We start from the raw sequence: 56,996 nt of genomic DNA, 5'->3' as shown, positions 1-56,996 counted from the left end.
GTATCCGTGTCCTTCGACAACGAGACCTATGCGATGCGCCTAAAAGACGGCCAGCACCTCGCCACCGAAGTCGAAAAGAAGGTGAAAGGCGTCGTCCTTTCAACCCGTGAAGTCGACCCCCACACCTGGATGGCCGGCCTGATGACGCATGTCCACGAACGCACCGAAAAGGCGCGCGCGATGGCCGAGTTGCTGGCCCGGCTGTAGCCAGATCCCAAATCAACAATTTCGCAGGAGATGCCGATGAGCTGGTTGGGCTCGCTGTTTAAAGGCAAGAATGGGCCGAGTACGCCGAGCGGCCCGGCGCCGGAGTTCTTCGACGCGCAGGGCGTGCCGAACATGGTGCACCAGCGCCTTGCGGATTCGAAGAGCGGCACGCTGCCGTGGGTCTCCACGCTCACCGCGCCGGAGATGGCGCTGGCACGCAGCCACGGCCTGAGGATGATTGCGCCGATCGCCGCGACCTGCTGGATGCACTATGGCTTTTCGTGGACCGAAGGGCATGCGCAGGGTTGGCGCAAGGCCTTGCAGCGTCTGGAAGCGGAAGCGATTGTGCTGGGCGCCAATGCCGTGATCGACGTCAGGATGGTGACTGTCGATCTGTACCTCGAAGACAGCATGGACTACTCGCTGGTCGGCACCGCGGTGCGCATCGAAGGCTTGCCGCCGAGCCCGGCGCCCATCATTTCGACGGTGCCGGCGCTGGAGTTCATCCAGTTGCTGGAGGCCGGGATCATTCCGGTGGGACTCGCGGTCGGTGCGCGCTATGAGTGGAGCAATGGCCCGCTCGATTACAGCGTGATGGGTTGGCGTGGCAATCAGCCTTTGCCGCAGAGCACGGCCTTCTGGGAGCGGATCCGCCGCAACGCGCATGCGGACCTGCGTGCCGATGCCGCCCGCCAGGGCTCGGGCGTGCTGGCCCAGTTGCAGTTTAGCCAGTTGATCCGCATGGGAGATGACGATGAGGAAAACTCGCCGCTGCTTGGGCGGCACATCGTGATGGGTACGGTGGTCGATTGCCCGCGCGGCGTCGCGGTGCCTCATAACGTCGAATTCGTGCTCGATCTCAGCGACAAGCCCGACAACCTGCGCTCCACCTCCGAACATCACAACGCATACAGCGACGGCATCTGAACCTTCTTCTACCCAGAGCAGAGACAAACATGGCTGAAACCACGATGCAAGACGTCACCGCCCAGCTTCCCGCGAACGCCAAAGCGCGTCTTCAGGGGCTGCGCAGCGCGGCACACCCGACCTCGGTGTTCACTTCCGACCTGTCGGTCAACGAGTTCCTGCTGGTCCGCAAGGCCGGCTTCGAACCGATCGGCCTGTGCGTGGGCAGCAGTATCTACCACGTCGGCATTCAGTACGGCTCCTGGAACAAGAACCAGGAACTGGAGGTGCTGTCGCAGGCGATGTATCACGCCCGCGAACTGGCGATGTCGCGCATGCGCGAGGAAGCACGCGGCATGGGGGCGGACGGGATTGTGGGCGTGCGCCTCGAGATCAAGCATGTGGAGTGGGATGCGGACATTCTCGAGTTCGTCGCCATCGGCACGGGTGTGGTTCATAACCACGACACCAAGGGCTTCCGGGCGCACGACGGTGGCCCGTTCACCTCGGACCTGTCTGGCCAGGATTTCTACACGCTGCTGAATTCCGGTTACCGGCCCATCGAACTGGTGATGGGCAGTTGCGTGTACCACGTCGCGCACCGCGGCATGCTGAAGGCCTTCAATCAGGCGGGGCGCAACGTCGAGCTGGAGCAGTTCACCCAGGCGATTTACAGTGCGCGCGAACTGGCGATCGAGCGCATGCAGATCGAAGCGCAAACCGCCAAGGCCGAAGGCGTGATCGGCACGATGATCCACGAAAAGTCGTACCGCTGGGAAAGCCATGTGATCGAATTCTTCGCGATCGGCACGGCAGTGGCGCCGCTGAACGTCGAGATCGAGGCCAAGGATATTCCGGCGCCGACGTTGGTGTTGTCAGTGAACGACTGATGGAGGTTGCGCACGTGTAGAGCGGGCCGCCTCGGGCGTTTGCGCCAGTGCGGCCATCGAAATGCTCTTACGAGCCGAAGAACGGCGTACAGAAATCCGGCGGTCCGACGCAGTCGCCGGGGCCGTTAGGGGAGGCGTGCAGCGACGCGCATCCGCACAGCGTCGCGCCGGCGGCGACGCACACAGCCAGCCGCACTAATCGCAAGGTGAAAGTCCGCAGTTTCATGGTTCCGGGTAGTTCGACAAAGAGGTGATCGGGTGAGTGGGTTGTCCGTTCAGAGGCAGGATAAGGTGCTGGCCCTATCGCAACGGGAGCAGGAAAATGAAGAGATTTTTAAACCGGATCGGCGGGCGGTCGGGCAAGTGAATACGGCGGTGCGAGCGGCGCTGAGTGCGGTGACCCAAAATCGGAAGCGATGTCCTATGAAAGCGAGGCACCTGTTCTTCGCAGCGTCATCCACGTTCTTCGCCGGGTTGGCGTTTGCAGTTGGACCCGCGGCCGCCTATCAGGCGTTTTCGCACGACTACAAGGCCTGGTCCCTTACGTGCGATAACGTCAGGCGCTGTGAGGCTGCCGCATATGGCGAAGAGGAGGGCACGAATCTGCTGATCGTTCTGCAGCGCGATGCGGGCCCGGACGGCGCAGCCACGCTGCAATTCGCCACCCAGCAACAACCGCTGAGCATGAACGCGCTGCGTCTCGACGGGCATCCGCTCGCGCTCGATCCGCAGCAGTGGAAGGTATTGGCCCTCAGTGAAAGCGACGCGGTGTACCGCTACCGGCTCGTCACGCACGACCCAGCGGCGATCGATGCGTGGCTCGTGGCCGTGCGGAATGGCCAGACGGTGAGTGTCGGCGATCCGGCGCGTAAAGACCCGCCCCAGGCGTCGCTGGCGGGCTTGAGCGCAAGCGTGCTGGCGATCGATGCGACGCAAGGGCGGCTCGACACGGTCACGGCCTGGCTGCGCAAGGGCGACAAGCCCGCTGCTGCGGTGCCGCCTGCTGCGCCGCTGCCGTTGACGGGCAAGCCCATGAAAGGCGTGGCGCCCTTGTCGGAGGCGGAGCAGCGCACGCTGGTCGACGCGACGCTCGCGCGTTTTCATCCTGTAGTCCAGGGCAGCACATGTGTCGACAGCGGTGACGACGACGATGCGCGCGCCGCGCAGAAGAGCGAGTCCGCTGCTTATGCATTGACGTCGAAGGAGGCGGTGGTCGCGCTAGGCTGCTCGACGGGCGGCGCATACAACCACACCAGCCTGATGTACCGGGTTCAGCGCCACCCGCCCTATGCGGCCAAGCCGCTGGATTTCGGCACCCAGGCGAGTGCCGGACTCGATTCGGCCACGGTTCGCAATGAACTTACCGAGACAGGTTACGACCCGGCGAGCGGCGAGCTGAGCAGTTTCGTCAAAGCGCGCGGCCTGGGCGACTGCGGCACCCTGACCACCTGGATCTTCGACGGTGAACGCTTTCAGTTAAGCGAGATCAGCGAAATGGGGAGTTGCGTCGGCATCTCGAGCGACGATTGGCCGAGGCTGTATCGGTCGCGGCAAGCCGAGTAATACGAGTCACGCACGTCATGCGGCCAATGCGCCGGGGCCGGCCGCTCGGCGTTCCCGGCGCACGGCCTTCAATCGCCGGACAGCAAGGGCGGCACGCGCTTGCAACCTGCACGCCGGCGGAGACCGTCATTCGAGCCGCAGCAGTTGTCGCATAACTAAAATAAACTGCGCCGGCGAAGCTTAGGGAAAGTCGGTCATCCCGCCTATTACAGCGCACCTATCGGGTAAACACCCGCGATCTAGTCCTTGATCCAAAGAGGTTGACGGACATGCGATGTCTTCGATGCCAGCAGAGGTGTCGGCGTGTTCAAAACGCATAAAACAACAGACGGACTGGAGAGAGACACCATCATGGGAATCAAGGTCAAAGGGCTGCGCTGGTGGATGATCGCGCTGCTGTCGTTGGGCACGGTCATGAACTACCTGGCACGCAGCTCGTTGAGCGTCGCCGCGCCGACGGTCATGCAGAGCCTGCATATCTCCACCGGTCAGTACGGCTGGATTACCGGAGCGTTCCTCGTCATGTATCCGTTGGGCGGTCCGCTCACAGGCTACCTGATGGACCGTATCGGGCTGCGCTTCGGCTTTCTGCTGTGCGGCCTCGCCTGGTCGTGCATCTGCATGGCTGCCGTTCGTTGCCGCCGATATCGGCTGCCTGATGGGCGGCTCGATTTCGTTCTTTTTACGCTGGTGATGGGCGCGCTGGTGATGACGATCGGCTATACGCCGTTCTTCGTGGCGTTGGGCTTTGGCGACCTGATTGGCGCCGCGCTGATCTGGAGTCTGGTGCGCCCGGCGCTGGTCGAGCGGCGCCGGCTTGCGCCTGCCTGGCATTAGGAGTGCACTAGTAGCTCGCTGGACTCGGCATCAGTGGAAGCCGTATGCGGGGTTACGCCGATCGAAGGTGGATTCGTTCCAGTGGTGCGGCACGACGTCTTCGATGCGCTCCTGACGGAACATCCTGTATTCGTAGGCGTCGTCGGGAACCATCATATTCCACGCCCGATGAGTAAACGATGGAGCACACCGGTTTATCCCGGTGCCGGACGTGTAACGTGGATCGGGTCAAGGAGGGCGGAATCGGACGAGCGACGTATCGTCCCTGAACTGGAATCAGGCATTGAAGGATGCCTTGCGCAACTTCCGGCGCTCAAGCCAGTTGCGCAGCTGGCCGGCCAGGAAAGCGCTGATGATCAACGATAGATAAACCATTACAAGGTTGTGCCGCCACGCGTCAAGCGAGGCCTGATGTGCAACCAGTTTGGGATCGGTGGCGGGGAGGGTGGTACTCATTGCCACGACGGCTCGTTTCATGCGCACAAAGCCCGCTGCGGACAGCAACGGAATAGCAATCAGCACTGCAATCAGCGCGGGTTTTGCGCGGCGTACCCGTGGATAGTGACGTAAGCGAAGCCAAAGCCCGAGGCAGCCGTGTAGCCAGCCCGGTGCGAGCAGCGCAAGTTGCAGGCCTTGCGTGCCGCTCGTGATTAGCAAGACCACAATGCGCTCGTAGTTCGGCTCGAAGCCGTAAAGTGAAGCTGCAAGCCGGGTTGCCACCGCGTGGCGAATCAGCAGCAGCGGCAGGCTGAGCCCTGCCCAAAGGCGTACCCACTCGACAACGGGCAACGCCCAATCGCGACGCCCGTAGACCGTGCGTAGTGCCAGTGAGAAATGCAGGGAGGCGGCGCCATACAGAAGGACGGTTCCAGGCATGCTATGCCAGAGCCGAAGCGCCAGAGTGAGACCGTGCCCGGCAAGATCAAGTGACCAGATCCCGAGTGCATGATTGACAAGATGGAGAAAGAGGTAAATCAGCAGCACCACACCCGATGCGAGCTGCAGGCGGCGCAGAACAGTTTGCACTGGCGTCCCTTTGTCGTAGGAGATAGGCCGCGCGTGTTTTACCGCGACGAGCGCACGGCCAAACAGGTACTTCGTCGTGACTTGCCGTTTGGCAACAGAACACGTCCGCGTCGTCCTGAGCTTCTTATTCGCGGCGAGAACTCTTGCATGCACGTTTCCGAGGTTCGCTCCGGTTCGCCGAGCAGTCACGCACCGCATCGGCGAACCGCTGTAACGCCGAGAGCGAACCACAAACGCTCTGATACTCCTCGCGGCCTATCCTGCCGTCGAGGATGACGGCCATGCCCGATGCACGAGCCATATCGATGATGTCCATTTTGCGCACTCCTTTCGTCTCTTCTCACTTGCAAGACCGTCGGATGGGGCAGGTTATTCCCTGGTCGAACACAATCTCTGGAGCGTGACGGCCACAAGATGGGCGGCAAACGGCGCGATGACCCGCCGTTTCGGAGTCGGGCAGCGCGATTCGCTTCCAGGGGAGCGGCAAGAATCTGAAAACGGGTGCCGCAGTCGATTGTGTGCGGCTGCAGTTGTCGACGCACGCTTCGCAGACATGCACACCGGTTAGTTGACGACTGCGCGATCAGGTCCAGCATAGAGCAGGGCGCTCAATGACTGCAGCGGATATGCGCGCGCTTCGCGCGACACGGCATCCGCTGCTTGCACTCGAACAGGCGTGCGATGACGGATGGGTCAGACCAGCGTTAGTTTGACGTCGATGTTGTTGCGCGTCGCGTTCGAATATGGACAGACGATATGCGCCTTGTCGATCAGCGCTTGCGCCTCTGCACGGTCCATGCCCGGCAGCGAGATTTTCAGCTCGACTTCGATGCCGAAGCCATTGGGAATCTGTCCGATTCCGACGCTGCCATCTATGGCGACGTCCTTCGGCAAGGTGATTTTTTCACGTGCGCTCACGGCCCTCAGCGCGCCGATGAAGCAAGCACTATATCCCGCTGCGAAGAGTTGTTCGGGGTTCGTGCCGTCGCCGCCTGCGCCGCCGAGCTCCTTCGGCAGGGTCAGCTTGAGATCGAGGTTGCTCTCAGGAACCGTCGCACGTCCGTCGCGCCCGCCGGTGACGTGCGCATGAGCACGGTACAAGACCTTTTCGATTGTCATTCGAGACTCCTTTGCGTGTAAGGGTGGTCGATAACTTCGCTGCGTCGCAGCGAGGGGAGGCCGCGGCGTGGGCACTAAGCATACAACGTTAAGGGGTGTGCTGATGTTACAGATTCATGTACGCGCTAGACGGCTGGAGGTTTGTCCCAGTCGTGTCGCTGCCATCAATGGATCCAGTGCCGCTCAGAGCGCAACCGCTTGCCAGGAGACAACGTAGGGCAACCTTACCTTGGCTTTTTTGAAGGCTGGAATCGCGTCTTCTACGTTTACCATCACCGACAATCGCTGCGGCGAGCCGCCTCAGGCCGTTAAATCTGTCGCGTGATTGCGACTGTGTATGGAGTTTTTCATGTCAACGATTTCCGGCGCCACGCCTTCCCTCTCGTCGTCGGCAGCAGCAGCCGCCGCCGAAGCCTCAGCGCAGTCAGCGTTGCAAGAGGCGGGACAGTCGCTGATCGGTGGCTCAACAGGCAATACGTCGCTGGACGTCCAGTCCATCGTGACGGCCGTCGTCAACTCGAAGGTCGCTGGTCAAACCGCCGCGCTGACCACTGAAGCGGCCAACGACAACACCCAGATTTCCGCAATCGGCACGCTCTCGGCTTCGCTGTCGTCGCTGCAGGTCGGACTCGCGCCGCTTTTCAACGGCACGCTGCAGTCGACCTTCACCGCGACTGCAAGCGGCAGCGGGCTGACCGCAAGCGCCGCAACCGGCGCCGTGGCGGGTTCATACTCCGTCGACGTCACGCAGATCGCGCAGGCGCAGAGCCTTTCCTCGGGCGCCTTCACCACTGCGCAGTCAAGTTCGCTCGGCACCGGCAACCTGACGATCTCGGTGGGCAGCAAGTCGATGCAGCTCGCTGTCACGTCGACGAACGACACGCTGAGCGATATCGCTTCGGCCATCAACAGCTCGAGCAGCAACCCGGGCCTTTCTGCCACCGTGGTCAATGGCTCCGACGGACAGCACTTGGTGCTCAGCTCGACCACCACAGGCGCGGCCAACACGATCACCGTGAACGTCAGCAACCTCGCCGACGACAACGGGCTCTCGAGCCTCGGCGTGACGTCGGCACAAGGCGCCACGACTACTAGCGGCGCCTCGACCATCGCGTCTGCGGGCAGCATTGCCTGGAGCCAGAGCACGGCCGCGCAGGATGCCCAGTTCACGCTGAACGGCACCAGCGCAAGCAGCGCGAGCAACACGGTCACCACCGTGCTGACCGGCGTGACAATGAATCTGTCGGCAGCCGCCGTGGGCACCACGCAATCGCTGACGATCGCGCCGGACACCTCGACCCAGGTCAACGACATCGAGACCTTCGTGTCCGACTACAACGCCGTCGTGAGCACGATGAGCAGTCTTTCGTCGTTCAATTCGAGCGCCGCAGCCGGTTCGCAAGGCGGCCCGCTACTCGGCGACTCGATGCTCAACACGATCCAGAGCACGCTCGGCAACATCGTGAGCGGCAGCGTCAGCAACTCCGGCGTCACCGCAACCCTCTCCTCGCTCGGCATTTCGCTGGAATCGAACGGCCAGTTGTCGGTCGATTCCAGCGCCCTGGCGAGCGCGGTGCAGAGTAACCCGAGCCAGGTCGCGGCCCTGTTCAACTCGACCAATGGTGTGGCGGCGCAACTGAACACCAGCATCAGCGCGTTCACGAAGACCGGCGGCATCGTCGATATCCGTACCGACAAGCTCACGTCCGACCTGCAGACTGTGACGACGCGGTCGAACGCGTTGAGCACTTATACGCAGCAACTGACCTCTCAGTACCACGCGAAGTTCACGGCGCTGAATTCGCTGATGGCCACCACCAACAACAACTCGCAGTATCTGACGCAACTGTTCGGCGGCGCCAAGAGCGCAGGCGCGATGGCCACCAACAAGTAGTCGCTACTGCGATTCAGGCGCCACCCCATATCCACCGCCGCCGGGTGTTTGAATGACGAATACGTCACCGGAATTCATCTGGACCTGATGCCGCGCGCCGAACGCTTCGCGCACGGGCGAACCGGCTCGTTCGACCCAATTTACGCCGACTTTCCCGGGCGATCCACCTGCCATCCCGAAGGGCGCAACCCGTCGGCGGTTCGAGAGAATGACGGCCGTCATGGGCGCGAGGAAGCAGACGCGCCGCTCGGTTCCGTCACCGCCCGCCCATTGCCCGGCGCCGCCGCTGCCGCGGCGGACCCTAAAGTCTTCGAGACGAACCGGGAAGCGCCATTCGAGCACTTCCGGATCGGTCAACCGTGAGTTGGTCATATGCGTCTGCACCGCGCTACAACCCGCGAACGACGCGCCCGCTCCGGCGCCGCCGCAAATGGTCTCGTAGTATTGGTACTGCTCGTTGCCGAACGTGAAGTTGTTCATGGTGCCCTGCGCACCGGCCATGACGCCGAGCGCGCCGTAGAGGGCGTCGGTCACGACTTGCGAGGTTTCCACATTGCCAGCGACGACCGCCGCCGGATAGCGCGGGTTGAGCATCGAGCCGGTCGGGATGCGGATGTCCAGCGGTTTGAGGCAACCGGCGTTGAGCGGAATATCGTCGTCGACGAGGGTGCGGAACACATACAGCACCGCCGCCTTGCAGATCGCCGATGGCGCGTTGTAGTTGTTGGGCTGCTGCTCGCTCGTGCCTTCGAAGTCGATGACAGCCGAACGCGCCTCGCGATCGATCGACACGGCGACGACGATCTTCGCGCCGTCGTCGAGTTCGTATTCGAAGCGGCCGTTCCTGAGAACCGACAGCGTTCGCCGCACGACTTCCTCGGCGTTGTCCTGAACGTGCTGCATGTACGCGCGCACCACGTCGAGCCCGAACTGGGCGCACATTCGATCCAGTTCCTGCGCGCCTTTCGTGCACGCCGCGACCTGCGCCCGCAAGTCGGCCACGTTCTGTTCAACGTTGCGAACCGGATAACGACCCGAGGTGAGCAACTCGCGCATTTCGCGTTCGAGAAAGCGGCCTTGCTCGACTAGCTGGACGTTGTCGAGCAGCACACCTTCCTGGTCGACGTGCGTGGAATCGGGCGGCATCGAGCCGGGTGAAATCCCGCCGATGTCCGCGTGATGGCCACGCGCCGCGACATAGAACGTCGGCTCTGCGTGGCCTTCGACGAAGACCGGCATGACTACTGTCACGTCCGGCAGATGCGTGCCGCCTGCATACGGCGCGTTGAGTACAAAGACATCGCCCGGTTGCATGCTGTCCGAACGGCGCTCGATGATGGTCTGCACGCTCTCGCCCATCGACCCGAGATGCACCGGCATGTGCGGAGCGTTGGCAATCAGATTGCCGCCGGCGTCGAAGAGGGCGCACGAGAAGTCGAGACGTTCCTTGATGTTCACCGAATACGACGTGTTCGCAAGCGTCACGCCCATCTGCTCGGCAATCGACATGAACAGGTTGTTGAATACTTCGAGCAACACCGGATCGGCTTCGGTGCCGATCGCATGACGGTTCACGAGAGCGGTCGTACGATCGACCACGAGGTGGTTGTGCTTGCTGACCTGAACCTGCCAACCCGGTTCGATCACCGTCGTGCCGGTTCTTTCGCTGATGATGGCCGGCCCGTCGATACGTGCGCCGGGCGCAAGAGAATCGCGATCGAAGACCGGTGTGTCATGCCATTCGCCGCGCGAAAACATGCGTGTCGTAGCGAGCGGCAGCGGATTGACAGAAGCGCTGTCGGCAAGCGGCCACTGTTCATCTTCGACATCGTGTGCCCGGCCGATCGCCTCCACTGCGACCGCTTCGATCACGAGCGCCTTATTCGGCATCAGGAAACCGTAACGGGCGCGGTAGAGGCGCTCGAAGGTCGTGACGATCGCCGGCGTGTCGTTGATGAATTCAATCTCGAGCGCGGTGTCGGTGCCGTCGTATTTGACGTGGAGTGTGCGGCGCAGCGTGATGCAGTCCGCCGCGATACGCTGCTGGGCGACTTCGCTTTCTGCCGCCGCTTCCAGCGGCCCGAATGCTTCCTCGCATGCGGCGAGCGCTGCCGCATCCAGTCGAGTCTCGACGGCCTGCTGACGCAATGCACGCACATCGGCGAGACCCATGCCGTATGCCGACAACACGCCCGCAAGCGGATGAATGAAGACACGCTTCATGCCGAGCGCATCCGCAACGAGGCACGCATGCTGACCGCCAGCACCGCCGAAGCAGGCGAGCGTGTACTTCGTCACGTCGTAGCCTCGCTGGACCGAGATCTGCTTGACCGCATTCGCCATGTTCTCGACAGCGATCTTGAGGAAACCCTCGGCGATTTCTTCCGGAGTTCGCTGAGCACCGGTCGCCGTTGCGACCTGCGTTGCGACCTCGGCAAACTTTCGCTTTACGACGTCGGCATCGAGCGGCAGATTGCCTTCAGGTCCGAACACGTGTGGAAACCACTGCGCGCTGATCTTGCCTGTCATCACGTTGCAATCGGTGACGGTCAGCGGGCCGCCGCGTCGATACGAAGCCGGCCCTGGATTTGCACCGGCGCTCTCGGGACCCACGCGCAATCGCGCGCCGTCGAAGCTGCAGATCGAACCGCCGCCTGCCGCGACGGTATGGATTTTCATCATCGGAGCGCGGATTCGAACGCCCGCCACTTCCGTTGCGAACTCGCGCTCGTATTCGCCGGCGTAGTGCGTGACATCGGTCGAAGTGCCACCCATGTCGAAGCCGATGATCTTCTCGAAGCCCGCAAGCTTCGACACCTGCGCCGCGCCCACGATGCCACCGGCGGGCCCGGACAGAATCGCGTCCTTGCCCTGGAAGCGGTGCGCGTCGGTGAGGCCGCCGTTGCTCTGCATGAACTGCAGCGGCACAGCGCCCAGATCGCTTTCAACTTGCCGGACGTAGTGACGCAGAATCGGCGACAGGTAAGCATCGACGACGGTCGTATCGCCGCGCGACACGAGCTTCATCAGCGGGCTGACTTCGTGGCTCACGGATATCTGCGCATAACCGATGTCCTGCGCGATTTCCTTGAGTCTGCGCTCGTGGCCGGTGTATCGATAGCCATGCATCAGCACGATTGCGCACGAGCGGATGCCGCTGTCGAAGGCGTTTCGGAGCGCAACGAAAGCCTGCTCGACATCCAGTTCGCAAATCACTTCGCCGCGCGCGCCGATCCGCTCCTCGATCTCCACCACTTGCTCATACAACAGCGTCGGCAATTCGATGTTGCGCACGAACAGCTTAGGACGGCTTTGATAGGCGATGCGCAGCGCATCGGCGAAGCCCTTCGTGATCGCGAGAACCGTAGGCGCACCCTTGCGTTCGAGCAGGGCGTTGGTCGCGACCGTCGTGCCCATTCGCACGCTGTCGATCAGGTGCGCGGGAACCGGTTCGTGCGCGGCGACACCCAGCAATTCGCGGATCCCCTGGACGGCGGAATCGCGATATCGCTCTGGATTCTCGGAAAGCACCTTGTGGGTAACGAGTCGTCCATCGGGACGACGGGCGACGATATCGGTGAAGGTACCTCCGCGGTCGATCCAGAATTGCCAACGGCGATCGCGTGGTGCGGGTTTTTCAGTTTGGTGCATCAGACGAAGCTCCGGTAACAAAGGAAGTTCTCACGACTTGAGTTGCGCGCCGCGCGTCTCGGGCAGCGTCAGCGCTGCCAGAATGACGACACCATAAGCGGCCGCGGCGAAGGTGCCGATCGCGATGCCCAACGGCATTTTTTGCGCGACGAAGCCGATCAGGAACGGGAACGTCGCACCGACCGCGCGGCCGAAGTTGTAGCAGAAGCCTTGACCGGAACCGCGCATGCGGGTGGGGAAGAGTTCGGTCATGAACGCCCCCATCCCGGCGAAAATTCCCGATGCAAAGAATCCGAGCGGGAAACCGAGCATGAGCAGCATCGCGTTGCTCATGGGCACACGGGTGTAGAGCAGGGCGATCGCCATCGACGCAATCGAGAACGCGATGAAGTTGAGCTTGCGGCCAAAGCGGTCACTGAGAAAGGCGCCGCACAGGTAGCCCGCATACGAGCCTGCGATAACCACCGCGAGATAGCCGCCGGTACCGACCACGCTCAGGTGCTGCTCGGTCTTGAGATAGGTCGGCAGCCAGGTGGTAATCGCGTAGTAGCCACCTTGCGTGCCGGTTGCGAGAATTGCGGTGCGAAGCGTCGTCAGCCAGATGCCGGGACCGAAAATTTCGAGGAACGAGCTTGAATGGCCGGCTTCGGTTTCGCGTTGCTTGTGTTGCTTGTGGACTTCAGGTTCCTCGACGAAACGGCGGATGAAGATCACGAAGGGCGCGGGCAAGACACCCAGTGCGAACAGCGCACGCCACGCCATATCGCCGGGGAGGAGCGAGAACACCAGCGTGTAGAGTCCCGCGGACACCGCCCAGCCAATTGCCCAGCCGGCCTGCACCATGCCCACGGCCTTGCCGCGATCGCGCGGCCGGATCACTTCGCCGATCAAGACTGCGCCCGCCGTCCATTCGCCGCCGAAGCCGAAGCCCATCAAACCGCGCGCGATCAGAAGCTGGCCGTAGTTCTGCGCGAACGCGCAGACCAGGGTAAAAAAGGCGAACCACAGGATCGTGATTTGCAGCGTCTTCACGCGGCCGATGCGATCCGACAGGATGCCCGCCACCCAGCCACCGAGCGCGGACGTCAGCAGCGTGACAGTGCCGATCAAACCGGCCTCGCCCTTGCTCAGGCTCCAGGTCGCGATCAGGGTAGGGATCACGAAGCTCAAAAACTGCGTGTCCATCGCGTCGAGTGCGTAGCCGATCTTGCAGCTCCAGAATGCCCGTCGTTCGCTGCCGCTGGTGTGCCGGTACCAGCCGAACATGCCGTCGCTCGCGGCCTCGGCTGTTCCGTCGTCGAGCGTCTTGCTCGCGTAGTGCGCTTCCGTGTTCATGCGTTTCTCCTGAGATTCGGCGAGTCTGTGCGTCAGAGCACGGCCAGAGATGCGTTGGGGATGTCGGTGATCAGCATGTGACCCGGTCGATGCGCGATCGCGAACGGCAGACGCGCGCTTTCGATGGCGCTCTGGGGCGTCACGCCGCAGGCCCAGAAGACCGGCAGCTCGTGTTCATGGATCGACACCGGATCGCCGAAATCGGGCCTCGCAAGGTCCTCAATTCCGAGCACGGCCGGGCTGCCGATATGCACAGGCGCGCCGTGCACCGACGGAAACCGGCTCGTCACCTGAACGGCGCGGACTGCATGGGCGCCGCTCATCGGCCGCATCGATACGACAAGCTGGCCTCCGAACGGACCGGTCGCATGATTGGGAATATTGGTGCGGTACATCGGCACGTTGACACCTTCATCGACGTGCCGCAGCGGGATGCGTTCGTGCGCGAGCATCTGCTCGAACGAGAACGAGCAGCCGATGGCGAACACGACCAGATCATCGCGCCACAGTTCGAGGATGTTGGCGGGCTGCTCGCACAGCACGCCCTCGCGATAGACGTTGTAACCGGGAACATCCGTGCGGATATCGACGTTGCGGCCGAGCGCCGGCAGATCGAATTGCCCCGGCTCGCCTACGGCGAGGAGCGGACAAGCTCTCGGGTTGCGAACGCAAAAGCGCAGGAAATCCTCGGCGTAGGCACTCGGGAGAATGGCGAGGTTGGCTTGCGCGAAGTCGCCGCAATAACCGGCCGTCGGACCGGAGAATTGCTTGTTGCGGACTTGCTGGCGAAAGGTGTACGGCATGGCTGCAGTCCCGTCGTGAGTTCGATGGAATGCAGATTAGGGCTGAAAAAATAGCTGCGCCAGCGAGTAATTCGTGCCGCCTATGTTAAGGTTTTCTTAACAACTTGATCAGGGTTTGTACGTAATCGGCGCCTCGCCCTGAGGCAGCCGGCCGTACATGCTACGGCCGGGAAGCGAGCACTGACGGGCTTTTTGGGTAGAAACGTGTGGAATGCTATCGCCCGTACTGGGCGTCGTGTGCCTTTGAGCAGGCTGAGCAAGAAAAAAGTCTGCTTCGGCCAACCAGTGCCTTTTGTTAAGGTTCATACTTGGCTGATTCGACGCAGAGCCGCTGCGCGAACTCTCCTGGACCAGTTGTCGATCCGTACCGGCGATACGCGACAGACACTCAAGCGCCGCACCCTATGAACACGCGTTTTCTTGAAACATTCGTTACGCTTGCTCAACTCGAAAACTTTCGGGCGACGGCGCGCGTGCTGCATGCGACGCCGGCCACCATTTCGCTGCGTATCCGCTCGCTGGAGGACGAACTGAAGACCGAACTCGTCGACCGTTCGACGACAAAGTTCCGGTTGACGCCCTCGGGGCAGAGTCTGCTCGGGCTGGCAAAGAATGTTGTCGATGCAGCGCGCGCTTTGCGGGAAGCGGCAGGCCAGGAAGTCGTGGTTGGCGGGAAGCTTCGGTTGGGCGTGATCGAGACTGTCGTGCATAGCTGGCTCGCCCATTACATCACCGAGTTGAACGCAAGTTTTCCGAAGCTCGAAGTGGACCTGACCGTCGATTCGAGTGCGGTGCTGCAACGACGGTTGTTGAGCGGCGATCTGGATCTCGCGATACGGGTCGAGGGGATCGACAGTACCAAGATCGTGTCGAGCGCCATCGCAAGTTATCCGGTCCGATGGATTGCCAGACGAGGCTTGTTGTCGAAGCGCGCCCAAGGTCTCGCGCTGCGGGTCCTGCAACGTCCGGTGCTGACCTTCGGGCGCGGTACGGCGCCGCAAGTGGCCCTCGATAGTATTGTTCATGCTCTGGCGCAGCAGGTCGGGATGTCGGCCGAACAGACGCGAATCACCTGTTCGCCCTCTGTGGCTGCTATCGTCCAGCTTGTGCGGGACGGATATGGCGTGGCAGCCATTCCAGGTTTATTCGTCGCCGAAGCATTGCAGAGCGGTGAATTCATTGAGTTGCCGCTCAAACCCGTTCCCCCGCCGATCATCGTGTCGCTTTGCAAGCCGGTAAACGCGAATCTGATGATTCATGCTGCTGCAAACGCGGCGCAGGTTGCGTGCTCCGCCTATTGCCAGTCGCGACGAAAGGACCTGGTTGAGGCGCTTTGATTGCGCCTGAAGGCTTTCGAGCTTGAGCGCGTGTACGGGTGCAGTTGGATGAGCAGATAAGCGTGACGCTTCTCAGTTGCCCTGAAACCAGCGAATCCGATAACTGAAGGAAAGCCATTGATCGACGCAACGGTAAAAAGGTGCCAAACGATACATGACCGTTGCGTTCGACCGAGCCTATGAAGGAGCGCTCCAACGCAACTCGAGTTCCTAATTCCGTGCCTGCTGTCGCCGGTGGGGCATAGCCTCAGTGAAAATTGTGACGCAAATTTCCGTTGCGCCTCCGTCAAGCAAACTGGGTTTCACGCGCTCTCTGATCGCAAACATCGTGCGTAATGGAAATGACAGCAAACACGTGACGCAAACGTGCTCTCAAATTGATCGCTTGCTTCGGCAGTGACTTATGCTAAACCTCCCTTCGTGTATCAGATCCAGACGCAGGGAGGAAGCATGGGATGCTCAATTGTGCTCGAACGGGGAGCGCTTTACGAAGCCGTGTGGCGCGAGCCCATGATCAATTTGGGTAAGCGTTATGGCATCTCCGATGTAGGCTTGCGAAAGGTTTGCGCCAGGATGGACATTCCCGTTCCACAGCTTGGGTATTGGGCCAAGAAACGGGTTGGTCGGGCACCAGACCGACCGGACCTTCCGGCGCATCGCGGGCCAACGAACATCCGGATCCATCCCGAAAAATACAATCGCCGTGGGCGACTTGCCGAGGATCTCAGCCTTGCATGCGGCCGTATCGAGTGGGAGGAAAGCGAGCCTGACGCACAAATTCTGGTTCGATCTGATGGCACTTTGCGCACCGCACTTGTGGCGAAACTGGCGAACCATTTGCGGCGGATGGAGCGCGTGTCGGAAAAGTCTGAGGTTCCTCTGGTGTACAAACGGGTACGCAAAGCCGCTGGCGCGCGGGACGTAACTGACATCGTCGCACCGGGCCCGGGATACATCACTATCGCTACTACTCAGGCCCAGTTGCAGCGGGCCCTGAGCATGGCGGATGCGTTGATCGTCGGAATGCGCGAGAGAGGGTTCAAGATTGAAGTCGTTGGCCAGAGGACAATCTTTTCGCATCACGGTCTGGATCTGTCGTTTCGGCTAACCGAAATCACGAGCAGAGGCACCGGAGCCGGACATAGGCGCCCGCGCGCTACGGGAAAACTTCGACTCACGCTGCGTTCAGCAGGAAACCGGGCCCCGATTGGAAATGTCATAGCGGTGCGTGACCAACCGGGAAGGCCGCTCGAATCCCAGCTGAATCACGTCGCCACGCGCTTGCGTCAGGCGAGTGAGGCATTCCGCCTCGCGACTCATGAGCGCGCGGTTCAGGAAGCCGCTGAAGCAGCACGCGCAGATCGCGAACGGATCGATGGACTCTCTGCGGAAGCCGATACATGGCATGCGCTCGTGCGCCGGCAGGCATACATAGACCACCTCGAAGCTCGGGCGCGGCAATCCGGAATCTCGCTCGAGGATGGTAGTGCTGCGAGTGAGTGGTTCAAGTGGGCACGAAAGACGTGTGCCGCGGGAGACCCCACAGAGCACCGTCTCGAGGCGATTTCCGCAGGCATATGACTTTCGATCTGGCGTTGCCGTCACGGCAAGCGAGCGTTTGACGGATGTCGAAACTGCTACGGTTTGGACAGTTGTCCCGTCAGCAACTCTAGTGCGCGCGACTATCCCAGCTCGCGTGGCCTTGCATGCCGCAGCCATCAGGTTCGATGAGGATCTGGAGAGCATGAAGGCGACTTGTTCACACTGCATACCCTGCGTCAGCTACCGATTCTTCCGCATCCGATAGCGACCAAAGTCTCGCTTTGAATCGAACAATTTTATTCAATAGCAATGCTAACTATGTCACCTAAAATTGATATAACCAGGATGAAATTTTAGGATATATAGTTTGGTAAAGGGTGGGTGGAATTTTAAATCGATTTTACGCATACGCGTTATCTGAATGAATGCAATATAAATTAATTTATAGATACGCGTTACGTATATTCCCTTACCTTTTGATTTTGCGGTTAAATTGATGTAAAAATAGTTGATAACCTGCAGAGGAGGCAATATAGGAGAAAAAATCGATCCAGATCATTGGGACAATTGAAGTACTGAGACCCATCACTGCCGCGACTCGCCGCCCAGTGCTGACACATTGGCTGTCAGCGCCGGCCCGCGCTCGTCCGAACACGTCGGAAAGGAGAATATTGTGAAATAAGTCGAATGCTTGGACGAAAGGAAGTCGAATAAATCTACTTCCCTTCAAGGAAGGAGAGAGCTGGCCATCACCCAACTCCCTCTTAGACACACTCTGAAAGTACGAGGCTGCATTCGTACGTGAGTTGATTTTTGTCCATTGTCGGGCAAAAATCAAGGGACGCTGCGTCTTGCGGTTTCGTCATTTGCATGTCGAGGCACAAGATGGCTAATTCTGCGAAATCGGATCTTCCCGGTTTTTATCCTGACGATCGAGTATCTGTTTCCTCCGCAATTCGGGAGCGTGGGAGAAAAAAGGAAAATATCTGGGTGGCTGACCTGCCGAAGACTCATCTGAGGTCAGTCATAGAAGGCGACCTGCCACTGATTTGGGCAGTCGCCAAACTTGAGTCAGACAGAGAGGTCACTTCGTATGTCGTTGATAGTAGCGAACTGAATCGCGTTGCCACTGAGCACGGCGTTGACCCGGATGCGGTGAATCTCTTCGTTCAATACCGATCTGGGGAGCAAAGATTGTGCAAGATCACTGAGGGCGTGCGGCCACCGGGTCGCTCTCGCGTCGACGCAAAAACGCCAGTTGCCAATCCCCAGGGACACACCTATGAGACGCACGATCTTTCTGAGTTGGGGCGATGGGAGCTGCAGTTCGACAACTGGCTTACGCTCTGCCGGGCCATCACCGTGACTCGGCGCGTGGACTGGAACCACGCGATGTTGGCCGTACAGAACATCCTCAATCTACGGCGCAATGCCACGTTGATTGAATTGCTCGAGGAGGTTGGCCCAGATCCCGCGTTGACTTTTGGCGCAGTCGCCCGGCTTCTCCACGCGGGTCTCGCCGAGGCGGATCTGAAATCCACGTTGCTGTGCGGCCGTACGGTGGTGCGGTGGAGAGAAGGGCGCGACTTTCAGCGGGTTGAAATGGAGCAGCGACAAAGCGAACTGGAATTCGCCGCGCAGCTCGAGGCCACACAACCAACAACCAGCGAAGCGCACAGCCCCGATGTGGGGCGAGGTAGGCCGCGCAGGCTGGTTTGTGCACAGTCGCGATCGAACGGCAGATGGTCACTGCCAGATATTTCGGTCTTCCCCCTGGTTGATCAGCGAAAGTTCGAACAACGGCGCAATGCGATTGACCTCTACATGGCGGGTGCGTCGTGCGACATCATATGGAAGACCTGCTCTCTACAGATGAAAGAAGTGCGTCGGCTTTACAAGCGGTGCCTGGAGTTTGACGAGAAGGGGCAGCCGTATGGCTACTTTGCATTGATTCCCGGGACCCGCGTTCACCGCTATCGCAGAGTCAGCGCAGTTGACCCCAGGCGGTCGCAGAAGTCACTCGGCTGCGCCGGTGCCCTCACGATGACGCTAACGAAGCATGCGGATATTCGCAAGTGGCTGGATGAGAGGATTCTGGGAAGAGACGCGAAGGGGGTGAAAACCTTCTACAGCTTTCAGTCGCTGGCCGGAGAGTTTCGAGCCAAGCTGACAGAGAAGGGCGCGACGTTGAACGACTGGCCATTTTGCAGACACGACCAGGGATGTCAGGCCATACGCGTCTACGCTCACAATCTGGAGAAGTCGTCCGGTGACGCAGCTCCAGTGGGAGGGGTAGATGCAAAGCGGCGTCAACAGATCGGACGGGGAGAGGTCGTAAGAATCCAGCCGCGCCGGCCTTTCTCGTTTATGCAACTGGACTACCAGCAGGCGGGAGCTGGTTCGATCCTGATCGTTGAGAACGAAGATGGAAAGCAACTGGAGGTGCCGGTCGCACGGTGGTATTTCGGCCTCTTGGCTAGCGAGTGGCCACGGGCGATAGCGGGGGTAAGCCTGCTGTTCGAGGTCGAGCCATCTGCGGATTTGGGACTGGAGGCGATTAGCAGTGCACTGAATCCCGCTGACGACACAATTTTCGCAGGTCGGCTCCAATACACAGATGGCGGAAAATTTCTCGTCCGCCACTTTTTGCCAGAGTTAGCTTGGCACGGCTACGTGGTTCTGCGTGTGGACAACGCGCTGTGCAATCGGGCCGATGATTTTGTGAACAACGTCATCGACACCATTGGGTGCGTCTTGAGCTATGGCCCGGCCTATCAATGGTGGGTGCGCCAAGTCATTGAATCGCTTATCGGGGAACTTGACCGTCGCGGCCTGTCTCGTCTGCCGTCGACATACGGAACAGGCCCTGACGATCCGCGGCGCACGTCGCCTGAAACAAAAGCTCGTGACCTGAAAATTTCGCTCGCGGAAATCGAATCGGTTATCTACGGCGGAATCGCAAATATCAACCTCTCGCCATCTGAGGCGAGTCAATGGTCGAGCCCGATTGAAGTGCTGAAGGCCGCTATTGGGAACCCAGATCAGCCGTTTTTTCCTCAACCGCTGCCGCTAGCGATTCAACGCGATAACCATCTTCTTTCGCATCTTGAAAGACGGGTAGTGCGTGGCAGTCTCGAACGCGGAGAAGCGCCATATGCCAGGGTCGATCGGTGCCGCTACAAAGGAGGCAAGCTATCGGGTTCCGCCCACCTGCTTCGCCAATGGCTATTGCTTTACGTAGACCGACGTGACGCATGTTTTGCGCGCGCGATTGTCGAGAAGACCGGGGAAGATCTTGGCATGGTTGAGACACATCACGGATTATCCAAGGTGCCGATTTCGTGGCGTCAACGCAAGCTCATCATGCGCGGCAAGCCTATGGACGACCTGGATGGCAACCCTGAGCCGTTGGCGAAGTGGCGCCAGGAAAAAATCAATCAAATCACGCGGCGCAAAGGGCGCGGCGGTGTGGCAGCACGCAACGCACTGGATCTGGCAGCCCAGGAGCGTACCCAGGCTCGTAGCCAGAGCACGGTTCGCGAAATGACACCGGCAAATGGAGGTGAAGACGCGTTCGACGGCGAGACATGGTCGGCGGGTAGTGAGCCGCACACCGATCCGTTTGGCTTGAATCGTACGCCGCGCAAGGAGAGTAGCCATGACTAAGCGACACGGTAGCCCGCAAGGAAGCCAACAAGACGGTAGCGGCAAGCGCTTCTCTCATGAAGAGCTAGTGATGTTGCATCCACTGCCGGCTGAAGCAGTCCTCGAGACCCCCCCGATCCGAATGGCGTACCGGGAGATAAAGGTTTTGCTCGTTGTGGGAGGGCAAAGTTGCTGCTTTACCGCGCCTTCATCGAGTGGGAAGACGTGCGCTATCGCGCTGATCCGCGAATACCTTGAGAGTGAGTTCGGCGATATCCCTGTATTTGTATTCAACGTCACGGATTCAAGTGATCAGCCAACCAAGGAGTTTCTGGTGCAGTGGCTGCACGTGCTTTGCCACGGTGACGTCACGGGGACCGCGTATTCGTTGCGTCAACGCATAGTCAAGCGACTCCTTGACGTCGCCAGGTCCGCAGAAGCCCGCAAGATTATCTTTCTCTTCGACGAAGCCCAAAACATGACGGCCAGGGACATCAAGTTTCTTAAGGCTATCTACAACGATCTGTTTACCGAACAGGTCCACCTCGTCACGGTTTCATTCGGACAGAGTCCTGACTTCGCGACGAAAATGAAAGGACTCGTCGCACATCGGGATCTGGTCCGGCGTTTTTTCGCGTGCAGGTTCCGCTTTGGCGATATCGCGTTGCCGGAGGAGGTCAAGGCGCTGTTCCATGAAATTGATCGCCTGCCATTCGTCGAGGCCGGTGTGACATGGACGCAATTTTATGCTCCCTACGCCTGGGAGAAAGGATGGCGCCTCGAGGGTGAAGTCGCAACTCTAACGGATGCTCTTCGAGAGACGGGCTTCCTTCCGCTCACAGTTGCGACGCGGAACGAGACCATATCAATGGGGCTACTTCTACCGGCCCTTCGACGGTTCCTGACCGCACTCGCTTCGGACGATTCACCCGACATTGCCTTACCACTTGACGGAAAACGGTGGTGCGAGGCTCTCCGAGCGTGTGGCTACGAAATGGTCGGGGAGGGAGGGGATGACCAGCCCCGCACGACAGGTAAACATGGCAAAACAGGCAAGAAATGATGGCGACGCAAGCGGGGGCTTGGGCGGGAGCGGACCTTGGTCCGCTTCCTTTCGAGTCGGATTTTTCTCTCAACATGCGGTTTGCTTATGTCAATGGAGCTAGCGCGGCCGGAGTGCTTCGCAGCCTGAGGAAATACCACACTGCCATTTCCTGGGCGCAGGTGGCACACACCGCTTCCCGGCACTCCTGGGCGCGTTTCGAGGTTGATGGCGTCTCCGTCCCGGATGCGGACCCCCTGACGTCTCCCGTATTCACCGACCTCCTGCTCACAAACCGACTCCGAATCTGCCCGGTTTGCCTTGAGGCAGCTTACCACTCGTACCTCTACCAGATCGAGGCGCTGCAACAATGCCCATTGCACGGCTGCCAGCTTCAATCATTCTGCATGACGTGCGGAACGGCGTTACCAACTGCGCTCAACTGGCGCCGGGCATTCGATGTGCCTTACCAATGCGCCCGCTGTGGTTGCCCATATTCGGGTGCCTGCACCTCGTTACAGCAGCACGAAGATCTGAGAGATCAGACAGAACTGATCCGTCGCAGCCTTCACCCCATCTACGACTGGCTGCAGAACGTTGGTGCTTTAGAGTTCCTGGTGCATTATGCCAACGACCCGGAGCAATCCGTCGACCGTCGTTCCCAATTGCGTCGCGAGTTGGTGCTAAGCGCGGCGTACGCGTGTTTTACGCCGCCCGATCTGTTCACCCGATCTCTGTTTCAAGAGGTTACGGTCCTTGGCTGGAGCGTCAAGACATTCCCTCGACGCGAAGATGACCCTTGGCGCTACTACGAGGCGTCGGACGCGGTCACTCGAGCCACACTCTGGCGGATCGCAGGGCGACGCCTGGACCGATGGATGTACCAGGGGCAGCACGAGGAGCCTCAATTGATACCCAAAACGAGTGATAAAACTCCGCCGGACTACGAACGATGCCTTTGGCAGGTTTTGACCGACGCCTGGGCGCGATCACGCGAATCGGAGTTGATGTTGCGCGATCCCGTCCCGGACCAGGCCCCGCCAATCCCTTTCGAGCGCAGCCGCGGCGGTACGCCACGTCTCGCTGCGTTTGCCTACTATCTTGGCCTCGGTGCGATGACCATCTGGAAGGCACATCATCCCGCTCATTGTGCATCGGAGTTACAACCACCGTTCTGTGCCACTGAAACCGACGGCGTGCATTGCGGTTGGGTTTTCTTTCCGACCGTGCCGGGCCTGTCACTTAAGCCGTTCTCCCCTTTCTTTGCGACGCGTGCGTTCACACGCACTACGTTGTCAACCACTGCCTTCGAGTTGAACGGTAGCAGACGATCATGTGTGACTTGATGCAGCGGTCGGGGTATGTGAATGCTTCGACGTACTCGATTGTGGCGGGTGCTATTCACCGCTGCGTCCCGCCGGAGCGTGGCGCGAAGCGTCGATCGTCCGACGCCGTTTCGCGGAAAATGCTTGCATGTCTGGAAGGCGCTATGAGCGAAATGGACGCGGGACTGCAGACAGTCAAAATCCATACGGTCTCAGGGTATGCATGCGATCACCGGCGCTGATCTCGCTCCACTGCCACACGAATCGACTTACGCGGTGTTAGCACGCCTCGCCGACTTGAACGTATGGACAAGGGCTGGTGTTGTTCGCGCATTCTCAACAGGAGGCAAAGGCACCCGCGACTTTCAGTTTATGGACTGTGGTCTGCGCCTGCAGGATCGCCTCAATGAATTGGCTGGCTGGTGCTGGAAACCTGCCGAGCTCGGGGTGGAAGACCAGTTGCCAAACCTCCGCCGCATTATGTGGAGCCCGGTGTTGCGATTTTGTCCCGTCTGTATGGCTTGTGGGTTCCATTGCATATGGTTTCAGCTCGCGGCGATGCATCAGTGCCCGCTACACGGGTGTCTATTGACTGACTCGTGCGAGCACTGCGGCGCACCGGTCGGTGAGTACCGGGTTTGTGCACGGCTTTTCAACAAGCCGTTTCGCTGCACGCGCTGCGGCGAATTTTTCTGTGGTGAACCGTTTCAGTGCGGAGACGAAGATGACGTTCGCCGGCACGGCGCGTTCGTGGAGCGGGCGTTCTCGCCGGTGTGTGCGTGGTTCAATGATTCGATCCGCAAACTTCGGTTTCTGGATGCGATTGCCAGCCGGTGGGCATACGACATCCCGGTGCTGCAACGACTTCAGGCGCAAATCCTGGCGGGAGCTATGGAAAATTGTCATCCGTTGCCATCGAGTCTGAAATGGGACATGGCTATTCCCGTAGACATACTGGCATGGCGTCAGCAGAGCGTGGGACCGCTCCGTGACGTCGGCGACATGCCGAGCCGGTACGGTTACCTTTGCTATGGCCGCCCGCTTCAGGTTTATCGCTCGGTGCTTCGCACGCTTAGCCGATTTGTCAGTTCGCGCGAAGGTTTCCTCGGGACGGTCGGGCCGCGAGGCGATCCACAGTCAGGGACGGAGACAGGTCGTATGGGTAATCTGCAACAGGCGTACTTTTTGTTGCGCAGGGCATTTGAGCGGTCGGCGGGCTATGCGGTAGGTCCCAACTTTCATGGCGTTGTTCTGTATGAAGACGCCTTTACTACCGCGCTGGTCGGCGACGTGCTTGAACGACTCGCCTGTCGTGTTGTGCTTTTAAGCGCGTTCTCGGTGCTGGCGGCACTGGCTCCCCGGTTATCTGCAAGGGGGGAGCTGGACAAGGCGCTGCCCCGGCTGCCCGTATCCAGCCTGGCGGCATTCATAGGGGTATCCGTTGGGGGCTTGCACCATTGTGCTGCAATTTTGCCGAGGATTGACGATCTTCTTGAACGGCTAGGATATCCTGATCGGGACGGGGTAGAGATTATCGATGTGATCAATCAAACCCTTAAGTCGTCGGATGTCCGGGACATGCCAGATTAGCGGTCCCAGGATGGCAAGCGTCGCGATCGGGTGCGGTCGCTGTCTTTGCGCGTATCACTTCAGCGCGAGCTTCGGGCTGCCCAGATGTGAGCAACGTGCTTACTTTCTGAGCAGTCCAGAGTAGAGCGTCGCCATTCCATCTCTGTCGCTCGCATACCTCGTCGGACAGGACCACCTGATCACAACGCGCTCGCCGCTGACCTCGTGAACGAGGCGAGCCATGGTGTAGATTGTCAATTACGATGGCCGCCCGTGCCAAGATAATTGTCGTTCTCTACCTGTCTGTCGCTGGTCGATACCTGTCGTTCGCTGAGCGAGAAGAGATAGCATTGCTTTCGGTCCAAGGCCTCGGGGTGCGCGAGATCGCCCGACATATTGGACGCAATCCATCAACCGTTTCGCGAGAGCTCACGCGCAACGCGGCGACACGTAATGGGTGTCTCGAGTATCGTGCTTCGGTCGCGCAGTGGAAGGCGGAACGGTTCGCCAAACGACCAAAACCAGCGAAGCTGGCAACTAATGCACGTCTGCGCCAATACGTTCAGGATCACCTGGAGGGCAAAGTACGTGACGCCAATGGTCGTGAAATTGCCGGGCCCAGACAGGCACCGTTCAAGGGGCGAAATAAGCCACATCGCGGTGACCGAAAGTGGGTTAACGGCTGGTCACCTGAACAAATTGCTAATCGGTTGCAGGCTGATTTCCCGGATGATGAGTCTATGCGCATCTCTCACGAAGCCATTTATCAAGCGCTCTATATTCAAGGGCGCGGCTCGCTCAAGCGCGAGCTGGTGGGTTGCCTGCGCACCGAGCGCGCGTTGCGCGTTCCCCGGGCGAGAGCGCGTGCCAGGGCTTGGGCGCACGTCAGCGAGGAGGTGATGATTTCCAGTCGGCCTGCCGAGGTGCAAGATCGTGCTGTGCCAGGCCATTGGGAGGGTGATTTGATTATCGGCTTAAACCGATCAGCCATCGGGACGTTGGTGGAAAGATCAAGCCGCTTTACGATGCTTGTGCACTTACCTCGCGAGAAAGGCTATGGGCTAATTCCACGCACGAAAAACGGGCCTGCGCTCGCCGGCTATGGAGCTGTGACGATGGCCAACGCACTCAAGAAGACCGTGGCGGACTTACCAGCTCAGTTGTGGCAATCATTGACTTGGGATCGTGGCAAGGAGCTGTCCGATCACGCCCGCTTCACGATCGAGTCCGGCGTGAAGGTGTTCTTCGCTGACCCGCACAGCCCATGGCAGCGTGGTACGAACGAAAACACCAATGGCCTTCTACGACAATACTTTCCAAAGGGCACAGACCTGTCCCGGTGGAGTGCTCGCGAGATCCAGGCCGTTGCTAACACATTGAATTCCAGGCCCCGGAAAACACTTGGCTGGAAGACGCCTGCGGAGGCCTTGGACGAATACCTAAAATCTGTTCAATAATCCAGTGTTGCGACGACCGGTTGAATCCGCCTTGCGAGCCTCTGTCGGAGTGATGTATCAACGTTCCATCGCCGTCTGGGCGCCGCGCATAAAGTGCCTGTTCAAGTGCATCCAGAACGAAGTCTGTAGTCATCGACGAACTGACGCGCCAACCGACAATCCGTCGGGCGAACACGTCGATCACGAAGGCCACGTAGAGCCAGCCCTGCCACGTCGAGAGTGGAGTAAGAGACCGGGCGTAGTCGAGCTATCTCCCGGCCTCTCTTCCCCGAACCGGACTTGCACCTCTCAGCGCATCCGGCTCTCCATTCAAGCGTTGCTCATAGCAAAGGCGACATCGGCATAGCGCGATTCGATGTTGCTGCGTGTCTCGTCGCGCATGATGTACGGATTTTCCGACGGGCTACGCCACCTGAACTGGCTCTTCCGACTGGTAACAAGACGCCGAAGCGCCACCGTCCCATACCAACCCCGACTATTCTGGCCTTGAAGCAGCCATGTCTTGGCCTGTCCCGGTTCTGGCGCACGCACATGATCGCGCATCAGCGACCTGAACCCGCGCCGATACCTGCGCGCGAGCCAGTAGCCGAATTTCCAGAAGACCGTGCGGTCCAGTTTTCTGAACATGGTGGCCGTGAAGTCGGTGTATTGGTAGAAGGCAGCCCAGCCGGTGATCTGCCGGTTCAGGCTTTCCATCAGGTCCATCCGGTTCATGCCGTAGTTGCCCGACAGTTGCTTGACTAGCCGCTCGGCAAAGCCCCGATACTTCTCCCACGGAATCGTCGTCACCGGCCGCATGCGGCCGCGTGGTCCACGCTTGCGGATGATGCGGTGACCGAGGAACACGAAGCCATCGTTCACGTGTGTGATATGGGTCTTCTCCATATTCAGCGTGAGCTTCAGTTCGCCTTCGAGGAACTCACGGCATGCTTCGCGCACTGCCTCGGCATGTTCGCGAGTTCCCTTGACCACGATCACAAAGTCATCCGCATACCGACAGTAGGCAACAGCTGGTTTCCACTGCCGGTTCTCTCGTACCGTAATGGGGCGCTGTTTGAGAATGGCGAAGTTCCACGCCCACCGATCCTTCCGCACCTTCTTGTTCAGGTAGTTCCTTTCCATCCACACATCGAATTCGTGCAACATGATGTTGGATAACAGGGGTGAGATGACACCGCCCTGGGGAACGCCTTCACTCGCGGCACGAAACAGATCACGATCAACGCAGCCCGCCTTGATGAACTTCCAAAGCAGGGCAAGGAAACGCTGGTCGGCAATGCGCTTGCGGATTCCCTTCAGAAGCAGACGATGATGAACGGTGTCGAAGTAGCTGGCGAGGTCGCCCTCTATAACCCAGCGTCCGGCGACACTTTGTTCGCCACCGTCCTGCAACTGAAGCTTCACCGTGCGAATTGCGTGATGTACGCTACGGGCAGGCCTAAAGCCATATGAAGCCGGGTGGAAATAGCTCTCCCATATCGGCTCCATCGCCATCAGCATGGCCCGCTGCACGATCCGATCCCGCAGGCTCGGAATGCCAAGTGGCCTGAGCTTGCCGTTCGCTTTCGGTATATACACGCGTCGTGCAGGCAGCGGACTATACGAGCCCGCCAATAGCTCTTCGCGTATCGTCGCCAGTTCATGCTGGAGATTTGCTTCCAGCGTGCGTCTGTCGACTCCGTCCACGCCCGACGTGCGGGCTCCGCTGGATGCCAGCGTAATACGAGCCGCTTCACTCAGCCAATCCTTGTCAGCAATCAGTCTCAGGAGTCGATCGAACTTGCGCTCTCTGTTCTCCGTCGACCATGTCGCCAGTTTGCTTTGCATTTCACTGATTATCAAAGGTCTTCACCTCACTATGGTCAGTTAATCAACCCAGCAAACCACTTAAACTGCCCCCCTTCGCCATGTGGCCGGCTTTCCCGACCTCGGACTACTACGGAGGCTCCGTCAGCCTGCACATCATCGGGGGCACACTCCCTTAACATCTGTGCAAGCCTTCCCCAGTTCACATGCTGGACTCAACGCATGGGCGAGGTTGCCTGTCGCAGTCTTTATCCTTGCTTGCCGCAAGTCGTCGCGCACACCACGGTCTAGCTGCGCGCTCCCCGTGGTTCCATGCTGACCAGCATACATATCCAGTCAGTATTCGTGCCGCCGGGCCTTATGTGTGACCGGCCGCAGTCCGCGTCCTGCCCATGAAGCGGTGTGGGCAAGGGTGAAATTTCAACCCTCAGATGCGTTTAAACAGGTTCGTGTTCCTCAACCGTCCCATGCTCAGCCTAGAAGCTCATCTTGGCGTAACCGCTTCGCCTCAAGCTCCGTTTCCCACGGACTTCGTCACCTTGCCAGTGTCGGCAAGTCACCGCCGCTTCGGCTCACTTCCTCTCGCAGCAGAGGAAGGGCATACAGAAGTACAGCACAGATGGATAAGGATAACTAGTCCATAAGCTAATATCGCATGAGAAGAGCCGGACAGCTTGGTCCTGTCGTTGTACGAGCATCGATGCGCTGGAATTTCATCCCGGATGTGCACTCGGATTCCGAAACTGATCGATGCCTGCTTCCGATCTCTCGAATTTATTTACATACGGCACGATTTGCGCAGATGTGTCTGTTGCATGCTAAACAGCATGGAAAGACGGAGTCGACGATGTTGGTAGTACAAGCACATCGAATTGTTTACGACCGATTGCCTGTTCAACAGCCTCCTTGAAAGGCGAAGCATCATCAGGCAACGAACGGAGCTCTGACTGTACGACTGCGAGGAGCACGTGAAAGTCTAAGGCCACAAAAACGAGCAACGCTATTCGTGCGCGATGTCGTATTTTTCAAGCCCGCTGACCTCAGAACGAACTAATTGCCCCAGCTCACGAACTTCCTGTGGGGTCAGGCCGACTGCGTATGCGTAGAAGAGAACACTCAAGGGATGAACGCCAATCGCTCGTGCGATTTCGTCGAGCTTGTCTAGCGTAGGCGTCTGCTTTCCGAGCTCGAGCGCGCTTAGATAGGTCCTACTGGAGACGCCAAGACCGTCCTGAGAGACGCCGCGCATTTTGCGTGCTGCCCTCAGTCCGCGCGCGAGGCCAAGACGAAGCGACATCAGTCATGTAGGTAAATTTGAAGATGTAACTGTCGTCGGATGCACACAATTACGCTACAATTGATAATGTGCAAAATGTAACAGCCGATCCCGTGCGAGCCGTACCTCGACTGGCCCAGAGCGCAGTGTTGCGCAGCTGATTGCGCTCGGGGCAGTTAGACCGGTGACTTAAGTCCGTTGATTTTTCTTGAAAACATGCTGCTCACAAAATCTCAGTGGGAGACGCCGTTCCGGAGGAGGCATGACCCGTTCAATCGGTGGCGCCTCGCTGGCATCAACCATATTGCTACGACGTTCCTGGTACGCGCTGCCGGGACGAGGCCCGATGACCCCGACGGTTATTCGTTTATCGTCGCGGATCCGTCGATCCTCGTTTCGGTCTTGGAGGGGTACGGCGCAACAAAGCCTCGTTTGCTGGCGATCGACTGGGAAACGATGGTTCCTGTTGCGAGCCTGTGGTCGTACCTGTGCTCCGATCGTGGATCGAACTTTCTCGCCTATGCGGATGCGCATGGTCGCCTGCGAGCATGCGAGCCGCAGCAACCTGATCCTCTTGAAGCGAGCAGCAAGGTGCTTGTCTGGGCGCATGCTGATGCAGACGCCGCCTAACCGACAGCTTCGGCATAAGCATGGACGGCGGGACTGCCGGGCGTCTCTGCGCAGGCATCTGTCTGTATGAAATTTTGATGCAGCGTTCTCTGCTCTGGATGGCCCTTGCTGCGTTTGTACGCGAATCTGTGTCGCTGCGTTTCCTGCATGGACACCGCGACGCGATACATCATCCGGTGGAGGACTGCGTATGAACGGGTGTGAGGTCGTATCGCCAAAGCATGCCGATTTACCATGCGGCTTCTGATCTGGCCCGAGGCCGCCGTGGCGCGACAGCCCCGCATAGTCAGGCATGAATCAGTGCATCGACGTGTCGTCAAAGGTGACCAACTGAGGATCCAGCATGCAGGACGCAACAGAAATCGTGCAGTTCCTCATGGATTTCGCGCCACGTTCACAGCCGGTGGGCTTGCGTTACTTCGCGGAGCTTGAAATCGACTCATCGCAGGTCGGCAAACTCGTAAAACAAGGATGGTTGCGACAACTGTCTGAAGACGCTTATCTGCTGCGTGGAGACCAGCCGGGCATTGATGGAACGATTGCCTATTTGCAGGCATACGCTTCAAATCTCCACGTGGGAGGAAGGGCCGCGCTGGAGTGGCACCGGATGATGCACCATCTGCGCTTTCGCGACCGGATTGATTTATGGGGCCGCGGATATTGCAATATCCCCGGCTGGGCGGTGGAAAGGCTTGCGTGTTCCTACTATTCCCTGCCTCTGTTCGATGCGCGGATGGATGAAAGCTACGGATTGAAGCCGCTTGCGTGGCGCCATCCACAGGTGCTTGTTTCGGTCCCGGAACGTGCAATTCTCGAATACGTGAGTGTCTCGCTGGACCTGGTCTCGATAGAAGACGTGAGAGCCGTCATCGGGAGCCTTAGAAACATTCGGCTGAATATCCTTCAGGAACTGGTCGATCGCTGTTCACGAAGAGACGTAGTATGGGGGCTAAAATTTCTCGCGGAGGATGAAGACATAAGCTGGGCTCGTCAGTTGCGCGTCTGAGCACCGTGGTGCGATGGCAGCGGTAATCGTGGCCCCGAGTACGGTTTAAAAACCCGTCGATGAGCTCGCATGCCCGCTTGAGCGTCGACGTCGTTTGCGGGCTCTGGGCGCGCTACCGACAGTGGCGCTAGCAGTTCGATCGAACGCTTATTCGAAGGGAGCAGGGACGGATATTCGATGGTCGGTCGGCATAGAGAAAGCCGGCACAGTTTTCGAGACCGACACCGGCGAGCCACTCTCGTACGCATGGTGATCTGCGTGGCAGTCGTAATCGGTGCGGCGGTATTCTCACGCCCGGGATAGTCATGCGATGTATCTCCGGGTAGATGATGTTCCGCTTGTCCTGATCCCGGTCACCGAGGAACCGCGCGAAGTGCATTGCTACACACAGGATCGGGGTGTGCGACGGAAGAGCGGTTTGTCGGAACCGCTAGGTTGGCTACCGTTGTCCGGAGTAGCAGGAGACGGGTATGCGCGCGAGGCTCAACCGAGCCGGCCCGAAAGTAGGGCCGAAATTTTTGTCTTTCGCCACCGAGGCCACGGTCGCCTCGTGTAGATCTGAGACTCAAGATCCGCCGGAGTTGCTCCATGACAGACCATCCCGAGCATAACCTCGCCACGACGGTGGCCATCAGGTTCCGTGACGAGATTCTCGGAAAAGGGTGGCCCGACGCTCGTCATGTTGCCGAGCTGGCGGGCTTTTCTACCGAACAGAAGCGTACGGCGTATGCAATCCAAGCTCGAGCGACAGGCGCTTTGCTAGGTGTCTGGTCTGCGCCCCAGCATCGGTTCATCTATCCGGACTTCCAGTTCAATCGATTGGGCATTCTCCGGAAGGACGTTGCTGAACTTCTCGCCGCCTTGCCGCCGAACAACGACGATCGCGGAGGCTGGCGACGTGTTTTCTGGCTCTACCGGCCACATCCATTGCTGGACGGGCAGACGCCGGCAGACGTGTTTGCGAACGCCCCGGTTCGCGTGATCGAGGTCGCAAGAGTGGAATTTCAGGGCGATCCCGGGACGGCCTGGTGAACCTGTGACCGGAATAGGATCGACGGCGGTTGCGGTTCGCGCTGGGCCGTGCGTATCCCTCTGGCCCGATAAGACCGCGTCCATCCAATCTTCAGACTCGGTGCCTTCCCTGTGTTGCTCGGCCCGAGGAATATTCGCCGGTTTGACGGGTGACCGCAAGATCGAAGTCGGATCGACTGAATCGCCGTCGGATGGTATTGTCGAAGTTGACATGGTGTCCTTCATCATTTCGCTAGCCTGCGAGCGGACCTGCGATCAATTGCCCCATTTCGAGCACATGCCCCCTTCCAAGGTTCTGGTGCAAATAGGAAAGCAGGTCCAGAAGTTTCATATATGCAGGATACCTTATTGATCGAATAGCACCGCATTCCATACGGCGGGTGCAGCGGCACTCTTGAGGCCGAGCTTCGCGAGAGCGAATTGGCCCTTGCGAATGCGATGCATCAACTCGATGCCTGAAATCGTGGTCGCGGCACTCCTGAACCGTTTGAATCCTAGCATCACGCTCGTTCTGGATTTGATGTGGCGATGGTCCTGCTCGATCACGTTGTTCAGATATTTTGAGGGCCGGACCTTCGTGTCTGCAGGCAGCAGACCATCGGCCTTCATCTCGCGCACCGCGCGGTGTGAGGCAGCATAACCATCGAGCGTGATGGTCTCCGGCGACTGGCCCTGATGCCTGAGGGCCTTGCTGAAGAAGGCTTTGGCCGCGGCCACGTCGCGCCTCGCCCTGAGCAAGAAGTCCACGGTCTGGCCGGCCCGATCCACCGCACGGTAGAGGTAGACCCACTTGCCACGAATTTTCAGGTAGGTTTCATCGACACGCCACGATCGACCTGCAGGTGCGGCAAAGCGGTTCCAGCGTTTGACGAACTCGGGCGTATAGCGCCTCACCCAGCGCAGGATCGTCGTGTGAGCAAGCGACAAACCCCGTTCGGCCATCATCTCTACCAGATCGCGTAGGCTGAGCTTGTAGCGCAGGTACCAGCGAACGCACAGAATGATGATCTCCCGATCAAAATGGCGTCCACCGAACAGCTCCTCCAGACTTTTCAGCTTGCTCATCGCAGGTCATCGGCTCGTTTTGCTCCGACAACTCTAACCGATTCTCCGACCTTATTTGCACCAGAGCCTCTTGGCGTAACCGCTTCGCCTCAAGCTCCGTTTCCCACGGACTTCGTCACCTTGCCAGTGTCGGCAAGTCACCGCCGCTTCGGCTCACTTCCTCTCGCAGCAGAGGAAGGGCATACCCCGGTACTGCAACGCCAACTCCTCCGGAGTCCTGCATTCCAAACATGCTCAAGCAGCTTTACCCCCATACGGGCGGGCTACGCTGGCTGGGCGTACTATACGTGATGTCCGAAACCCACGCGCGATTGGGTTCGCCCACGTCAAACTGCCGGTCGAGCACGTTCTCTGCCACGGGTAGCGTATGCCTGCTGTCGGTCGTCGAGACGAACTTGCGCTTCCAGCTCGTGCGCAGGCCCGCTTCGCGCATCAGCGTACGCACCCGGTAACGACCAATACGTAGCCCTTGCTCCCGCAGCGCATGCATCACACGCCGGCTTCCATAGCCCGCGCCGCTGGCAGTGAATGCTGCCTTGACGTGCGTTCGTTCCTGCAGACTCTTTGCGCTCGGCTTTGCACGCCGGTGCGCATAGTAGCCAGAGCGGCTCACCTGCAAAAGCCGGCAGGCGTGACTGACCGATACGGCCTCCTGTTGCAAGTGAGTCACCACGCGGTAAGTCACTTCAGTTCCCGGGCAAAGAAGGCCGACGCTTTTTTTAGCAGCGCGTTGTCCTCTCGCAATTGCCGGTTCTCTGCTTCAAGTTGCCGGATGCGCTGCTGTTCAGCTGTCAGCGGCTTGCCCTCGCCGGGGCCGCCTGCGCGTTCCGCATCGTACTGCGCCACCCAGCGCCGCACGGCTGTCTCAACCAGGTCCATCGACCGGCTGACTTCGCTGACCGATAACCCCTGGTCTCGTACCATCCGTACCACTTCCAGTTTGAAGCTGGCGTCAAATTGTCGGCGCCTTCTTGTCATCTATTGTTTTTCCTCGTCGATTCAGGATTGTCCTCCTATCGACCTGTCCGAGGAAATTAGACCATCACAGCCTTCGGCATCTTGAAGAGATAATGGCGGAGCGCGGGCTGTCGGTCGACCACTCGACGGTGCATCGCTGGGCGCTGAAAATGTTGCCGCGGCTGGAGAAGGCGTTTCGGTGCCGCAAGCGGCCGGTTGGCGGATGGACGAGACCTATGTGAAGATCGGCAAGGAGTGGAAGTACCTGTACCGGGCCGTCGACAAGGCGGGCGGCACCATTGACTTCCTGCTGCGAGCCAAGCGGGACAAGGCTGCGGCCCGCCGCTACTTCGAGAAGGCGATCGATCAGAACGGCGCACCCGAGACTGTGACGATCGACAAGAGCGGCGCGAATCTGGCCGCCTTGAAAGACATCAACGCCGAACGCGAGGAGCCGATCAAGGTTCGTCAAAGTAAGTACCTGAACAACATCGTCGAGCAGGACCACCGAGCGATCAAACGGCGAACTCGCTCGATGATGGGCTTCAAGAATTTTCGATGTGCGAGGATAGTGCTCGGCGGCATCGAAGTAATGCATATGATCCGAAAAGGGCAAATGAAGTCGACTCGCAAGAATCAGACAGCTGCAGAGCAATTCTATTCGTTGGCTTTCTAAGGAATTCTGGGGATCCCAGGGACGTCTGTCGACCTTCGTCCTTATCGCGACAGAACCCGCCAGATACAACGTTATCGCCTCATTGTTATCGCCGTTTCCATAGCCCGCTTAAGCTCATCTTCACGTGCCACACGGCGATGATGGGGTTGATGCAGGTCAATCCGTCCACGCACTGATCACCTACAGTGACTCTGACTAGTTAGCAACGGCTATCCCCGGCGACTCACCGCAGCGCATGGGTGACATCTTTACACTTGCGTACTCCAGAAGGAGGTGTTCATGGCGCCCGAATTCCGCACTCCATTTGAAATGTACCTTGCGAATCTTGACATCGCGTTGCGCATGCTCACGTCGGCGCAGGAATGGCGTCAGCACGCGTGTGCGCTCGAAAAGCTCCGCATCGAGCGCTATGGCGACGCGCTGCGGCGCACGCGTGAGTCGGCCGCCATCGCGAAGGACTGGAACGAATGCCAGGCGAGCTTCCAGGCGGTGCTGAGTGACTATCTTGCCACCACTTCGAATATCTGGCAGCAGAGCGTGGGGCTCGCGGTGCGCAATCGCGGTGCATTCGGCGAAGCCGTGCGCGACGCGCTAAACAACTGGCAGTCAGCTTGGGCCGATCAGTGGAAAAAGGCCGCAGATGTGAGCGGAAGTGGCGCACCCCTGCGTGAATGGCTGCAGCACCTCGAACAGATGGTCTCAACGGGGCCGGACAGCTGGGCGTTTGTGCAGGCTGCTCCACAACCAGAGGGTTCGCGACCACATGCTCCGCAGCCTGTCGGCGCAGCCGCGGCCGGTGTTCGCACACGTCTTGTACGGGGAGAGTGACATGACCCAAAAACGCGTTGCCTTTGTGACGGGCGGCATGGGCGGGCTGGGAGCCGCCATCAGCCGCCGGCTGCACGATGCCGGCATGATCGTCGCCGTCTCGCATTCGCCTCGCAACGACCACGTCGCGACTTGGATCATGCACGAGCGCGAAGCAGGGCGCCGCTTTCAGGCCTTCGAGGCCGACGTCGCCGATTTTGACTCGTGCGACCGCTGCGCGCACCGCGTGCTGGATGAATTTGGTGCCGTCGACGTCTTGGTCAACAATGCGGGCATCACGCGCGATTCGTCCTTTGCGAAGATGACCAAGAGCGATTGGGATGCGGTACTACGTACCGATCTCGACGCGCTCTTCAATATGACCAAGCCTTTTATCGGCGGGATGGTCGGACGGGGTTTCGGGCGGGTCGTCAACATCGGCTCGGTGAACGGCTCGCGCGGCGCTTTCGGGCAGACCAACTACTCGGCTGCAAAGTCCGGCATTCATGGCTTTACAAAGGCGCTTGCGCTCGAAGTGGCGAAACACAGTGTGACGGTCAATACGGTTTCGCCGGGCTATCTTGCGACCTCCATGACCGCTGCCGTACCGAAAGAGATTTTGGAAACCCGCATCTTGCCGCAGATTCCTGTCGGCCGGCTCGGTCAACCCGCTGAAATCGCAGCGCTGGTGGGTTTCCTGTGTTCCGACGACGCTGCTTTTATCACCGGAGCGGATCTCGCGATCAACGGCGGCATGCATATGTGATGAAAGCAGACCTTCCACCTGCGGTTCCCTGCGCGCCGACGGTGCAGGTGCAAACGGCCTTGCATGGGTCCGATCCCACGTCAATGGTTACCGAATGCGCAGGCACACGAGCCTCAGCGGATCAGAAATATAAGTGTCTGGATCGTGCAGCCCGGGCGGCGCTGGCGGTCGCGGCGGGGGCCTTTCGCCATGTTCTCTGGTGCTCGCATGGATGGATTTGGGACTTCATCTGGCCGTTTCGCCGGGCAAGTACGCGGCGTTCCTGCAGCAGGCCGCCGAGGATCTACAATGGCCAGGTGAAGCGCTACCGCAGACGGCTCATCGTGTTGGCGCGTTGAGCCCGATGTGGCGTGTCGCAGCAACGAGCGGCCGCGGTACCTGATCCGCGTTTCGCCTCGCAAGGAGCGATGTTCGCCCAGCGACTATCGCCGCGTCCGACGATGGGAGCACGAACATATACTGGAATCCATGCAGCGTCAGCTCGGAAGCCAGATGCGATGACCATCCCAGGAAGTACGGGTGAGCATGTCTTCGGTACACTCAAGCACTGGATGGGCGCCACACACTTCCTGAGCCGCATGCTCGGAGGGGGGGGGCGAAATGAGGCTTCAGGTATTGGCCTACGCCCCTGCAGCGCGTCCTGAATATACTTGGGGTTGCCGCGACAATAAAGGCGATGAGGATGGCTGAAACCTGCGGCGGCGAGGGGCTTTTTTGCGCTCGAGACGTTACGTTGGCGCGGGCCCGACTTACCAGACTCGATTGATCGGAATGGCGAGCTCGCCTCCAGCGATGAAAAAGCAGTTCCTACACGTCCTCCGCTGCTTCCCGTCGGTCACGCCCCACCACGTGTCACAGATCATGGATGTGTCTGATAATCTCCTTCATCACGTATAGGAGGAGGGACCGCGATGACCGATGATCCCACCGGGCAGGGTAGCTACGGCGAGCCTGACGATCTCGCCGCCGATGCGCTCGACGCGCTGCGGCAGGTCACGATCGCACTCAGCTTTGATCGCGACAACCCGGCTAGCATTGAGGCAGCGATTCGCGAGTTCAATTCGCGGATTGATGCAGTGGTTACGCCGTTTCGCGGCAACGCGTTCATTGAAGAGGTCGCGTGGCAGATCAAGAGTGAATGCCGCGACAGCCTGCTGCAGCACATCGCCGATCCCTACCAGGCTACGTTTCCTTGATTCAGCACAATTGAGCTCGCAAGGCTGCGGGATAACGTATGTGTGAGGTGGGAGAGCCTTGAGAATTAGCGTGCTGAGCCCGGTTCTTTCGGGCTCTTTTTTCTCACGCACCTTGCCTGACCTGACGGCCCCGTTGCAGGCCACAACAACTGCTCCCAGGAGACGACGATGGTCACATTGCTTGCGGTCGGATGCGGCTTCATTGCGTTGGTCGCTGTAGGCGCGCTTGCAGTCGCGTATGTCATCTGGAAGAACGCCGATTGAATGCGCGGGTACGCTCGCCCATTGTCTGTCCGCCCGCTATCGGCCCCTTTGCACCGTTCCGAAACGATTCGTGAACGGCCGCTTCTGTCCTAATCTGTCCAATGCCACAGAACGCTTGTTGCGCTGCAGCATGAGTGCGCGTACGGTGAGTTACCGGTATGGTGGCGTACCGACAAGCAAAACCACCTTCTTAAGAGCTTAGCTTTACATTGATTTCCTGTTCGATCAGTCCGCGACCATTGCGCTCATGCGTGTCAGTACTCGCCGCGCGAATTCCGGCGCCGCGCGATGCGCCGCTTCCATCGTCGCAAAGCCAGCCGTCTTGAAACCCAGGTAGTGTAGGTCAAACCCGCCCGCGTCGTCTGTCATTGCCATCAGACGCTGCCCCGCAAAATTGGCGGTTTCGAGTACGCTCTTGTCTTTGCCATTCTGACTGGCGTTCCAATGCTGTTGTGCCGCGTAGAAATTGACTGTGCCATCGGCGCAGATCTCGATATCCATGGTGTCCTTTTTCCGTTGCGATTATCATCGTAGTTCGTTGACCTGCTCCCTACCCAAGGGCGTTTTATTCAGCGTCAGTTCAACCGAGACGACGAGCCTGTCGTCTTCGTAAGTCTCCGACGCAGTAAGAGTGAGCAAAGGGTCGTCTCCCCCTTATGTCATGCCACCCAGCGCCTATATGCCGGGCATCACCGGATAGGGTTCAGTATGATCTTCCACCCGTTTGACGCCCGGAATCCCCTCCGCCGCCACGCGAACGGCCTGCACTGCTTCCATCGAGTGAAAGGTGCCCCATAGATGAACCACCCCATCCGTGACAACCAGGTTGCGCCCGGCGAACGCCCAATTCCGGCCGGCCAGTTCGCCCATCAGCATGGCGCGGATATCGCTGTCAGAGAGTGCAGCATCCGGCACTCGCTCGTCGGAGATGCTGGCCAATGCCTGAACGAGATTGGCGCGGCTGACGATCCCGACGATCCGTCCCGCTTCCGTCACCGGCACGCGTTTGAAATGCCGAGTCTCCAGTATGCTTGCAACTTCGCTGAGTGGCGTGGCGGCCCCCACCGAAACAACATCGGCCTTCATCACGTCCGCAACTTTTAGCGCATGTGTCTTGATGTAGTCTATGGCGTCGTGAGTAGCCGAGAACAGATCGAACCAGGACGATCGCTTGCGCGTATCGGTTCCGATCTCCACGCGGCGAAGCAGATCGCCTTCGCTGATCATACCGATGAGGCGGCCTTCGCCATCCACAACAGGTGCGCCGCTTATGTGGTTGTCCGTAAAGACTCTGGCTGCGTCGCGCACGGTCATGTCGGGTGTGACGGATATAACGTTGCAGGTCATTACATCAGATGCACGCATGGAGAACCTCCCAAACAGTTGCCTTCGTCGGATTGTGCGCGTGCTGATTGCAGCGCCCGGCTAGGGGATATCGTCAATTAATTTGAGATTAGGCTTCAGACCCACGCAGCGGTTTGATATGGATCAGCTTTGAGACGATGTGCGGGCAGCCGGAGGTGCCGGATGGTAATTATCTCTCCCGTAACCTCGTCGTCAAGGATGATGACGCGTCGATCGCCAACGCACGCTCTGCAGAAGACTCTCTGGCATCGTCGGAAATGGCGCCAAAACAAAAAATACTCAGGAAAGTACCCGGAAATTTTGGCGATCGTGTGGGATTTTGCGCAAAAATACGAGACTTTCGATTCGCCGGAAATCCTTATCTAGCAAGGCTTTTCGGGAAATCTTGAAACTACTCGGGATGGCGCTGTAGCGGAGGCGGTCACTTCCCCTCCTTGCGCTCGATCACCGCAAGCGGCAAAGAGACCGATAACGCAAAGCCTTCATCTGGCGCGGTCCGGATCCGCAGGTCGCCGGCCAGCCCTGCGACACGTTCGCGCATGCCCAGCAGGCCGAACGAATCCCGCGCCGGGTGTTTGTCGCTCTCGCAGCCCCGACCGTTGTCTACGATGCTCACGATACAGTTCGGGTCGTCGCGTGTGATCTCGAGCGTCACTTCGGTCGCATCCGAATGACGTGCGACGTTGGTCATCGCCTCCTGGACGACCCGGAACACTGCAGTGGCGCTGTCGCGATTGAAGTCAATGTCGTCTGCGGCGATGTGGCGGATAACACGCACACCAAATCGCGCCGAGAACTGGTCGGTAAACCATTCGATTGCTGGAATCAGACCGAGATCGTCCAGCATGGTGGGACGCAAATCCGCAGCAATTTTTCGCACGGAACCGAGGAGCTGATCGATCAGCGTGTATATGTTGCTCAGATCCGCACCTGCCAATGCCATCTTGGGAGCTTCAGCGAGGTCTTCGATTCTGCTGACCTCCATTTTCAGCGCGATCAGTTGCTGACCCAGGTCGTCATGCAGCTCGCGCGCGATACGGGCTTTTTCCTCCTCGCGAACGTCCTGGATATTCGCCGAGAGGTGCTGCAGTTCTTCGCGCGACTCCCGCAGCGCTTCATCTGCCAGTTTCCGGTCCGTCACGTCCATGATCCAGCCAACCATTCGATAGGCTTCGCCGGCGCGGTTCCACAAAGCCTGTCCACGCGACTGAATCCACCGGAACTCGCCAGACCGGGTGCGCACCCGATATTCGACATCGTAGGGGTGCTTGCGATCGAGATGCGCTGCGAGGCTGAGTTTGACCCGATCGATGTCGTCTGGATGAACGGCCTCCAATAAAACCGATGGTTGATCCGGCTGCTTATCGCCGTCATACCCCAGGATTTCCTTGAAGTGAGGCGAAAGAAATATTGCGCCCGTTTGCGGATTCCAGTCCCAAAGGCCTGCCGTCGCGCCATTTATAGCGAGCTGAAACCGCTCCTCACTTTCCTTGAGCGCCATGGCGGCCCGATGCCGCTCGATTGCATAGCGGATTGCGCGGCCCAACTCTGACGTGCGGATCTCCCGTTTAGGGAGGAAATCCTGCGCTCCCTCCTGGATTGCCAACAGGCCGACCGACATGTCATCCAGTCCGGTGAGAACAAGCACCGGTAGCTCGGGCGCCCGCTGGCGAAAGGTTCTAAACGTATCAAGGCCCTGCGCGTCGGGCAACCCGAGGTCGAGCAGCACAACATCGAAGCGCGTCGTATCGGCGCGCGCAAACGCATCCGACAGGAGTTCGGTGTGAACCAGGTGGTGACGGAAATCCTGCACATCTGCGAGCGCCTCACGGATCAGCAGCGCGTCGCTCGGGCTATCTTCAACCAGCAGGATTTCGATTTCCGCGAGCGTATTCATGACTTGACGGCAGGCAGGGTCACCACGCCGAACCAGAAGTCCTTGATGCTGCACACGACCTCGGCGAACTTGGCGAAATCGACCGGCTTGCTAATGTAGCAGTTGGCGTGCAGGCCGTACGTCCTCGCCACATCCTCTTCCGACTTGGATGTAGTCAGCACGACCACGGGGATGCGCATGAGATCCGAATCCTCCTTCAGCTCCTCGAGCACCTCTCGCCCGCTCTTTTTGGGCAGGTTGAGATCGAGAATAATCAGACCGGGGCGTGGTGCATTGCTATGCTTGCCCTCGCGCCGCAGATATTCCATGGCTTCCACACCGTCCTCGGCGACGTGTAGTGGATTGAGCACCTTGTAATATTCAAGGGCCTCGCGGGTCATCATGACGTCGGTGGGGCTGTCTTCGACGAGGAGGATGTGAATCAGGTCGTTCGCTGCGTCGGAATGCATCGGTTGCTCCTGCGGATTGGTTTAAGATCGAACGCTATCATCCGTCTTTGCGCTTAGCGTGAAGAAGAACGTTGTCCCGCCGCCAGGGGCCGATTCGACCCAGATCCGGCCACCATGTTCTTCAACGATTCGCCTGCACAGCGCGAGGCCTATACCGGTGCCTGGATATTCGGTGCGCGAATGCAGGCGCTGAAAGATGAGGAAAATGCGCTCGAAGTATTGAGGATCAATGCCGATCCCGTTGTCCTTCACCGAGATCACCCAATCGCCGCCTTGTCGCTGGGCGCCGATATCGATCTGCACAGGGCGGTCGCTGCGCCGGAACTTGAGCGCATTTCCCACCAGATTCTGAAAAAGCAGCGTGAGCTGCGTAGGAATGGCCAGCACGGTCGGCAGTTCCCCGCGATTGATCTGTGCGCCAGACTCCTGAAGGCCGACGCTCAGGCTTTTCAGTGCCTGGTCGAGCACGTTCCCGCATTCGGTGAGCTGGTGCGGGGCTCCAGACCGGCCGACGCGAGAATAGGCGAGCAGGTCGTCGATGAGCTTTTGCATCCGGGTCGCGCCGTCCACCGCATGCGCTATGAATTCGTCAGCACGCGCATCCAGTTGCCCCTGATATCTGCGCTGCAGCAGTTGCAGAGGGCCCGCGACGGCGCGTAGCGGTTCCTGCAGGTCATGAGAAGCCACATACGCAAACTGTTCGAGATCCTGATTGGAACGGGCCAGTTCCTCGGTCCTTTTTAGCAGCTCCAGTTCCGCGCGCTTGCGCTCGGTAATATCGACGATCGCAGCCAATACGAAGACTTCTTCTGAGGTTTTGACCGGGTTGAGCCCGATTTCAACGGGGAACTCGGAGCCGTCCTTGCGCAATGCGTAAAGGTCGCGGCCGGTGCCCATGCGACGAGGTGTCAGGTCGTCGAAATAAGCGGCACGATAGCCACGATGACGGGGACGGAAGCGTTCAGGGACAAGCGTTTCGATGGTTTTTTCGAAGAGTTCCTTGCGGGAATAGCCGAACAGTTTTTCAGTCTGAACATTCACGAGGACAATCCGACCTTCGCGGTCCACCATCACCATTGCATTGGGCGCGGCCTCCACCACGTGCCGGAAGCGCTCCTCTAGCCGCCTGCGTTCGGTAATGTCGACAACCGCTGCCAGGACGAAAATTCCTTCGGCGGTCGTGACCGGATTGAGTCCAATCTCAACCGGGAATTCTGAGCCGTCCTTGCGCAGGGCGAAGAGGTCGCGGCCGCTGCCCATCGGGCGACTTTTCAGGTCGCCATAAAACGCGCGCCGGTATCCCGGATGAGCGGAACGGAAGCGGTCTGGCAAGAGCAGATCAACGCTATACCCGAGGAGTTCATCGCGCGAATAGCCGAAGAGTTTCTCCGTTTGAGCATTCACCAGGATGATCCGACCCTCGCCATCCACCATCACCATGGCGTTGGGTGCAGCCTCTACCACTTGCCGGAAGAGTTCATGGGTCAGGCTACTCAGCTGTTTGTAAGGTTCCAATTCGATCTCCCGGAGATTCGCTCTCGAACTGACTATTGAAACGCGCAGCCGAGCGGGCCAGCGCGAAGGGGTTTGCCTGTGGGGCGAATCATCTGCCGTGCACACCTACCTCGCCGAACCCGGAGGCTACTTCGCCAACGCAATCGCACGGCTTTCCACCGCGCACCGGAAACCGGGCCCGGTTCATGCTGGTGTCGGTCCAGTCACCATTCTATAACCGTGATGAATGCAAGTGTCTAAGGGGTAGCAGCGGCAACGCCCATGTCGAACTCGCGGGACAGCTTGATAACCGGATACCTATTCGTTGGTAACCATCATGGCTTACAGCGGAAGTGCCATCCTCGTCACTGAGTGGTCGGACGCGTTTGTCGGACAAGGGTGAACTTCTTCCGAGCGAGGGCCGTTGTTCCAAGGTCGCATCCGCATAAACCCGCACATAAGCGCGTGGCTTAGCACGGTTTGATCTATATCACTCCCTCCCGGTCCAGTTGGGTTCAACTTTGAGTGTAACGGCGCGCAGACGCTGACACGTGCGTGGCAGATACCCATTCAGAAGACCTGGCCCATGACCTTCTTATCCGGTTAGCACCCTGCATCGCACCTCGCGAGGTCTCTTCGCGCCGGAACCGCCTACGTTTCATGGATGATTTACTGGAGAGACAATCCACCGCGCAAATGCTCAACGAGACCTATGGACGCATCGCGTTGCCTACCGGCGAAGCGCGACAGCCTTTCAAGCAAGGGGTTGTCAATTCCTGAGTAGATTGATAGTCAGGATCCGGGCCGGCGCATGTGGATGCGCCGCGCCCGGGGTGCAGCTGCTTCCCCGGTGGTTCCCGACGACACCGGTGTCGTCGTTTGAAGCCCGGTATTTCTGTGGAGGTGACCGATGGGAATCGGCATGCAGATTGTATACCTCGGTTTTGCGGGTTCAGCTCCGATCGAGGCCGAGGCGGGCGCACAGTTCGTTCGTCTGGAGCGATTCTGGAAAATCATTTCCGGATGTCATCTGGCTATCGAAGCGTTGCACGACAGAGCGGGACATGTGATGTACGACGCGCGCCTCGATCTGATTACGCGCGCCAACGAATTGATCCCGGTCAGGCACTGCCGGAACGAAGACGCGCACGCAGCGCTGCAGGGGGCCTTTGACGCGGCCGAGCAGCAACTCGAAAGCGCGGGTCACGTGGGCGCTTAGCGGCATGAGGCTGGTTCGCATAAAAGGGAGGGGCAATCACCCTGTTCTCTATGAGGAGACGATGATGTATCAGAACATTCTGGTTGCAGTGGACGGCAGCGCTTCGTCGCTGCGCGCATTGAACGAGGCTATACAGATGGCGAAACTGGCGCGCGGCAAAGTGACTGCGTTGTATGTGCTGGATCACTCCAGCACGTTTACGTACGCCGGCGAATACGAACCGCGCGCCATGGTCGACGCGCTCCATGAGGATGCCCGGCGCGTCCTTGGCGAAGTACAGAAGCGCATCACTGAGCTCCAGGTACCTGGCGATGTCGAAGTGATCGAAACGGACGGCATCGGTGAGGACGTGGCCTCGTGCCTGCAGCGTTGCGCGCAAAGTCGCGGCGCGGACCTGTTTGTGATGGGTACGCATGGGAGGCGCGGGATACGGCGGCTGGTGCTGGGCAGCGTCGCAGAGCGCTTCCTGCGCTTCTCGACTTGCCCGGTCCTGCTGGTGCGCGACGACGTTCCTGCACAATAAAATATCCTCTGCGCGGTAAGTTCGTTTCCTCTACACGCCAGCAAATTGCCGGCCGCTGCACGGCATCACGCAGATCAATGACCTCCCTTTGTGGTGTGCGTGAGGGTTGCGTGAGGGTGGGCCCTTCACGAACTAACCGCACGCTGTTTCAGGGAATCCCGAGGCGGAATGACTCCCATCCGCCTGATTGATGCAAATCAATGGTGTGGGTTCGTTTTAGGACACGATAGTCATTCATATAAGTAGCGCAAAACGCCGGCCCACAACTCGACAACAGAGGGCGTCCGATCAGAGGTCTGATTTGGCGCGGGCGGCAGATCTGGGTTCCCGAGATGAGTGACCAGCCGAAACATGAAGCTATTGTTGCGACCGGCCTGACCAAATGGTTCGGCGAGGGCAGTACGCGGACGACGGCGGTCAACAGCGTAGATTTCGTTGCGCACTTCGGGGAGATATTGTTCATCGTCGGACCGTCCGGAAGCGGCAAGACCACCTTGCTCAGCATGATCTCCGGCATCCTGCGGCCCAATGCAGGCACGGTGAGCGTGAACGGCGACGACCTCTGGACCTTGAGCGACGACCGCCTGGCGGACTTTCGTCTGAATACCATCGGCTTTGTCTTCCAGGACTACCATCTTTTTCCGCGACTGACGAGCGCCGAGAACGTCGCGATTCCATTGATCCTGAAACATCAGGACTGGAAAGAATCCATCACGGCCGCGGTGAAATGCCTCGAGGTTGTCGGCCTGAAAAACCGCAGCGAGATCTTGCCCGTCAAGCTCTCGGGGGGCGAACAGCAGCGTGTGGCGATTGCCCGCGCCATCGTGGGTGGTCCGGAAATCCTGATTCTCGACGAACCCACCGCTTCCCTCGACGGTGACACGGGAAGGATGATCATTGCCTTCGTCAAGGAGAAGATCCTCAATCAGAACCGCTGCATCGTCATCGTGACCCACGATGCACGCATCAATGAATACGCCGACCGTATCATCCATATGGAAGACGGGCGCATCACCGGTCTCGACAAGGGTACAGAATGAGAACCAAAATAATTTTTGCCCTCTCGATCCTCGGCATCCTGGCGGGGCTGGCGGGTGCCTATGTGTTCGGCATGCAACGCAAGGCCGAACCGCCCGTGTTCACGCCGGTGAGCAACCCGTATGCGACGGCAATCTACGCGGACGGTATCGTCGAAAGCGAACAGGTAGGCGGCCAGAACGTCAATATCTATCCCGAGGTGCCGGGCCCGATCACGCAGGTGCTGGTCCATGAGGGCCAACAGGTCACGGCGGGAACCCCCTTGCTGAAGATCGACGATTCTGTGCAGGTCGCTACGACCGAGCAACTGCATGCGCAAGCGGAGGCGGCGCGGGTGGCCTGGCAGGAACTTCAGGCGCAACCGCGTAAGGAGACCCTGGCGGTGACGAAGGCGCAGGTCGATCAGGCGCAGGCGAACCTCCAGGCCGCTCAGGACCAGTATGACAAGCGCCTGGCCTCCTACAAAATTGACAGTCGGTCGATCAGCAAGGACGTGGTGGATACCGCGCGGGATGCGGCGGCGCAGGCAAAGACCGCACTGGAAGTCGCACAGCGGCAGTACGAGCTGACGCGGGCGGGGGCGTGGAGTTACGACATCAATAATGCACAGAAGCAGTATGAGGCGCTCACCGAGTCCTACAAGGCCGCTAGCGCACTGCTGCAAAAATATACCGTCAGGGCGCAAGCCGATGGAGTGGTGCTGGCGCTTAACGGCACGCCCGGCAGCTATGTCTCGTCGCAGGGCGTGTACGACGCCTATACCCAAGGTTTCGATCCATTGGTCGTGATGGGTGCGTCGCAGGACTATCTGTCGGTGCGCTGTTACATCGACGAGATTCTCGTCTCGCGCCTGCCCGCGCCGGACCACATCAAGGCGCAACTCTCGGTGCGGGGCACCGACGTCAAGGTGCCGCTGGAGTTCGTGCGCGTGCAGCCCTATGTGTCGCCCAAGATCGAGCTATCCAATCAGCGCGAGGAGAAAGTCGATCTGCGCGTGTTGCCGGTGATCTTCCGTTTCAGGAAGAAAGACCTTCCGATGGTCTATCCTGGCTTGCTGGTCGACGTCTTTATCGGGCCCAAATAGTGTCTACGCTCATCCGGCCTCGCGCTAACGCGTTCACGCCGCGCGCCATGCGGTGCTCCGCATGGCGCGGGCCTTTGCTAGCCTTGTTGCCAGGCGTGACGGCGGCGGCCCTGCTTGGCGCCTGCGCAGTAGGCCCGGATTTCAGCCGCCCGGCGCCGCCCGCCGTGCAGGCCTATACGCATGAGCCCTTAGCCAGGAAGACGGTCACCGCCGATAGCAATACACAGCATTTCACGCCGGGCGCCGCGGTGCCGTTCGATTGGTGGCGCCTGTTCGGATCGACACAGCTGGACGCGAGTGTCGCTGAAGCGCTCGCCCACAACCCGACGCTCGAGGCCTCCGAAGCCAGCCTGCGCGAGAGCCAGGATAGCCTGCGTGCCGGCTACGGTGTGTTCTTTCCGCAGATTGGCGCTCAGGTGGACGGCGTGCGCGAACGCACCGCGCCGCAAGCGAACGGTTTGAGCGGATCAGGCACGATCTTCAATCTGATTACCGCGAGCGGCACCATCAGCTACGCGCTTGATGTGTTTGGCGGCAAGCGTCGCACAGTGGAAGGCTTACAGGCTCAAGCCGACTATCAGCGCTACCTGATGAAGGCGGCCTACCTGAGCTTGACGGCCAACGTGGTGAACACCACCATCGCACAGGCGGCCTATGCCGCGGAGATTCGCGCAACAAAGCAATTGATCGACCTCGAGAACCAGCAACTCGAGATCACCGAAGCCCAGGTGCGGGCCGGCACGTCCGCGTATTCGAGCATACTGAGCGTGCGCAGTCTGATCGCCGCCAACCAGGCATCGCTCGCGCCCCTCAGGCAGAAGGTCAGCGAGGCAGATCACCTGCTCGCGACGCTGCAAGGCCAGTTTCCGTCCGAAGTGAACCGGCCGGCAATCGACCTGAGCTCGCTGTCGCTGCCCAAAGACCTCCCCGTAAGCTTGCCCTCCGACCTGGTGCGGCAGCGCCCGGACATCCTGTCTGCCGAGGCGCAACTGCATGTGGCCAGTGCCAACATTGGCGTCGCAACCGCCGCGATGTTCCCAAGCATCAGCCTCTCCGGGACCTACGGCGCGGGCGGCACGAGCTTCGGCAATCTCTCGACAGACAGCTTCAGGTTCTGGAGCATCGGGCCGTCGATCACGATTCCGCTGTTTCAGGGAGGCAGCCTTTGGTATGGTCGCAAGGCGGCGATCGACGCGTACCAGCAATCGCTCGCCAACTATCGGCAGACGGTGCTGGCTGCGTTCGAGCAGGTCGCCGACGCGCTCAAGGCACTGGAATACGACGCACAGGCCCTGGACGCGCAAGCGGAAGCGCAGCGCGACGCAGCGGGCGCGTTGACGCTGCTGCAAGCCAGCTATCGCGCGGGGACGGTCGGCTACCTGGACGTGCTGGTCGCCGACGTGCAACTCCACCAGACGACCATTGCCTATCTTCAGGCCATCGCGCAGCGCCATCAGGACACGGTCGCTCTGTTCGTCGCACTCGGCGGCGGATGGTGGAATGGGCCGGATCAGGCAGGCGGGGGGCAGTGACCATGAAATACAGCGGCATCATGCGGATCGGTTTCAAGCTGCTGGTCAACGACCGGGCGAAGTTCTCTGCGCTACTGATTGGCATCACCTTCGCGGTGTTCCTGATGATGCAGATGACCGCGATGTTCGCCGGCATCCTGAACCGCGCCTATTCGACGGTGACCAATATTGGCGCATCGATGTGGATCATGGATCCCGCGGTGAACACGCCGACGAGCCCGTTTCCGCTGCCCGACTACCTGCTGGACGCGACTCTCAGCATGGACGGCGTTGCCTATGCGGTGCCGGTGTATATCGGCGGCGCGCAGGTCAAGCTCGCCGACGGCACGTATCAGGCGGTCAATGTGGTCGGGCTGGACGATGCGAGCCTGTTCGGCCACCCGGAAATCCAGCGGGGCAATATTCTGGATATCTATGCCGACGACGCATTCATGGTGGTGAACGACTCGGAATTCTCGAAGCTGGAGAACCCGAAGATCGGCACGGCATTCGAACTCAACGACCGCCGCGGCGTGATTGTGGGCGTCGCGCGAGTTGCCGCGAACGGACTAAACGGCGTGCCGACGCTTTACACCACCTACAATCGCGCGATCCAGTACGTGCCGGGAACGCGCTACACGATCTCCTATATCCTGGTGCAGGCGAAGAACAATGCCGCGATTGCCGGCATCAAGCAGCAGGTGGCCAAACTCGGCTACCTTGCGTTGACCAAAGAGGAGTTCAACCAGCGCATTGCGAACTACTACACGTACCAGACGGGTATCGGCACCAACATCCTGCTGATGACCGTGATCAGTTTCATCGTCGGACTGTCGATCTCGGGCCAGACGTTTTACACCTTCATTCTGGAGAACCTCGACAAGTTCGGTGCGCTCAAGGCGATCGGCGCGAAGGGCCATGAACTGATCTACATGATCCTGTTCATGGCCACCTTCACGGCACTGACGGGCTATGGGCTGGGCGTCGGTCTGGTGACCATAGTGATTTCCGTGGCCAAGGCCTCGGTGCCCAACTACGCGGCAATCACGACGTTCTGGAACCTCGCGCTGGCGTTCGGCATGGTGGTGCTGATTGCCGGGATTTCCAGCTATATCGGCGTGCGCAAGGTGCTCACGATCGAACCGTTCGATATCTTCAGAGGATAGCGCTCGCGAGGACAGGCGACCGTTAAAGGGCTTCGTTTTTTTATCGCGCGCTCGGCTTACCTCGCTCGTCAGATCTCGTCATCTTCGCCGAACAGCTTGTGGCGCATCGCATAGCGTACCAGCGCGGCTTCATGCGGCATCTGCATCTTCTCGAGAATGCGCGTCTTATAGGTGCTGATCGTCTTGGTGCTGACGCAGAGTTCCTGGGCGATTTCGGTGATCGTCTGGCCGGCTGCGATGCGCCGGAATACATCGAATTCGCGATCGGACAGACGTTGATGGGGCAGTGTGTCGACGGGCTCGTTCAGGCTCAGTGCGAAACGCTCGGCCATTGAGACGCTGACGTAGACGCCACCGGAGGCGACTTTTGTGACTGCCGAAACGAGTTCGGCGCTGGCGCTTTCCTTCGTCACATAGCCGGAGGCTCCCGCTTTGAACGCCCGGACCGCGTATTGCTGCTCGGCATGCATTGTCAGGACGAGAATGCGCAAGGCCGGCTTCTCATCCTTGATCTGCTTGATCAGTTCGACGCCATTGCGACCCGGCATTGACAGGTCGAGTACCAGAACGTCGGCGTCGGTCGAGCGGATCAGCGCGATCGTACTCGCCCCATCGTTGGCTTCGCCGACAACCTCGAAGGCACTCGCGCTGCGCAGGATATGCCGTAGTCCGTCGCGCACCATCGCGTGGTCGTCAGCGATCAATACCCTGGTCATGTTTGAGCCTCTTCCTGTTGAACCGCTTGCAGCGGCAGCGTCGCGGCAAGCGCGAAACCTTTGCCACTATTCGAATTGATCTCGACAGTCCCGCCCAGTACGTACACCCGTTCATGAGAATTACTATGCACGATCTGTCTCATATTGTGCCGTACGGGCACACATCTTGACAGTACGGCGCAACACCAGGTGCGCCCAAGTTTTGCCACTAATGCCTCGCCCGATGGATGGGCCGGCGGTTGATCCCTGTCAAACGCGCCAGAGCGTTTCGCTTGCAGACTGAAAGTTCCAGCGCGGCCAGGTGGCCGTGCATTCCAACGGGACCGGGCGGCAGCCCAGGAGGCAAGCATGTACAAGCGAATTCTCGCCGCGATTGACGGCAGCCGCGGCGCCAGGCTCGCACTAGACGAGGCGGTGAAGATCGCACAGGCCTCGGACGGAACGATTACCGCTGTATGCGTGGGGGAGAATCCGGCGCAACTGGTCGATGTGGGCACCTTGTTCGTCGAAGCCCCTTCGCCTGTCAGCACGGCCGCCAACGAAGCCGCAACGGCTGCTCTGGAGGAGGCCCAGGATCTGTTTGAGCGCAGAAAAGTGCGCGGCGTGACGCGCACACTTGACAGTTACGGGGAAGATGTCGCGACGGTTCTTTCTCGCACTGCGGACGAACTGAAAGCGGATCTGGTGGTGATGGGAACCAGTGGCCGGCATGGCGTGCGGCGTGTCCTGCTGGGCAGCGTCGCTGAATCGTTCCTGCGGCTCAGCCGTGTGCCGGTGCTGCTTGTCCGGTACGATCCCGATGTCGATCCGATTCCTTCCAGTTTGTAATGTTTCTGAGGGCGGCGCTGCTTTTGACGGGCTTCGCGTGAAGCTCGGCACTTGCGTGGACAGTTCGCTTGAGTGAGCACCTGATTGCGTAAGAAAGAGGGCGCCCAGACAAGCAATGGGCGTCCAAACTGCGCGAGGGCTCTTACCGCGCATGTCGAACTAGCTGGAGCCGCTAGTGCGACATGAGCACTGGCACGGTCATCGAGCGTAACATCGTCCGGGTTGCCCCGCCCATCACCAGTTCCTGCCATCGCGCATGCCCGTAAGCGCCCATCACGATCAGATCGGCCCCGAGGTCAGCAGCCTGCGACAGCAACGCATCGCCAGTCGACTCCGTGCTCGCTGTGACGATATCCATCAACTCAAGATGGATGCCGTGCCGCGCCACGACCGCAGCGATGTCCGAACCGGGAATGCGGCTGCGGTCCGGTTCGGTGTGTGCGTCGTTCACTGTGACGAGGGTCGTCTTCTTCGCTTGCCGCATGAGCGGCAAGGCGTCGTGAACGGCACGTGCCGCTTCGCGGCTGCCGTCCCACGCGACCATCACGTGGCTACCGGGCGAAGGAAAGCTTCCGGCGTAGGGCACCATCAACACCGGGCGGCCGCTCGTCATGACGAGGTTTTCCTGAAAGTGGTCGGCGATATAGGCTTCCGGATCGTTCGGGTTGTCCTGACCGACCACGATCAGGTCGGCACAGCGGGCGAGACGCGGCACGGTGAGGTTCGCATACTCGTCAATGGCGAGCCATTGGCCAGGCACCGCGGCGCGGCTCAATTCGGCCTGGAACAGACGCTCGAGCGCGGTGCGACGTTCGTTTCGCAAATTCTGCTGGTCGCGGTAATACTCGGCCGAGCCGGCCATGACATGGAACGCCTGCGGTTCCGGCGTGAACACTGAAAATACGCCCGTCAGATGCGCACCAAATTGCTTCGCCATGCGTAGCGCGAGTTCGAGGCGAGGATGAGCGCGTTCAGTCGTGTCAAGGTGGACAATAATGCTCTTGTAGCTCATCGCGGTAGCTCCAGAACGGTTGAGTAAGCACGGGATGCATGATCTGGAGTCTATGAGCGGTGCGGGGGGAGGAGTTGATGCAGATCAAGCGTGTCCCAGGCGGCGCAATGACTTCACCGCGCAACGAGATACGTGTCTGGTTGATCGAACGCAATGTCGCGGGCACCCACGCCGCGCACAGTAGTTGAAAACCCGCGCCGCAGCGTAAGGAGAACCGTCATGAACACAGGCACCATCTGTACCCGTAACGTAATCACCTGTCAGGTGGGCACCAGCGCGCTCGATGCCGCGAAGCTCATGCGCAACCATCACGTCGGCGATCTGGTCGTGGTCACTGACGCAAGTCCTGGTCATGGCCCAGTTGGCGTCATTACCGATCGCGATATCGTGGTGTCCGTTCTCGCGTGTGAGCTGGATGCGGGGACGCTATGTGTCTCCGACATTATGTCCTCGCCGGCTATCACGGCCTTCGATTGGGAGGACGCATGGCACGTCCTGCGGCGCATGCGTATGAACGGTGTGCGCCGCATGCCAGTGATCTCCGATACGGACGAACTGATCGGTATCGTAACGCTTGACGATCTGGTGGGCGCCGTCTCCGAGTTACTGTCGGAACTGAGTTGTGTCAGCCAAAGGCAGAGGCATTTTGAAGAAAAGGCGCGCACGTGAGGCCAGTTTGCGGCCCTTCATTTTCAGTCGCGCGGTCGGTGATCGATTTAAGAATGGTCGAACAGGCACTCATGACTGCTGTAAGCAACCATGAGGCGTTCGTGCACTTACAAGGTCTTTCTGCAGAGTTTGAAATCCGGACCTTCCGCGCAGGTCTGGATCTGGAAACCAAGGTTCTTTATCAGTTTCAATATGCTGGCGTTGTTGACCAGTGCCAGACCGTCGATTTCGCTCAGGCCTTTGTGGCGCGCGACGTCCATGATGGACAACATCAGCCTTGAGCCAAGCCCCTGACCATTGAACTTGTCATCCACGACTAGCGAGAACTCGCAACTGGTGAGGTCAGGGTTGGCGATGTAGCGTGAAACGCCGATCATGTGTTCGGCTTCGCTGAACTCGCCATCTCTGGCAGGAGCGCGTTCCTTGTAGACAGCAACGAGTGCCATCTCACGATCGTAGTCGATCAGCGTATGGCGCGCCAGCATGGGTACCTGATGGTGGCGGTCAACCTGCAGCGTACAGATGCGCGTTGCAATCACTGACGCACCGACATCATGGCATCTCGGGAAATGAGCAATCTCGTCAAGCGGCTCGGATTTCAGGGTGTCGATGCGCACGACAATCCGCAGGCCGTGTGCGCGTGGTGCTGGCTTGATTGGCTGTTGTTCGCGCTCACCCCGCTCGCCATTCCGGCGTTTTACATCGAACTGGTTACGGCATCCCCCGGCGGACTGGCAGTTGGCCGCGGGCTGTATGTGTCCCGGTTTCTCGGCTTCGTGGTTTCGCTGGGGTGGATCGTACGTCTGAGTCGCAGCCCCAAAAAGTTTCTACTGCGCAACCGGTTCGACCTTTTCGTTCTGTTCGGAGCAGCAAGCATCGCGTGGGGCGCTACGCCATGGTCCTCGCTCGAATGGGTGCTACGCATGGCGTTTATGTGTCTCGTCGCGATTCGAATTCTATCATCGCTCCGGAGCGTGCTCGCATCCACTCGGTTACTCGTGCTGTTCATCACTGGGATCGCCGTACTTGCGCTCGGAGGCGCAGGATTCTACCGGCTGGAGCCACGGGTACATACCTACGCCGAGGGCGTATGGTTCGCGTTTGAAAGCAGCGCAACGGTGGGGTATGGCGACATTGCGCCAACTACGCCTGCGTCCCGCGTTTTTGCCAGGTTCGTCGTTCTGCTCGGCTACGGCATGTTCTCGCTCGTATTCGCCAGCATTGCAGCGACGTTCATCGGCCAGGAAGAGAGGCTATTACGACGCGAAATGTATCGTGACATCAAGCGGCTTCACGAGCAGATCGCCGCGCTGCATCAGAACCTTCAAGGCTTGCGAGAATCCGTGGAGCGAGCTTCTCGCGCGGCTTCAGAAAACGGCTGTGGCACAGGCGAGTGACGCGACGCCCCCGTCTCATCGAAACGATGCGATTCAAGCCACATTACATTGACGATGCCGAACGAGAGGGCCACACCAATACCGAGAATCCAGCTGAAGTACCAGATGATGCGCTCCTATGAATCCTGTGCCAGATACGTCCACGCCGCAACGCGCGAGAGGTCGACGACTTCGCTAACGGGCATGTTGATCGCCTTGAGACGGATGCGAGGCAGGCACCGAGAGCAATGCTTGTGCGACGAGTGCAGGTGGCATGGACAAGTTCTCCGCCGCTGGATGATCGAAGAAATCGTACTTAATTACCATATGTAATGCGAATTTGTTAACGAGCACGATGGGAATATCTCGGGTGAAAGTGGGGCCGCGCAGCCGGCCGGCGAATCACGCGCGTAGTGCGGGGCGAGGCGGATTCCTGTCGCGTAGCGTTATGGTCGTGATCGATCAATAGACGATTTCACACCGGTGTACCCAGCTGGATTCAAGCCGGATGGGCGGCGTGGCGAATAAGTGACGATCCGGGACGCAGACGATCAGCCGTTGCAGGCTGCACCATTAGCCCGATAGGCTACATCTTCATGAGGGTCTCTGTTGCTGCTCTTGAGCTAGATCAAGGGAGTGGGCCATCCCCGCTAACGACTGACCCGTGTCATTGACACGCGCACAATTGACCTCCGTCAATTCCAGCAATAAACCTGCAAGTAGACTGATTTTCACGAATTTTGCGCTGAGCGAGCTGTTATGAATTGCATATGCCTGCCGATTGCATTGACTAGGACCACGCTCCTCCTGGCGCTGGCTAGTTTCGCGGCCTGCACCACGGAAAGCCAGATGGTTGTGTTCCGGAACACCGAAACGCAGCTTGAGGAGGCGCGGGAACAGGCATCGGTGACGTGTAGTTCACGCACGGCATGCGATCAAATCTGGAACCGCACGCGGCTTTATGTGCAGCTTAACTCAAGAACGCGAATCAGCCGACTCAACGATTCGGTGATTGAGACCGCGGCGCCCCACGAATCTGGCATTGCCTATTTCTGGGCCATGCGCACCACCGATGACAGCGGCACGACGACAGTCCGGATAAAGGGCATGTGCCGCGGCATGTACGCGAGTAATGGCGACCCCGCATGGACTTATGGAACGTGTGCAGAACAGATCAGGCGTGTGGAGATGAGTTTTCGCGGGGTAGTAGGCGACTTGCAGTGAGGCCCACGATATTTTCTTAAGGAGAGATTTATGCGTGCCATCGACGTAATGACCCCAGAGGTTGTGGTTGCAGCACCTGACATGACCGTGCAAGCGGTGGCGAAACTGCTTGCCGAAAACTACATTAGTGGCATGCCCGTGGTTGACGCACAGGGGCAAGTCATAGGCATGATCAGTGAAGGCGACTTGCTGCATCGACGCGAAATCGACACTGACGCCGAGGCCGATGAGCACAGACGATCATGGTGGCTTGACTTCCTTGCATCGACCCGTGAACTCGCTAGCAAGTATGTCAAGGAACACGCGCACACGGTGCGCGACGTCATGAGCAACAGGATTGTGTCTGTTGCGGAGGACACATCCCTTGCCGAGATCGCGAATCTGCTGGAACTGCGGCGAATCAAACGCGTCCCCGTTATGCGCGATGGAAAGCTGGTTGGGGTCGTCAGTCGCTCCAATCTGATTCGTGCGCTCGCGAGCGTCTCGCCCGAGGCGTTGCCGGCGACATCCAATGACCAGGAAATCCGTGAAGCGATCTTGCGCGAACTCAGCAAACACCGCTGGGCGCAGCCTAGTCAGAACGTGATTGTCAAGGATGGCATCGTGCATCTGTGGGGCGTTATCCAGTCGGAAGAAGAGAGACGCGCGATCTGCGTCGCGGCGGAGAGCGTCCCGGGGGTCAAGGAGATCGAGAGTCATCTGGAGTTTCCCATGGTGTTGCCAGCGATGTAGGTGGGTAGGGGATCAGCGAGGCAGTTCTGGCAATCGTCCGTTCCCCTCAATTACGCAGCCGGTTAGGAGAGCGCCATGGAACGCACAGAATATCGAACCGTCTTTGCGGCAATGGCCGTATTTTTGTCATTGGCAGGCATCGCGACAGCCATACACGGTTTGCTGTTCGATGAATACAGCGTGACCCACTATGGCGTGGCCGCGATCATGGTCGGTGTCGCCTGCTTCTTAGTGCTGCTCAACCTGGCAGCAGGACGCGACGCATGAAGGGCGCAGCGAGTTCGATGCCCGCCGAACCAAAAGCAGTTGAGCTCTTCCGTCAGCGCTCGACGGTATTCGCAGCGTCTATCTGATAACCGTGGCACTTGCGCGACGGGCAGGATACCCGCGTTCCAGCGGCGCATACACGTGCCCGCCTGCCAGGTCCACGACTTGAACGAATGACTCGAGGGTCGTACCTGCGGCGACGTGCAGTGGCGGTTCGCCGGTGTAGCTCTCGGTGCGCAGCGATGGCACCTTATCCCGGTTGATTTCGAATACGCTAAGCGCCCCCGGGGGCACGGCCGGTACCCGGGGTAACAAGCGGGCCGTCGAATGCGAGCTTGAGGATCTGATCGAGACTATCGTCGTAGGGGTTGCCGGCGCACCCTTCATACGGCGTGAACTCCCAACGGTCGCCCCATTGGCAGTCGAGCGGCAAGCGGGTGAAGAACGCCCATGTGAACGGCGGTCGAAATCCGACGTTAAACGGCGGCGTCAGTCAGGAATTCGGAATGTTTTCTAGTCTTCCGGGCTAATCCGAGATGACTGATACGGGTGGCGCTGAGGTTATGGGACGCATCGAAAGGAGCCCGTAGGGCGAGAGCAGATGCGTCCCGGCGGGAGCCGGTTCAGGAAGGGGTGACGCAGCAGGCCTGATGCGGTAAAAGAGGATTTACCGCCGAAGAAACAGGCCCGACACCGGCGCAAACCGCCAAGTTCAATCCGGTGTCGAGCCCAGCACGCGCACGACAGGGTGCGGGTGTGCCCAAGTATGGCACTGCCCATGAGCTCTGTCGATATCG

Annotated in this window: 53 protein-coding genes and 5 pseudogenes (1 of these 58 running past the window's edge); 34 read left to right on the top strand and 24 right to left on the bottom strand. The window is 59.4% G+C overall.

Annotated features, from left to right (window positions below; translation table 11 throughout):
* From BLQ92_RS20420 to BLQ92_RS20400, 5 genes are all read left to right on the top strand, one after another.
* On the top strand, positions 1–207 hold the 3' portion of the coding sequence (locus tag BLQ92_RS20420; protein WP_090686361.1) for a hypothetical protein. Its footprint begins 204 nt before the window's first position; the window shows 207 of its 411 coding nt (coding positions 205–411); the start codon falls outside the window, past its left edge; its stop codon occupies positions 205–207.
* A gap of 36 nt (positions 208–243) precedes the next feature.
* A complete protein-coding gene (locus tag BLQ92_RS20415; protein ID WP_175772221.1) occupies positions 244–1,134 on the top strand; it encodes a heavy metal-binding domain-containing protein in 891 nt (296 codons plus the stop codon).
* 29 nt (positions 1,135–1,163) lie between these two features.
* Entirely contained in the window at positions 1,164–2,003 is an 840-nt protein-coding gene (locus BLQ92_RS20410; RefSeq protein ID WP_208449348.1) for a heavy metal-binding domain-containing protein, read from the top strand.
* A 423-nt stretch (positions 2,004–2,426) separates the two neighbouring features.
* A complete protein-coding gene (locus tag BLQ92_RS20405; protein ID WP_090686359.1) occupies positions 2,427–3,566 on the top strand; it encodes a DUF1176 domain-containing protein in 1,140 nt (379 codons plus the stop codon).
* Positions 3,567–3,917: 351 nt separating this feature from the next.
* A complete protein-coding gene (locus BLQ92_RS20400; RefSeq protein WP_090686358.1) occupies positions 3,918–4,403 on the top strand; it encodes an MFS transporter in 486 nt (161 codons plus the stop codon).
* Between the two features lie 30 nt (positions 4,404–4,433).
* On the opposite strand, the gene BLQ92_RS41115 is transcribed toward BLQ92_RS20400, so the two are convergent.
* The 4 genes from BLQ92_RS41115 to BLQ92_RS20385 form a co-directional block, all read right to left on the bottom strand.
* Positions 4,434–4,559, bottom strand: a complete 126-nt coding sequence (locus BLQ92_RS41115) for a hypothetical protein (protein ID WP_279607908.1) — start codon at positions 4,557–4,559, stop codon at positions 4,434–4,436.
* Positions 4,560–4,679: 120 nt separating this feature from the next.
* Entirely contained in the window at positions 4,680–5,429 is a 750-nt protein-coding gene (locus BLQ92_RS20395) for a hypothetical protein (protein WP_090686357.1), read from the bottom strand.
* A gap of 124 nt (positions 5,430–5,553) precedes the next feature.
* Positions 5,554–5,745 carry a hypothetical protein gene (locus BLQ92_RS20390; RefSeq protein ID WP_090686356.1) on the bottom strand — a complete coding sequence of 64 codons (192 nt, stop codon included), beginning with the start codon at positions 5,743–5,745 and terminating at the stop codon, positions 5,554–5,556.
* 377 nt (positions 5,746–6,122) lie between these two features.
* On the bottom strand, positions 6,123–6,548 hold the full coding sequence (locus BLQ92_RS20385) for an organic hydroperoxide resistance protein (protein WP_090686355.1): 426 nt from the start codon (positions 6,546–6,548) through the stop codon (positions 6,123–6,125).
* A gap of 349 nt (positions 6,549–6,897) precedes the next feature.
* Between BLQ92_RS20385 and fliD the strand changes: the two genes are divergently transcribed.
* A complete protein-coding gene (fliD, locus tag BLQ92_RS20380; protein WP_090686354.1) occupies positions 6,898–8,442 on the top strand; it encodes a flagellar filament capping protein FliD in 1,545 nt (514 codons plus the stop codon).
* Positions 8,443–8,445: 3 nt separating this feature from the next.
* On the opposite strand, the gene BLQ92_RS20375 is transcribed toward fliD, so the two are convergent.
* Genes BLQ92_RS20375 through BLQ92_RS20365 form a run of 3 tightly spaced genes read right to left on the bottom strand, consistent with a single transcriptional unit; the run spans position 8,446 to position 14,231 of the window.
* Positions 8,446–12,093, bottom strand: a complete 3,648-nt coding sequence (locus BLQ92_RS20375) for a hydantoinase B/oxoprolinase family protein (protein WP_090686353.1) — start codon at positions 12,091–12,093, stop codon at positions 8,446–8,448.
* A gap of 30 nt (positions 12,094–12,123) precedes the next feature.
* Positions 12,124–13,428 carry an MFS transporter gene (locus tag BLQ92_RS20370; RefSeq protein WP_175772222.1) on the bottom strand — a complete coding sequence of 435 codons (1,305 nt, stop codon included), beginning with the start codon at positions 13,426–13,428 and terminating at the stop codon, positions 12,124–12,126.
* Between the two features lie 32 nt (positions 13,429–13,460).
* Positions 13,461–14,231, bottom strand: coding sequence for a putative hydro-lyase (locus tag BLQ92_RS20365; protein ID WP_090686352.1), 771 nt, complete (start codon positions 14,229–14,231; stop codon positions 13,461–13,463).
* Between the two features lie 404 nt (positions 14,232–14,635).
* Here BLQ92_RS20365 and BLQ92_RS20360 point away from each other — a divergent pair, with 404 nt between their 5' ends.
* The 7 genes and pseudogenes from BLQ92_RS20360 to BLQ92_RS20330 all read left to right on the top strand — a co-directional run.
* Positions 14,636–15,568 (top strand): LysR family transcriptional regulator, encoded by a 933-nt coding sequence (locus BLQ92_RS20360; protein ID WP_090686351.1) that lies wholly within the window; start codon positions 14,636–14,638, stop codon positions 15,566–15,568.
* 510 nt (positions 15,569–16,078) lie between these two features.
* Positions 16,079–17,149 (top strand): hypothetical protein, encoded by a 1,071-nt coding sequence (locus BLQ92_RS20355; protein WP_175772223.1) that lies wholly within the window; start codon positions 16,079–16,081, stop codon positions 17,147–17,149.
* 846 nt (positions 17,150–17,995) lie between these two features.
* Positions 17,996–20,776, top strand: coding sequence for a hypothetical protein (locus BLQ92_RS20350; RefSeq protein WP_143016642.1), 2,781 nt, complete (start codon positions 17,996–17,998; stop codon positions 20,774–20,776).
* Positions 20,769–21,818: an ATP-binding protein gene (locus BLQ92_RS20345; RefSeq protein ID WP_090686348.1), complete on the top strand. Its 1,050-nt coding sequence runs from the start codon at positions 20,769–20,771 to the stop codon at positions 21,816–21,818. The genes BLQ92_RS20350 and BLQ92_RS20345 overlap by 8 nt, the downstream gene beginning before the upstream one ends.
* Positions 21,818–23,143 carry a TniQ family protein gene (locus tag BLQ92_RS20340; RefSeq protein ID WP_090686347.1) on the top strand — a complete coding sequence of 442 codons (1,326 nt, stop codon included), beginning with the start codon at positions 21,818–21,820 and terminating at the stop codon, positions 23,141–23,143. The genes BLQ92_RS20345 and BLQ92_RS20340 overlap by 1 nt, the downstream gene beginning before the upstream one ends.
* Before the next feature lie 198 nt (positions 23,144–23,341).
* Positions 23,342–24,712 carry a TniQ family protein gene (locus BLQ92_RS20335; protein ID WP_143016640.1) on the top strand — a complete coding sequence of 457 codons (1,371 nt, stop codon included), beginning with the start codon at positions 23,342–23,344 and terminating at the stop codon, positions 24,710–24,712.
* A gap of 284 nt (positions 24,713–24,996) precedes the next feature.
* Positions 24,997–26,148, top strand: a pseudogene (locus BLQ92_RS20330) (IS30 family transposase); the annotation flags it as partial.
* Positions 26,149–26,179: 31 nt separating this feature from the next.
* Here BLQ92_RS20330 and BLQ92_RS20325 read toward each other — a convergent pair.
* From BLQ92_RS20325 to BLQ92_RS20315, 3 genes and pseudogenes are all read right to left on the bottom strand, one after another.
* A pseudogene (locus BLQ92_RS20325) lies at positions 26,180–26,374 on the bottom strand (DDE-type integrase/transposase/recombinase); the annotation flags it as partial.
* A gap of 83 nt (positions 26,375–26,457) precedes the next feature.
* Complete coding sequence (gene ltrA, locus BLQ92_RS20320; protein WP_090686345.1) at positions 26,458–27,975, bottom strand: group II intron reverse transcriptase/maturase; 1,518 nt, start codon at positions 27,973–27,975, stop codon at positions 26,458–26,460.
* Positions 27,976–28,954: 979 nt separating this feature from the next.
* On the bottom strand, positions 28,955–29,203 hold the full coding sequence (locus tag BLQ92_RS20315) for a helix-turn-helix domain-containing protein (protein WP_244106162.1): 249 nt from the start codon (positions 29,201–29,203) through the stop codon (positions 28,955–28,957).
* Between the two features lie 225 nt (positions 29,204–29,428).
* Between BLQ92_RS20315 and BLQ92_RS20310 the strand changes: the two genes are divergently transcribed.
* The 3 genes from BLQ92_RS20310 to BLQ92_RS20300 all read left to right on the top strand — a co-directional run bounded on the left by BLQ92_RS20310 (position 29,429) and on the right by BLQ92_RS20300 (position 31,898).
* A complete protein-coding gene (locus BLQ92_RS20310; RefSeq protein WP_143016638.1) occupies positions 29,429–29,860 on the top strand; it encodes a hypothetical protein in 432 nt (143 codons plus the stop codon).
* A 343-nt stretch (positions 29,861–30,203) separates the two neighbouring features.
* A complete protein-coding gene (locus BLQ92_RS20305) occupies positions 30,204–30,866 on the top strand; it encodes a type IV toxin-antitoxin system AbiEi family antitoxin domain-containing protein (RefSeq protein ID WP_090686342.1) in 663 nt (220 codons plus the stop codon).
* A 588-nt stretch (positions 30,867–31,454) separates the two neighbouring features.
* Positions 31,455–31,898, top strand: a complete 444-nt coding sequence (locus BLQ92_RS20300; protein ID WP_090686341.1) for a hypothetical protein — start codon at positions 31,455–31,457, stop codon at positions 31,896–31,898.
* Between the two features lie 345 nt (positions 31,899–32,243).
* On the opposite strand, the gene BLQ92_RS20295 is transcribed toward BLQ92_RS20300, so the two are convergent.
* From BLQ92_RS20295 to BLQ92_RS20285, 3 genes are all read right to left on the bottom strand, one after another.
* Positions 32,244–32,954: an IS6 family transposase gene (locus tag BLQ92_RS20295; protein ID WP_425312472.1), complete on the bottom strand. Its 711-nt coding sequence runs from the start codon at positions 32,952–32,954 to the stop codon at positions 32,244–32,246.
* A 253-nt stretch (positions 32,955–33,207) separates the two neighbouring features.
* The gene (locus BLQ92_RS20290) at positions 33,208–33,648 is read right to left on the bottom strand and encodes an IS3 family transposase (RefSeq protein ID WP_175772225.1); all 441 of its coding nucleotides are present in this window, start codon (positions 33,646–33,648) and stop codon (positions 33,208–33,210) included.
* Complete coding sequence (locus tag BLQ92_RS20285; protein ID WP_090686338.1) at positions 33,645–33,941, bottom strand: transposase; 297 nt, start codon at positions 33,939–33,941, stop codon at positions 33,645–33,647. The genes BLQ92_RS20290 and BLQ92_RS20285 overlap by 4 nt, the downstream gene beginning before the upstream one ends.
* Before the next feature lie 26 nt (positions 33,942–33,967).
* On the opposite strand from BLQ92_RS20285, the pseudogene BLQ92_RS20280 reads away from it, so the two are divergent.
* From BLQ92_RS20280 to BLQ92_RS20255, 6 genes and pseudogenes are all read left to right on the top strand, one after another.
* A pseudogene (locus BLQ92_RS20280) lies at positions 33,968–34,596 on the top strand (IS6 family transposase).
* 279 nt (positions 34,597–34,875) lie between these two features.
* Entirely contained in the window at positions 34,876–35,424 is a 549-nt protein-coding gene (locus tag BLQ92_RS20275; protein ID WP_090686337.1) for a hypothetical protein, read from the top strand.
* Between the two features lies 1 nt (position 35,425).
* The gene (locus BLQ92_RS20270) at positions 35,426–36,169 is read left to right on the top strand and encodes a beta-ketoacyl-ACP reductase (protein WP_090686336.1); all 744 of its coding nucleotides are present in this window, start codon (positions 35,426–35,428) and stop codon (positions 36,167–36,169) included.
* A 133-nt stretch (positions 36,170–36,302) separates the two neighbouring features.
* Complete coding sequence (locus BLQ92_RS20265; RefSeq protein ID WP_143016637.1) at positions 36,303–36,551, top strand: poly-beta-hydroxybutyrate polymerase N-terminal domain-containing protein; 249 nt, start codon at positions 36,303–36,305, stop codon at positions 36,549–36,551.
* Between the two features lie 17 nt (positions 36,552–36,568).
* Positions 36,569–36,857: pseudogene (locus BLQ92_RS40435) on the top strand (IS5/IS1182 family transposase); the annotation flags it as partial.
* 223 nt (positions 36,858–37,080) lie between these two features.
* A complete protein-coding gene (locus BLQ92_RS20255; protein ID WP_090686334.1) occupies positions 37,081–37,365 on the top strand; it encodes a hypothetical protein in 285 nt (94 codons plus the stop codon).
* Between the two features lie 489 nt (positions 37,366–37,854).
* Here the strand turns inward: BLQ92_RS20255 and BLQ92_RS20250 are convergent, their stop codons facing one another.
* From BLQ92_RS20250 to BLQ92_RS41570, 5 genes are all read right to left on the bottom strand, one after another.
* Entirely contained in the window at positions 37,855–38,130 is a 276-nt protein-coding gene (locus BLQ92_RS20250; RefSeq protein WP_090686333.1) for a hypothetical protein, read from the bottom strand.
* A 174-nt stretch (positions 38,131–38,304) separates the two neighbouring features.
* Positions 38,305–38,994 carry a CBS domain-containing protein gene (locus BLQ92_RS20245; RefSeq protein WP_090686332.1) on the bottom strand — a complete coding sequence of 230 codons (690 nt, stop codon included), beginning with the start codon at positions 38,992–38,994 and terminating at the stop codon, positions 38,305–38,307.
* Between the two features lie 421 nt (positions 38,995–39,415).
* The gene (locus BLQ92_RS20240; protein WP_090686331.1) at positions 39,416–40,891 is read right to left on the bottom strand and encodes a hybrid sensor histidine kinase/response regulator; all 1,476 of its coding nucleotides are present in this window, start codon (positions 40,889–40,891) and stop codon (positions 39,416–39,418) included.
* Positions 40,888–41,340 carry a response regulator gene (locus BLQ92_RS20235; RefSeq protein WP_090686330.1) on the bottom strand — a complete coding sequence of 151 codons (453 nt, stop codon included), beginning with the start codon at positions 41,338–41,340 and terminating at the stop codon, positions 40,888–40,890. The genes BLQ92_RS20240 and BLQ92_RS20235 overlap by 4 nt, the downstream gene beginning before the upstream one ends.
* A gap of 21 nt (positions 41,341–41,361) precedes the next feature.
* Positions 41,362–42,960 (bottom strand): sensor histidine kinase, encoded by a 1,599-nt coding sequence (locus tag BLQ92_RS41570; protein WP_279607909.1) that lies wholly within the window; start codon positions 42,958–42,960, stop codon positions 41,362–41,364.
* A 784-nt stretch (positions 42,961–43,744) separates the two neighbouring features.
* Here BLQ92_RS41570 and BLQ92_RS20225 point away from each other — a divergent pair.
* The 6 genes from BLQ92_RS20225 (at position 43,745) to BLQ92_RS20200 (ending at position 49,375) form a co-directional block, all read left to right on the top strand.
* Complete coding sequence (locus tag BLQ92_RS20225) at positions 43,745–44,053, top strand: hypothetical protein (protein ID WP_090686328.1); 309 nt, start codon at positions 43,745–43,747, stop codon at positions 44,051–44,053.
* A gap of 64 nt (positions 44,054–44,117) precedes the next feature.
* On the top strand, positions 44,118–44,576 hold the full coding sequence (locus BLQ92_RS20220; protein ID WP_090686327.1) for a universal stress protein: 459 nt from the start codon (positions 44,118–44,120) through the stop codon (positions 44,574–44,576).
* Positions 44,577–44,908: 332 nt separating this feature from the next.
* Positions 44,909–45,616, top strand: coding sequence for an ABC transporter ATP-binding protein (locus BLQ92_RS20215; RefSeq protein ID WP_090686326.1), 708 nt, complete (start codon positions 44,909–44,911; stop codon positions 45,614–45,616).
* On the top strand, positions 45,613–46,698 hold the full coding sequence (locus BLQ92_RS20210) for an HlyD family secretion protein (RefSeq protein ID WP_090686325.1): 1,086 nt from the start codon (positions 45,613–45,615) through the stop codon (positions 46,696–46,698). The genes BLQ92_RS20215 and BLQ92_RS20210 overlap by 4 nt, the downstream gene beginning before the upstream one ends.
* 47 nt (positions 46,699–46,745) lie before the next feature.
* Positions 46,746–48,230 (top strand): efflux transporter outer membrane subunit, encoded by a 1,485-nt coding sequence (locus BLQ92_RS20205; protein WP_090686324.1) that lies wholly within the window; start codon positions 46,746–46,748, stop codon positions 48,228–48,230.
* A gap of 2 nt (positions 48,231–48,232) precedes the next feature.
* Complete coding sequence (locus BLQ92_RS20200) at positions 48,233–49,375, top strand: ABC transporter permease (RefSeq protein WP_090686323.1); 1,143 nt, start codon at positions 48,233–48,235, stop codon at positions 49,373–49,375.
* A gap of 68 nt (positions 49,376–49,443) precedes the next feature.
* Here the strand turns inward: BLQ92_RS20200 and BLQ92_RS20195 are convergent, their stop codons facing one another.
* The gene (locus BLQ92_RS20195; protein WP_090686322.1) at positions 49,444–50,091 is read right to left on the bottom strand and encodes a response regulator; all 648 of its coding nucleotides are present in this window, start codon (positions 50,089–50,091) and stop codon (positions 49,444–49,446) included.
* Positions 50,088–50,222 (bottom strand): hypothetical protein, encoded by a 135-nt coding sequence (locus tag BLQ92_RS41110; RefSeq protein ID WP_279607910.1) that lies wholly within the window; start codon positions 50,220–50,222, stop codon positions 50,088–50,090. The genes BLQ92_RS20195 and BLQ92_RS41110 overlap by 4 nt, the downstream gene beginning before the upstream one ends.
* Before the next feature lie 217 nt (positions 50,223–50,439).
* Here BLQ92_RS41110 and BLQ92_RS20190 point away from each other — a divergent pair, with 217 nt between their 5' ends.
* Complete coding sequence (locus BLQ92_RS20190) at positions 50,440–50,919, top strand: universal stress protein (protein ID WP_090686321.1); 480 nt, start codon at positions 50,440–50,442, stop codon at positions 50,917–50,919.
* 172 nt (positions 50,920–51,091) lie between these two features.
* On the opposite strand, the gene BLQ92_RS20185 is transcribed toward BLQ92_RS20190, so the two are convergent.
* The gene (locus BLQ92_RS20185) at positions 51,092–51,931 is read right to left on the bottom strand and encodes a universal stress protein (protein ID WP_090686320.1); all 840 of its coding nucleotides are present in this window, start codon (positions 51,929–51,931) and stop codon (positions 51,092–51,094) included.
* A 219-nt stretch (positions 51,932–52,150) separates the two neighbouring features.
* Here BLQ92_RS20185 and BLQ92_RS20180 point away from each other — a divergent pair, with 219 nt between their 5' ends.
* Entirely contained in the window at positions 52,151–52,600 is a 450-nt protein-coding gene (locus tag BLQ92_RS20180; RefSeq protein ID WP_090686319.1) for a CBS domain-containing protein, read from the top strand.
* Between the two features lie 107 nt (positions 52,601–52,707).
* On the opposite strand, the pseudogene BLQ92_RS20175 reads toward BLQ92_RS20180, so the two are convergent.
* Positions 52,708–53,103 (bottom strand): annotated as a pseudogene (locus tag BLQ92_RS20175) (GNAT family N-acetyltransferase); the annotation flags it as partial.
* Between the two features lie 66 nt (positions 53,104–53,169).
* Between BLQ92_RS20175 and BLQ92_RS20170 the strand changes: the two are divergent.
* Entirely contained in the window at positions 53,170–53,997 is an 828-nt protein-coding gene (locus BLQ92_RS20170; protein WP_175772228.1) for a potassium channel family protein, read from the top strand.
* Here the strand turns inward: BLQ92_RS20170 and cydX are convergent.
* Positions 53,925–54,104, bottom strand: a complete 180-nt coding sequence (cydX, locus tag BLQ92_RS40705) for a cytochrome bd-I oxidase subunit CydX (protein WP_090686317.1) — start codon at positions 54,102–54,104, stop codon at positions 53,925–53,927. The two genes, BLQ92_RS20170 and cydX, sit on opposite strands and share 73 nt — an antisense overlap.
* 67 nt (positions 54,105–54,171) lie before the next feature.
* Positions 54,172–54,339: a hypothetical protein gene (locus BLQ92_RS40700; protein ID WP_425195061.1), complete on the bottom strand. Its 168-nt coding sequence runs from the start codon at positions 54,337–54,339 to the stop codon at positions 54,172–54,174.
* A gap of 486 nt (positions 54,340–54,825) precedes the next feature.
* Here BLQ92_RS40700 and BLQ92_RS20155 point away from each other — a divergent pair, with 486 nt between their 5' ends.
* From BLQ92_RS20155 to BLQ92_RS20145, 3 genes are all read left to right on the top strand, one after another.
* A complete protein-coding gene (locus tag BLQ92_RS20155) occupies positions 54,826–55,200 on the top strand; it encodes a hypothetical protein (RefSeq protein WP_244106151.1) in 375 nt (124 codons plus the stop codon).
* Between the two features lie 30 nt (positions 55,201–55,230).
* Positions 55,231–55,932 carry a CBS domain-containing protein gene (locus BLQ92_RS20150; protein ID WP_090686316.1) on the top strand — a complete coding sequence of 234 codons (702 nt, stop codon included), beginning with the start codon at positions 55,231–55,233 and terminating at the stop codon, positions 55,930–55,932.
* A gap of 75 nt (positions 55,933–56,007) precedes the next feature.
* Positions 56,008–56,199: a DUF2964 family protein gene (locus BLQ92_RS20145; protein ID WP_090686315.1), complete on the top strand. Its 192-nt coding sequence runs from the start codon at positions 56,008–56,010 to the stop codon at positions 56,197–56,199.
* Positions 56,200–56,996: the final 797 nt, after the last annotated feature.

Source organism: Paraburkholderia phenazinium, assembly GCF_900100735.1.
GTDB lineage: Bacteria > Pseudomonadota > Gammaproteobacteria > Burkholderiales > Burkholderiaceae > Paraburkholderia > Paraburkholderia phenazinia.
The sequence above is the reverse complement of the archived record's forward strand: the minus strand, read 5'-3'. Positions and strand labels throughout refer to the sequence as shown.

Coding starts and splice junctions, on each gene's coding strand:
- BLQ92_RS20345 (WP_090686348.1), top strand. CDS start 20,769: ATGACTAAGCGACACGGTAGCCCGCAAGGAAGCCAACAAGACGGTAGC.
- BLQ92_RS20250 (WP_090686333.1), bottom strand. CDS start 38,130: ATGGATATCGAGATCTGCGCCGATGGCACAGTCAATTTCTACGCGGCA.
- BLQ92_RS20235 (WP_090686330.1), bottom strand. CDS start 41,340: ATGCATTCCGACGCAGCGAACGACCTGATTCACATCCTCCTCGTCGAA.
- ltrA (WP_090686345.1), bottom strand. CDS start 27,975: ATGCAAAGCAAACTGGCGACATGGTCGACGGAGAACAGAGAGCGCAAG.
- BLQ92_RS20415 (WP_175772221.1), top strand. CDS start 244: ATGAGCTGGTTGGGCTCGCTGTTTAAAGGCAAGAATGGGCCGAGTACG.
- BLQ92_RS20350 (WP_143016642.1), top strand. CDS start 17,996: ATGGCTAATTCTGCGAAATCGGATCTTCCCGGTTTTTATCCTGACGAT.
- BLQ92_RS20410 (WP_208449348.1), top strand. CDS start 1,164: ATGGCTGAAACCACGATGCAAGACGTCACCGCCCAGCTTCCCGCGAAC.
- BLQ92_RS20375 (WP_090686353.1), bottom strand. CDS start 12,093: ATGCACCAAACTGAAAAACCCGCACCACGCGATCGCCGTTGGCAATTC.
- BLQ92_RS20155 (WP_244106151.1), top strand. CDS start 54,826: ATGGTTGTGTTCCGGAACACCGAAACGCAGCTTGAGGAGGCGCGGGAA.
- BLQ92_RS20275 (WP_090686337.1), top strand. CDS start 34,876: ATGGCGCCCGAATTCCGCACTCCATTTGAAATGTACCTTGCGAATCTT.
- BLQ92_RS20180 (WP_090686319.1), top strand. CDS start 52,151: ATGAACACAGGCACCATCTGTACCCGTAACGTAATCACCTGTCAGGTG.
- BLQ92_RS20405 (WP_090686359.1), top strand. CDS start 2,427: ATGAAAGCGAGGCACCTGTTCTTCGCAGCGTCATCCACGTTCTTCGCC.
- BLQ92_RS20240 (WP_090686331.1), bottom strand. CDS start 40,891: ATGAATACGCTCGCGGAAATCGAAATCCTGCTGGTTGAAGATAGCCCG.
- BLQ92_RS20245 (WP_090686332.1), bottom strand. CDS start 38,994: ATGCGTGCATCTGATGTAATGACCTGCAACGTTATATCCGTCACACCC.
- BLQ92_RS20190 (WP_090686321.1), top strand. CDS start 50,440: ATGTACAAGCGAATTCTCGCCGCGATTGACGGCAGCCGCGGCGCCAGG.
- BLQ92_RS20170 (WP_175772228.1), top strand. CDS start 53,170: ATGAGCAATCTCGTCAAGCGGCTCGGATTTCAGGGTGTCGATGCGCAC.
- BLQ92_RS20365 (WP_090686352.1), bottom strand. CDS start 14,231: ATGCCGTACACCTTTCGCCAGCAAGTCCGCAACAAGCAATTCTCCGGT.
- BLQ92_RS20385 (WP_090686355.1), bottom strand. CDS start 6,548: ATGACAATCGAAAAGGTCTTGTACCGTGCTCATGCGCACGTCACCGGC.
- BLQ92_RS20220 (WP_090686327.1), top strand. CDS start 44,118: ATGTATCAGAACATTCTGGTTGCAGTGGACGGCAGCGCTTCGTCGCTG.
- BLQ92_RS20300 (WP_090686341.1), top strand. CDS start 31,455: ATGACAGACCATCCCGAGCATAACCTCGCCACGACGGTGGCCATCAGG.
- BLQ92_RS20400 (WP_090686358.1), top strand. CDS start 3,918: ATGGGAATCAAGGTCAAAGGGCTGCGCTGGTGGATGATCGCGCTGCTG.
- BLQ92_RS20270 (WP_090686336.1), top strand. CDS start 35,426: ATGACCCAAAAACGCGTTGCCTTTGTGACGGGCGGCATGGGCGGGCTG.
- BLQ92_RS20185 (WP_090686320.1), bottom strand. CDS start 51,931: ATGAGCTACAAGAGCATTATTGTCCACCTTGACACGACTGAACGCGCT.
- BLQ92_RS20225 (WP_090686328.1), top strand. CDS start 43,745: ATGGGAATCGGCATGCAGATTGTATACCTCGGTTTTGCGGGTTCAGCT.
- BLQ92_RS20145 (WP_090686315.1), top strand. CDS start 56,008: ATGGAACGCACAGAATATCGAACCGTCTTTGCGGCAATGGCCGTATTT.
- BLQ92_RS20340 (WP_090686347.1), top strand. CDS start 21,818: ATGGCGACGCAAGCGGGGGCTTGGGCGGGAGCGGACCTTGGTCCGCTT.
- BLQ92_RS20285 (WP_090686338.1), bottom strand. CDS start 33,941: ATGACAAGAAGGCGCCGACAATTTGACGCCAGCTTCAAACTGGAAGTG.
- BLQ92_RS20305 (WP_090686342.1), top strand. CDS start 30,204: ATGCAGGACGCAACAGAAATCGTGCAGTTCCTCATGGATTTCGCGCCA.
- BLQ92_RS20150 (WP_090686316.1), top strand. CDS start 55,231: ATGCGTGCCATCGACGTAATGACCCCAGAGGTTGTGGTTGCAGCACCT.
- BLQ92_RS20255 (WP_090686334.1), top strand. CDS start 37,081: ATGACCGATGATCCCACCGGGCAGGGTAGCTACGGCGAGCCTGACGAT.
- BLQ92_RS20390 (WP_090686356.1), bottom strand. CDS start 5,745: ATGGACATCATCGATATGGCTCGTGCATCGGGCATGGCCGTCATCCTC.
- BLQ92_RS20210 (WP_090686325.1), top strand. CDS start 45,613: ATGAGAACCAAAATAATTTTTGCCCTCTCGATCCTCGGCATCCTGGCG.
- BLQ92_RS20205 (WP_090686324.1), top strand. CDS start 46,746: ATGCGGTGCTCCGCATGGCGCGGGCCTTTGCTAGCCTTGTTGCCAGGC.
- BLQ92_RS20315 (WP_244106162.1), bottom strand. CDS start 29,203: ATGCGCGGCGTCTCTCAGGACGGTCTTGGCGTCTCCAGTAGGACCTAT.
- BLQ92_RS20335 (WP_143016640.1), top strand. CDS start 23,342: ATGCATGCGATCACCGGCGCTGATCTCGCTCCACTGCCACACGAATCG.
- BLQ92_RS20200 (WP_090686323.1), top strand. CDS start 48,233: ATGAAATACAGCGGCATCATGCGGATCGGTTTCAAGCTGCTGGTCAAC.
- BLQ92_RS20215 (WP_090686326.1), top strand. CDS start 44,909: ATGAGTGACCAGCCGAAACATGAAGCTATTGTTGCGACCGGCCTGACC.
- BLQ92_RS20370 (WP_175772222.1), bottom strand. CDS start 13,428: ATGAACACGGAAGCGCACTACGCGAGCAAGACGCTCGACGACGGAACA.
- BLQ92_RS20195 (WP_090686322.1), bottom strand. CDS start 50,091: ATGACCAGGGTATTGATCGCTGACGACCACGCGATGGTGCGCGACGGA.
- BLQ92_RS41115 (WP_279607908.1), bottom strand. CDS start 4,559: ATGATGGTTCCCGACGACGCCTACGAATACAGGATGTTCCGTCAGGAG.
- fliD (WP_090686354.1), top strand. CDS start 6,898: ATGTCAACGATTTCCGGCGCCACGCCTTCCCTCTCGTCGTCGGCAGCA.
- BLQ92_RS20355 (WP_175772223.1), top strand. CDS start 16,079: ATGATCAATTTGGGTAAGCGTTATGGCATCTCCGATGTAGGCTTGCGA.
- BLQ92_RS20360 (WP_090686351.1), top strand. CDS start 14,636: ATGAACACGCGTTTTCTTGAAACATTCGTTACGCTTGCTCAACTCGAA.